General features: G+C 41.5%; 45 protein-coding genes and 1 tRNA gene. 33 read left to right on the forward strand and 13 right to left on the reverse strand.

Going from position 1 to position 46,255, the window contains the following annotated elements; genetic code table 11:
• Nucleotides 1-274 precede the first annotated feature (274 nt).
• The 4 genes from tsaE to tsaD are packed head-to-tail and all read left to right on the forward strand — an operon-like array spanning nucleotide 275 to nucleotide 2,913.
• Nucleotides 275-745, forward strand: a complete 471-nt coding sequence (gene tsaE / locus D1970_RS17485; protein WP_119114157.1) for a tRNA (adenosine(37)-N6)-threonylcarbamoyltransferase complex ATPase subunit type 1 TsaE — start codon at nucleotides 275-277, stop codon at nucleotides 743-745.
• Nucleotides 726-1,424: a tRNA (adenosine(37)-N6)-threonylcarbamoyltransferase complex dimerization subunit type 1 TsaB gene (tsaB, locus tag D1970_RS17490; protein ID WP_119114158.1), complete on the forward strand. Its 699-nt coding sequence runs from the start codon at nucleotides 726-728 to the stop codon at nucleotides 1,422-1,424. Before tsaE ends, tsaB begins: the two co-directional genes overlap by 20 nt.
• A 14-nt stretch (nucleotides 1,425-1,438) precedes the next feature.
• Nucleotides 1,439-1,891 carry a ribosomal protein S18-alanine N-acetyltransferase gene (gene rimI, locus D1970_RS17495; protein ID WP_119114159.1) on the forward strand — a complete coding sequence of 151 codons (453 nt, stop codon included), beginning with the start codon at nucleotides 1,439-1,441 and terminating at the stop codon, nucleotides 1,889-1,891.
• Nucleotides 1,888-2,913 (forward strand): tRNA (adenosine(37)-N6)-threonylcarbamoyltransferase complex transferase subunit TsaD, encoded by a 1,026-nt coding sequence (gene tsaD, locus D1970_RS17500; RefSeq protein ID WP_119114160.1) that lies wholly within the window; start codon nucleotides 1,888-1,890, stop codon nucleotides 2,911-2,913. Before rimI ends, tsaD begins: the two co-directional genes overlap by 4 nt.
• A 293-nt stretch (nucleotides 2,914-3,206) precedes the next feature.
• Here tsaD and D1970_RS17505 read toward each other — a convergent pair whose 3' ends face one another.
• Nucleotides 3,207-5,135, reverse strand: a complete 1,929-nt coding sequence (locus D1970_RS17505) for an ABC-F family ATP-binding cassette domain-containing protein (RefSeq protein ID WP_119114161.1) — start codon at nucleotides 5,133-5,135, stop codon at nucleotides 3,207-3,209.
• Between the two features lie 144 nt (nucleotides 5,136-5,279).
• Between D1970_RS17505 and moaC the strand changes: the two genes are divergently transcribed.
• A complete protein-coding gene (gene moaC, locus D1970_RS17510; protein ID WP_119114162.1) occupies nucleotides 5,280-5,774 on the forward strand; it encodes a cyclic pyranopterin monophosphate synthase MoaC in 495 nt (164 codons plus the stop codon).
• Nucleotides 5,775-5,801: 27 nt separating this feature from the next.
• On the forward strand, nucleotides 5,802-6,452 hold the full coding sequence (locus D1970_RS17515) for a redox-sensing transcriptional repressor Rex (protein ID WP_119114163.1): 651 nt from the start codon (nucleotides 5,802-5,804) through the stop codon (nucleotides 6,450-6,452).
• Nucleotides 6,453-6,519: 67 nt separating this feature from the next.
• On the opposite strand, the gene D1970_RS17520 is transcribed toward D1970_RS17515, so the two are convergent.
• Nucleotides 6,520-6,720, reverse strand: coding sequence for a YdiK family protein (locus tag D1970_RS17520; protein ID WP_119114164.1), 201 nt, complete (start codon nucleotides 6,718-6,720; stop codon nucleotides 6,520-6,522).
• Nucleotides 6,717-7,454: a CPBP family intramembrane glutamic endopeptidase gene (locus D1970_RS17525; protein ID WP_119114165.1), complete on the reverse strand. Its 738-nt coding sequence runs from the start codon at nucleotides 7,452-7,454 to the stop codon at nucleotides 6,717-6,719. The genes D1970_RS17520 and D1970_RS17525 overlap by 4 nt, the downstream gene beginning before the upstream one ends.
• 316 nt (nucleotides 7,455-7,770) lie before the next feature.
• Between D1970_RS17525 and groES the strand changes: the two genes are divergently transcribed.
• On the forward strand, nucleotides 7,771-8,055 hold the full coding sequence (gene groES / locus D1970_RS17530) for a co-chaperone GroES (RefSeq protein ID WP_119114166.1): 285 nt from the start codon (nucleotides 7,771-7,773) through the stop codon (nucleotides 8,053-8,055).
• A gap of 54 nt (nucleotides 8,056-8,109) precedes the next feature.
• Nucleotides 8,110-9,744: a chaperonin GroEL gene (gene groL / locus D1970_RS17535; RefSeq protein WP_119114167.1), complete on the forward strand. Its 1,635-nt coding sequence runs from the start codon at nucleotides 8,110-8,112 to the stop codon at nucleotides 9,742-9,744.
• An 81-nt stretch (nucleotides 9,745-9,825) separates the two neighbouring features.
• Here the strand turns inward: groL and D1970_RS17540 are convergent, their stop codons facing one another.
• Nucleotides 9,826-10,434 carry a site-specific integrase family protein gene (locus D1970_RS17540; RefSeq protein WP_119114168.1) on the reverse strand — a complete coding sequence of 203 codons (609 nt, stop codon included), beginning with the start codon at nucleotides 10,432-10,434 and terminating at the stop codon, nucleotides 9,826-9,828.
• Nucleotides 10,435-10,436: 2 nt separating this feature from the next.
• The gene (locus D1970_RS17545; RefSeq protein WP_119114169.1) at nucleotides 10,437-10,670 is read right to left on the reverse strand and encodes a MerR family transcriptional regulator; all 234 of its coding nucleotides are present in this window, start codon (nucleotides 10,668-10,670) and stop codon (nucleotides 10,437-10,439) included.
• 359 nt (nucleotides 10,671-11,029) lie between these two features.
• Here D1970_RS17545 and D1970_RS17550 point away from each other — a divergent pair, with 359 nt between their 5' ends.
• On the forward strand, nucleotides 11,030-15,046 hold the full coding sequence (locus tag D1970_RS17550; RefSeq protein ID WP_119114170.1) for an NACHT domain-containing protein: 4,017 nt from the start codon (nucleotides 11,030-11,032) through the stop codon (nucleotides 15,044-15,046).
• Between the two features lie 263 nt (nucleotides 15,047-15,309).
• Here the strand turns inward: D1970_RS17550 and istB are convergent, their stop codons facing one another.
• From istB to D1970_RS17565, 3 genes are all read right to left on the reverse strand, one after another.
• The gene (gene istB / locus D1970_RS17555; RefSeq protein ID WP_119114171.1) at nucleotides 15,310-16,080 is read right to left on the reverse strand and encodes an IS21-like element helper ATPase IstB; all 771 of its coding nucleotides are present in this window, start codon (nucleotides 16,078-16,080) and stop codon (nucleotides 15,310-15,312) included.
• A complete protein-coding gene (gene istA / locus D1970_RS17560) occupies nucleotides 16,077-17,063 on the reverse strand; it encodes an IS21 family transposase (protein ID WP_374978563.1) in 987 nt (328 codons plus the stop codon). The genes istB and istA overlap by 4 nt, the downstream gene beginning before the upstream one ends.
• Nucleotides 17,064-17,392: 329 nt before the next feature.
• A complete protein-coding gene (locus D1970_RS17565; protein WP_119114172.1) occupies nucleotides 17,393-17,893 on the reverse strand; it encodes a hypothetical protein in 501 nt (166 codons plus the stop codon).
• Between the two features lie 390 nt (nucleotides 17,894-18,283).
• Between D1970_RS17565 and D1970_RS17570 the strand changes: the two genes are divergently transcribed.
• Nucleotides 18,284-19,786 (forward strand): malate:quinone oxidoreductase, encoded by a 1,503-nt coding sequence (locus tag D1970_RS17570; RefSeq protein WP_119114173.1) that lies wholly within the window; start codon nucleotides 18,284-18,286, stop codon nucleotides 19,784-19,786.
• A 202-nt stretch (nucleotides 19,787-19,988) separates the two neighbouring features.
• Here D1970_RS17570 and D1970_RS17575 read toward each other — a convergent pair whose 3' ends face one another.
• Nucleotides 19,989-20,981, reverse strand: a complete 993-nt coding sequence (locus tag D1970_RS17575; RefSeq protein ID WP_119114174.1) for an ABC transporter substrate-binding protein — start codon at nucleotides 20,979-20,981, stop codon at nucleotides 19,989-19,991.
• Nucleotides 20,982-21,214: 233 nt separating this feature from the next.
• On the opposite strand from D1970_RS17575, the gene D1970_RS17580 reads away from it, so the two are divergent.
• From D1970_RS17580 to D1970_RS17595, 4 genes are all read left to right on the forward strand, one after another.
• A complete protein-coding gene (locus tag D1970_RS17580) occupies nucleotides 21,215-22,219 on the forward strand; it encodes a FecCD family ABC transporter permease (protein ID WP_119114199.1) in 1,005 nt (334 codons plus the stop codon).
• Nucleotides 22,216-23,271 carry a FecCD family ABC transporter permease gene (locus D1970_RS17585; protein WP_119114175.1) on the forward strand — a complete coding sequence of 352 codons (1,056 nt, stop codon included), beginning with the start codon at nucleotides 22,216-22,218 and terminating at the stop codon, nucleotides 23,269-23,271. Before D1970_RS17580 ends, D1970_RS17585 begins: the two co-directional genes overlap by 4 nt.
• Nucleotides 23,272-23,383: 112 nt before the next feature.
• A complete protein-coding gene (locus tag D1970_RS17590; protein ID WP_119114176.1) occupies nucleotides 23,384-24,208 on the forward strand; it encodes an ABC transporter ATP-binding protein in 825 nt (274 codons plus the stop codon).
• Nucleotides 24,198-24,953, forward strand: a complete 756-nt coding sequence (locus D1970_RS17595) for an IucA/IucC family C-terminal-domain containing protein (RefSeq protein ID WP_181213481.1) — start codon at nucleotides 24,198-24,200, stop codon at nucleotides 24,951-24,953. The genes D1970_RS17590 and D1970_RS17595 overlap by 11 nt, the downstream gene beginning before the upstream one ends.
• A gap of 196 nt (nucleotides 24,954-25,149) precedes the next feature.
• Here D1970_RS17595 and D1970_RS17600 read toward each other — a convergent pair whose 3' ends face one another.
• Nucleotides 25,150-25,500 carry a tRNA-binding protein gene (locus tag D1970_RS17600; RefSeq protein WP_119114178.1) on the reverse strand — a complete coding sequence of 117 codons (351 nt, stop codon included), beginning with the start codon at nucleotides 25,498-25,500 and terminating at the stop codon, nucleotides 25,150-25,152.
• A 560-nt stretch (nucleotides 25,501-26,060) separates the two neighbouring features.
• Between D1970_RS17600 and D1970_RS17605 the strand changes: the two genes are divergently transcribed.
• The 6 genes from D1970_RS17605 to D1970_RS17630 all read left to right on the forward strand — a co-directional run bounded on the left by D1970_RS17605 (nucleotide 26,061) and on the right by D1970_RS17630 (nucleotide 35,764).
• A complete protein-coding gene (locus tag D1970_RS17605) occupies nucleotides 26,061-27,179 on the forward strand; it encodes an endonuclease (RefSeq protein ID WP_374978564.1) in 1,119 nt (372 codons plus the stop codon).
• A 343-nt stretch (nucleotides 27,180-27,522) separates the two neighbouring features.
• The gene (locus D1970_RS17610; RefSeq protein ID WP_119114180.1) at nucleotides 27,523-29,214 is read left to right on the forward strand and encodes a methyl-accepting chemotaxis protein; all 1,692 of its coding nucleotides are present in this window, start codon (nucleotides 27,523-27,525) and stop codon (nucleotides 29,212-29,214) included.
• A 273-nt stretch (nucleotides 29,215-29,487) separates the two neighbouring features.
• On the forward strand, nucleotides 29,488-30,660 hold the full coding sequence (gene ilvA, locus D1970_RS17615; RefSeq protein WP_374978565.1) for a threonine ammonia-lyase: 1,173 nt from the start codon (nucleotides 29,488-29,490) through the stop codon (nucleotides 30,658-30,660).
• 237 nt (nucleotides 30,661-30,897) lie between these two features.
• The gene (locus tag D1970_RS17620; RefSeq protein WP_119114182.1) at nucleotides 30,898-33,936 is read left to right on the forward strand and encodes an efflux RND transporter permease subunit; all 3,039 of its coding nucleotides are present in this window, start codon (nucleotides 30,898-30,900) and stop codon (nucleotides 33,934-33,936) included.
• Nucleotides 33,937-34,131: 195 nt separating this feature from the next.
• Nucleotides 34,132-34,695 carry a sigma-70 family RNA polymerase sigma factor gene (locus D1970_RS17625; RefSeq protein WP_119114183.1) on the forward strand — a complete coding sequence of 188 codons (564 nt, stop codon included), beginning with the start codon at nucleotides 34,132-34,134 and terminating at the stop codon, nucleotides 34,693-34,695.
• On the forward strand, nucleotides 34,685-35,764 hold the full coding sequence (locus D1970_RS17630; protein WP_259339712.1) for a DUF4179 domain-containing protein: 1,080 nt from the start codon (nucleotides 34,685-34,687) through the stop codon (nucleotides 35,762-35,764). Before D1970_RS17625 ends, D1970_RS17630 begins: the two co-directional genes overlap by 11 nt.
• A gap of 257 nt (nucleotides 35,765-36,021) precedes the next feature.
• Here D1970_RS17630 and D1970_RS17635 read toward each other — a convergent pair whose 3' ends face one another.
• From D1970_RS17635 to dcuC, 3 genes are read right to left on the reverse strand one after another with little or no spacing between them, the layout of a single operon-like run.
• Entirely contained in the window at nucleotides 36,022-37,143 is a 1,122-nt protein-coding gene (locus D1970_RS17635; protein WP_119114184.1) for a M20/M25/M40 family metallo-hydrolase, read from the reverse strand.
• Nucleotides 37,144-37,155: 12 nt separating this feature from the next.
• The gene (locus D1970_RS17640) at nucleotides 37,156-38,466 is read right to left on the reverse strand and encodes an amidohydrolase (RefSeq protein WP_119114185.1); all 1,311 of its coding nucleotides are present in this window, start codon (nucleotides 38,464-38,466) and stop codon (nucleotides 37,156-37,158) included.
• 18 nt (nucleotides 38,467-38,484) lie between these two features.
• On the reverse strand, nucleotides 38,485-39,732 hold the full coding sequence (gene dcuC / locus D1970_RS17645) for a C4-dicarboxylate transporter DcuC (RefSeq protein ID WP_119114186.1): 1,248 nt from the start codon (nucleotides 39,730-39,732) through the stop codon (nucleotides 38,485-38,487).
• A 413-nt stretch (nucleotides 39,733-40,145) separates the two neighbouring features.
• Here dcuC and D1970_RS17650 point away from each other — a divergent pair, with 413 nt between their 5' ends.
• The 13 genes from D1970_RS17650 to D1970_RS17710 all read left to right on the forward strand — a co-directional run bounded on the left by D1970_RS17650 (nucleotide 40,146) and on the right by D1970_RS17710 (nucleotide 46,072).
• Complete coding sequence (locus D1970_RS17650) at nucleotides 40,146-40,337, forward strand: hypothetical protein (protein WP_119114187.1); 192 nt, start codon at nucleotides 40,146-40,148, stop codon at nucleotides 40,335-40,337.
• Nucleotides 40,338-40,423: 86 nt separating this feature from the next.
• The gene (locus D1970_RS17655) at nucleotides 40,424-41,026 is read left to right on the forward strand and encodes a sigma-70 family RNA polymerase sigma factor (protein ID WP_119114188.1); all 603 of its coding nucleotides are present in this window, start codon (nucleotides 40,424-40,426) and stop codon (nucleotides 41,024-41,026) included.
• Between the two features lie 3 nt (nucleotides 41,027-41,029).
• The gene (locus D1970_RS17660; RefSeq protein WP_119114189.1) at nucleotides 41,030-41,296 is read left to right on the forward strand and encodes a helix-turn-helix domain-containing protein; all 267 of its coding nucleotides are present in this window, start codon (nucleotides 41,030-41,032) and stop codon (nucleotides 41,294-41,296) included.
• Between the two features lie 42 nt (nucleotides 41,297-41,338).
• Nucleotides 41,339-41,599 carry a glutaredoxin family protein gene (locus D1970_RS17665; RefSeq protein ID WP_181213480.1) on the forward strand — a complete coding sequence of 87 codons (261 nt, stop codon included), beginning with the start codon at nucleotides 41,339-41,341 and terminating at the stop codon, nucleotides 41,597-41,599.
• Nucleotides 41,579-41,650 (forward strand) — tRNA-Cys (locus D1970_RS17670). Before D1970_RS17665 ends, D1970_RS17670 begins: the two co-directional genes overlap by 21 nt.
• A 95-nt stretch (nucleotides 41,651-41,745) precedes the next feature.
• A complete protein-coding gene (locus D1970_RS17675) occupies nucleotides 41,746-42,666 on the forward strand; it encodes a S8 family peptidase (protein WP_119114191.1) in 921 nt (306 codons plus the stop codon).
• An 82-nt stretch (nucleotides 42,667-42,748) separates the two neighbouring features.
• Nucleotides 42,749-42,931, forward strand: a complete 183-nt coding sequence (locus D1970_RS17680) for a hypothetical protein (RefSeq protein WP_119114192.1) — start codon at nucleotides 42,749-42,751, stop codon at nucleotides 42,929-42,931.
• 36 nt (nucleotides 42,932-42,967) lie between these two features.
• On the forward strand, nucleotides 42,968-43,729 hold the full coding sequence (locus D1970_RS17685; protein ID WP_119114193.1) for a phospholipase A2 family protein: 762 nt from the start codon (nucleotides 42,968-42,970) through the stop codon (nucleotides 43,727-43,729).
• Nucleotides 43,730-43,891: 162 nt separating this feature from the next.
• Nucleotides 43,892-44,404 carry an RNA polymerase sigma factor gene (locus D1970_RS17690; RefSeq protein WP_119114194.1) on the forward strand — a complete coding sequence of 171 codons (513 nt, stop codon included), beginning with the start codon at nucleotides 43,892-43,894 and terminating at the stop codon, nucleotides 44,402-44,404.
• Nucleotides 44,397-44,867, forward strand: a complete 471-nt coding sequence (locus D1970_RS17695) for a hypothetical protein (RefSeq protein ID WP_119114195.1) — start codon at nucleotides 44,397-44,399, stop codon at nucleotides 44,865-44,867. Before D1970_RS17690 ends, D1970_RS17695 begins: the two co-directional genes overlap by 8 nt.
• A 15-nt stretch (nucleotides 44,868-44,882) precedes the next feature.
• Nucleotides 44,883-45,194: a hypothetical protein gene (locus D1970_RS17700; RefSeq protein WP_119114196.1), complete on the forward strand. Its 312-nt coding sequence runs from the start codon at nucleotides 44,883-44,885 to the stop codon at nucleotides 45,192-45,194.
• Nucleotides 45,191-45,451: a hypothetical protein gene (locus D1970_RS17705; RefSeq protein ID WP_119114197.1), complete on the forward strand. Its 261-nt coding sequence runs from the start codon at nucleotides 45,191-45,193 to the stop codon at nucleotides 45,449-45,451. Before D1970_RS17700 ends, D1970_RS17705 begins: the two co-directional genes overlap by 4 nt.
• A 381-nt stretch (nucleotides 45,452-45,832) precedes the next feature.
• On the forward strand, nucleotides 45,833-46,072 hold the full coding sequence (locus D1970_RS17710) for a hypothetical protein (RefSeq protein ID WP_119114198.1): 240 nt from the start codon (nucleotides 45,833-45,835) through the stop codon (nucleotides 46,070-46,072).
• The last annotated feature ends 183 nt before the right edge of the window (nucleotides 46,073-46,255 follow it).

Genomic DNA, 46,255 nt, shown 5'->3' on the forward strand with positions numbered 1-46,255 from the left:
TCGCCGGTTCGATCCCGGTCGGGACCGCCATTTTCATAGTTTCATAACAGCAAGCGAAACGTGGTTTCGTTTTTTTTGTATATAAACATACCCGCTGGATTTGCTGCCACATCTTTTTGCCCCAAATCAAAAAATCGTGTAAACTACATAGAGAGCCTTACTCCTTAGGATTGGTCCTAAGGATTTTTTGTATTGCGGCCAAAAAATAAGTCGCAAAACAAAAAATACGGGTAAAATGGAAAGATAGACAAACAAATTTAAAAGGTGATGGAATATGGCCAGCTATACATTTATTTCAAAAGACCCAGGCCAAACACATGCGTTTTCCAAGCGGCTTGCAGGCTTCCTCTTCCCAGGGGCTGTCATAACGCTGGAAGGTGATTTAGGGGCTGGAAAGACAACCTTTACAAAAGGTCTTGCAGATGGGCTAGGAATCACCAGGACGGTAAATAGTCCAACCTTTACCATCATTAAAGAATATGAAGGCCGCCTGAGGCTTTATCATATGGATGTTTACCGCGTAGAAGATGAATTTGAAGATCTGGGCTTTGAAGAATATTTTAACGGGAACGGTGTCACGGTGGTGGAATGGGCTCATTTAATTGAAGCCCAGCTGCCAGAAGAGCGTCTGGCCATCGATCTTTACCATGGTGAAGATGGGGCAAGGAAGCTTGTAGTTAAACCGATCGGCCGTCGCTATGAACAAGTATGTGAGGAGTTTTTCAATGAAAATCCTGTCTATTGATACTTCCAATTATGTGTTGGGAATTGGGCTGCTTGATGACAATGTTGTGATGGGCGAGTATATTTCCAATCTGAAAAAAAATCACTCGGTCAGAGTCATGCCGGCTATTCAATCCCTGATGGAGGAATGCAGTGTAGCACCAGGCGACCTAACAAAGATTGTTGTCGCGAAAGGGCCAGGTTCCTATACAGGAGTCAGAATCGGTGTAACCATTGCTAAAACGCTCGCATGGACGCTAAATATACCGATTGCAGGTGTTTCTTCCCTTGAAGTACTGGCAGCATCAGCCGGCCGTTATTTCGATGGATTTATCTCGCCGTTGTTTGATGCTCGCAGAGGGCAGATTTATACTGGGTTGTACCAATTCAAAGATGGCAGTATAAGGAAGGTCATCGAGGATCAGCTTGTCATGGCGTCTGACTGGGCCCTGCGGTTAAATGAAATGCAGGCAGATGTTTTGTTTGCAGGAAACGACTTGGGCATCCATCAACAGGCAATCACTGAAGCATTGGGAGCCAGAGCAAAATTCACAGGACCTACGGGCAACAACCCGCGTCCGGGCGAGCTGGCTGTTTTGGGAAGTCAAAGGGAAGCTGAGCCTGTCCACGAGTTTGTACCTAACTATATCCGGCTTGCTGAGGCAGAAGCAAAATGGATCGAAGCACAGAATAAAAAATAAAGTGGGATTTTGACATGAATAAAACGATTGATTTTCGCAGTATGGCGATCAAGGATATCGACAGTATATATGAAATCGAATCAAGATCCTTTGCGACGCCATGGAGCAAAGAAGCGTTCTACAATGAACTGATCAAAAATCAGTTTGCTGTATATACCGTTGTGGATGTCGACCAGCAAACGGTTGGCTATGGTGGTATGTGGATCATTGTGGACGAAGCTCATATTACCAACATTGCCCTGCTTCCTGAATATCGAGGACTTGGTCTGGGAGAAGCACTGATGCGGAAAATGATGGAGATTGCCGCAGATAAAGGAGTAATAACAATGACACTTGAAGTGAGGGTTAGCAATCAGCCGGCCCAGTCCTTATACCGAAAGCTTGGATTTAAAGATGGAGCGATACGAAAGCAATACTATACTGATAATATGGAAGATGCCATTGTAATGTGGGTGAATTTATCATGACAAAAAAAGATCAGTTCATAATGGGGATTGAGACTAGCTGTGACGAAACTGCCGTCTCGATTGTCAAAAACGGAAGAGAAATCGTCGTAAATGTTGTGGCTTCACAAATTGAAAGCCATAAACGATTTGGCGGGGTCGTACCGGAAATAGCCTCAAGGCACCATGTTGAACAAATTACAATCATCCTTGAGGAGGCATTGAAGCAGGCAGCCATGCCAATCGGCGATCTTGATGCGATTGCTGTTACAGAGGGACCTGGTTTGGTTGGGGCTCTCCTTATAGGGGTCAACTGTGCCAAAGCGTTAGCTTTTGCAAATGGGCTTCCGCTTGTCAGCGTCCATCATATCGCCGGACATATTTATGCAAACCGACTAGTTAAGGAAATGGAGTTCCCGCTCATCGCTCTAGTTGTCTCGGGTGGACATACCGAGCTAGTCTATATGAAGGAACACGGGCATTTTGAAGTGATTGGCGAAACCCGGGACGATGCAGCTGGGGAAGCATACGACAAAGTAGCAAGGACTTTGGGCATGCCATATCCTGGGGGCCCGCATATCGACAGGCTGGCACACGAAGGCAGCCCAGCGATTGATTTGCCTCGCGCATGGCTGGAGCCAGGATCTTACGATTTCAGCTTCAGCGGGCTCAAATCAGCTGTAATCAATACTGTCCATAATGCGGAGCAACGAAATGAGATCATAGCGCCTGAGACTCTTGCGGCGAGCTTTCAGGCAAGTGTCATTGATGTTCTTGTAACGAAAACGGCTCGGGCAGCCAGGGAATATGGAGTCAAGCAAGTAGTGCTTGCAGGCGGAGTCGCAGCAAACAAAGGTCTTAGGTCAGCACTTACAGCTGTGTTCGAAGAACTTCCGGACACAGAGCTGATAATACCGCCTCTGTCACTTTGTACCGACAATGCAGCAATGATTGCTGCAGCGGGCAGCATCTTCTTTGAAAAGGGCCAGCGCGCTGATATGACTTTGAACGGAAACCCGGGACTTGAAATTACTATCCACAACTAATCATCTTCTGAAATAAAATTTAAGTGTGGATAAACCTTGAAGAAGTGTTTTTACCGTGGATAATGTGGATAACCTGTATGGATTTTGTGGATAATGTGGAAAACTAATTGGAACCTTGTTGTTAACCGTTTCAATATGTGAATAGAACTGTGGATAGATATCCCCGGAGACTCCGGGGTTTTTTCTTTTTCTAAAAAAACGGGGGATAAGGCTGTCCATTCTCTTCTAAATGATAAGAGGCGGAGCATCTATCTGCTCCGCCTGTACACTCACAGCCTAAAAATGGGATAGGATTAAGCGTCAGCTAACTCTGTCCATTCTTCCATAAATGAATCGAGTTCGTTCCTTGCCTGTTCAAGTAAACTGTTCACTTCGGCTACTCTTTCATGGTCCTGGAATACATCGGGATCGCATAAAACTTCCTCATATCCGGCAATTTTTTCTTCTAATGCCTCAATGGAGGCTTCAACGTCTTCCAGGCGCCGCTTTCGCTGGCGCTCAAGCTTTTTGGTTTCCTTATCCTGATGGTACGTATTTTTCTCGGATGCAGTTTGGGGAGAGCTAATCTTTTGGTTCTCTGCAATAGACAGGGCAAGCAATTCCTCCTGCTCCTGCTTTTTTTCGAGATAATAATCGTAATCACCAAGGTATTCAATGATGCCATGTTTATTTAATTCAAATACTTTTGTGGCAATCCGATTGATAAAGTAGCGGTCATGGGAGACGAACAGGATTGTGCCTGGGTAGTCAATCAGCGCGTTTTCCAGCACTTCCTTGCTATCCAGGTCAAGATGGTTCGTCGGCTCGTCAAGAATGAGGAAATTCCCTTTTTCCATCATCATCTTTGCTAGGGCAAGCCGTGCTTTTTCGCCGCCACTTAGTGTGGATACGTTTTTCAATACATCATCACCTGAAAAGAGGAAGTTGCCCAAGACGGTCCGGATTTCTTTTTCCGGCTTTAGATGGTATTCATCCCACAGTTCATTCAGCACTTTTTTATTGGAGGTCAGGTCAGCCTGCTGCTGGTCGTAATAGCTGATAGAAACATTTGAACCTGTCCTGATCTCTCCATTAAGTAAAGGCAGCTTTCCGACAATCGTCTTTAACAAGGTTGATTTACCAACACCGTTAGGACCAACAAGAGCGATACTGTCGCCTCTGTTGATGTGGAAAGCAATCTTGGAGGAAACACTTTCGGATTCATACCCTACAGCAACTGACTCTGCGGCAAGCACATCATTTCCGCTTTGCCGTTCGATATCGAATGAAAAAGCAGCAGATTTTTCATCCCCGGAAGGCCTGTCCATCCGATCCATTTTTTCCAGCTGTTTACGCCGGCTTTGAGCCCGTTTGGTCGTTGACGCACGTGCCAGGTTGCGGTGGATAAAGTCCTGAAGCTTGGAAATCTCATCCTGCTGCTTTTCAAAAAGTTTCATTTCGCGTTCGTAGTTCGCCGCTTTTTTCTCCAGATATGCACTGTAGTTTCCCTTGAACCTTGTTAATGTCATACGTGAAAGTTCAAATACCTGATTGACGACTTTATCCAGGAAATAACGGTCGTGGGAAACGATCAGGACTGACCCGGAGTAGCTTTGCAAATACTGCTCGAGCCAGGAGAGCGTTTCAATGTCAAGATGGTTTGTAGGCTCATCCAAAATGAGGATATCAGGGCGGGTCAGCAATAATTTCCCAAGGGCCAGCCTTGTTTTTTGCCCGCCGCTCAGTGAAGAAATTTTGGTCGAGTAATCGAAGGAAGCGAACTTCAAGCCGTGCAGGACGGACCTGATATCTGCTTCGTACTGATAGCCACCTTTGTCCTTGAATTCAAGCTGCAGCTGGTCATACTCCTTTAAAATCCGCTCATAAAGGTCATGATCGGAATGAAGGGAGGGATCCGCCATTTTTTCCTCGAGCTTCCTTAAGTCCTGCTCCATTTTACGGAGAGCATTGAAAACGTTCAGCATTTCATCCCAAATCGAAAGCTCTGATTCAAGCCCGGTATTCTGGGCAAGGTAGCCAATGGATACTCCTTTTGGACGGATAATTTCTCCGGAATCATAAGAGGACTGGCCGGCCAGGATCTTTAACAGCGTCGATTTGCCCGCGCCATTCCTGCCGACAAGCGCTACCCGATCCTGTGTCTGTATTTCAAACTTGATATTCGATAAAATAAGGTCAGCAGCAAAATACTTTGTTAACTGGTTTACTTGTAATAAAATCATAAATTTTTCACCTCAATTGCTTAATGACAGTGTACCTGATTCCCTTGTTAACGGCAATTTCTGTGAATAAAGTGCTAAGTGGAGCAATGTTTCACACACAATTTTTACAAAATGGTGTATTATTTTGATGAAGGGAGCAAATTTATGGCAGACTTTACACATTTCAATCATGAAGGCCGGGCAAAGATGGTGGATGTAAGCGACAAACCGGAAACGACAAGAACGGCTGTTGCGCATTCTAGCATCACGGTTAACCGGGAAATATACGAAAAAGTGACCGGGAATCTTATGAAAAAAGGCGATGTCCTGTCTGTTGCCCAAGTTGCGGGCATTATGGCCTGCAAAAAGACATCTGAAATCATCCCAATGTGCCATCCTATTCCGCTTACCGGAATTGATATATCTTTTTCATGGGAAGAGGAAGAGGCTGACTATAGGCTGAACATAGAAACAATGGTCAAAACGAAAGGCAATACTGGTGTTGAAATGGAAGCGTTGACAGCTGCCAGTGCTGCTGCTCTGACCGTTTATGATATGTGCAAGGCTGTTGATAAAGGCATGGTAATCGGCAAGACTTACCTTGTCGAAAAAACAGGCGGCAAAAATGGCGATTTTAAAAGAGAAACGCCACTTAAGTAATGCCCATTCGAGAAAGGAGGTTTGCGAATGACAAATGAGAATATGAAGATTCCGCAGGCTACTGCAAAACGGCTGCCATTGTACTACCGCTTTTTACTGAACCTGCATTCATCTGGAAAACAAAGAGTGTCCTCTGCTGAGCTTAGCGAAGCGGTAAAGGTCGATTCTGCCACGATCCGCCGGGACTTCTCTTATTTTGGCGCGCTTGGAAAAAAGGGTTATGGTTATAATGTGAATTATCTTCTGACATTTTTCAGGAAGACTCTCGACCAGGATGAAACAACAAAGGTAGCCCTCATCGGGGTTGGTAATCTGGGCACAGCGTTCCTGAATTACAATTTCTCGAAGAATAACAATACTAAGATCGAGATTGCGTTCGATGTTGATGAAGGAAAGGTTGGAACAAATATTGGAGATGTTCCAGTCTATCATATGGATCAACTCGATGAAAAACTTGTCAAAGAAGGGATACAGGTAGCTATTTTGACGGTGCCTTCTTCCGTGGCGCAGCCAATCACTGACCGGCTTGTGGCTGCCAATATTAAAGGAATCCTGAACTTTACTCCGGCACGGCTCAATGTCCCGAACGATATCCGGATTCACCATATTGACCTGGCTGTTGAATTGCAGTCACTGATCTATTTCCTTAAACATTATTCAACAAGTGATGAAGAGTAAACGGTTGGCCTTTAAGGCAAAGCCCGTATATCTATGAAAAGAGCCTCTTACGTAAAGAGGCTTTTTGTCATTTTTTCTGGGCTTTTTTCAACTTGAAATGGAACATCATCATGCGTATACCTGACCCGAAGTCAAAGGTTGCAACGAGGACAAGCATGTAGGCCCAGAATCCCCAGCCAGAATCGCTGACATTCACGATGGCAAAGTAAGTGAACAGAAAACCAAACAGGATGTAGAAAATCCCAGAGATGAGCGGTGATTGCCTCATAGAAAAAATCCTCCAATAAATCCTTGAATTTTCTCCGCTTCCCTCATCATCCGTTCAATGTCTTCCTTGTAAACGGATTGGACGAGGACAACGAAAGTATTCATTGCGACATGGGCGAAGATAGGAACGAGAATCCTTTTTGTTTTTACATAAAGGAAAGCGAAAGTGAAGCCCATGGCGGAATATAGCAAAATATGTTCAGGTTCGCCGTGTGCAAGGGCGAAGATGACCGAGCTGCCTAAAGCCGCTATGAGAAAGTTGAATCGTTTATACAGGCTTCCAAACAGTATTTTCCGGAAGACGATTTCTTCCAGAATGGGGCCGATTACCGAGCTGACAAGCATGACGAACGGAAAGCTTTCGATCAGCCGTAGAATTTGCGCTGTATTTTCAGATCCCATTTCAACGCCTATGGCAGATTCAATGCTCGCGGCAGTGGCTTGGGCTATCAATGCGAGAAACACTCCTGCAAACGCCCAGCCCATGGAAACCGGGATATTTGCTATGTTCCTTGTTTCACTGTCCCTACGGAATTCTTTTCGGAGCAGGAACAAGACGATGAGAAGCGTTGCCGCAAAGCTGAAAATAAGCCAGAAGGCCACTGCAGGAATCTTCATTTCCGCAGGGCTGTTGCCCATCAGGCTGCCAATAAACATGACAAGCGGAACGCCAATAATCGTGGAGAATTGCATTGCGATATAAGCAATAAGTATAATCCAATATTCTTTTTTCAAACTCATATCTCCTTTGAAGCTTGTTAAGAGAGCCTAGGATTCAGGCCGATAATAAATACGGCGGTTATGTACCATTCTACTATTGGGATACATACAGTTCAAACCACAGCAGTTGCAACAATTAATTATTTTAGAAAAACGGTTAAAATGAGGCGGGGATGGGATACTGATACAGGCGAAAAAAAATGCGAAGAAAATTTTGTTTCACGCTTGCAAAACAATGGGAGATTCATTAATATATAAATTGTGTTAGCACTCATCTGAGTAGAGTGCTAATAAATGAATCATTACATATTTTTTGAGGAGGTTGTTTCACTTGATCAAGCCATTAGGTGATCGTATTGTAATCGAGCTTGTTGAGTCTGAGGAAAAAACTGCTAGCGGTATCGTTTTACCCGACACAGCTAAAGAAAAGCCTCAGGAAGGCAAAGTAGTAGCTGTAGGCACAGGCCGAGTTCTTGAAAGCGGGGAGCGCGTAGCCCTTGAAGTAGCTGTTGGCGACCGCATTATCTTCTCAAAATACGCTGGCACAGAAGTGAAATTCCAGGCTACTGAATACCTGATTTTGCGCGAATCTGATATCCTGGCTATTGTTGAATAGTCAGTCGGTCTTAACACATAAATAGAGCGATTATTATGAGGAGGTTATTTTACAATGGCAAAAGAAATTAAGTTCAGTGAAGAAGCCCGCCGCTCCATGCTGCGCGGTGTTGATGCACTTGCAGATGCTGTCAAAGTAACTCTTGGACCAAAAGGACGCAACGTGGTTCTTGAGAAAAAATTCGGCTCACCGCTTATCACAAATGACGGTGTAACTATCGCAAAAGAAATCGAGCTTGAAGACGCATTCGAAAACATGGGTGCGAAGCTTGTTGCTGAAGTTGCCAGCAAGACAAACGATGTTGCCGGTGACGGAACGACGACTGCAACTGTCCTTGCACAGGCAATGATCCGCGAAGGCCTGAAGAACGTTACTGCAGGCGCTAACCCAATGGGTATCCGCAAAGGAATCGAAAAAGCAACTAAACTTGCTGTTGAAGAGCTTAAAGCGATTTCCAAGCCAATCGAAGGCAAAGCTTCCATCGCTCAAGTTGCAGCAATTTCTGCAGCTGACCAGGAAGTCGGCCAACTGATTGCTGAAGCTATGGAGCGCGTTGGAAACGACGGCGTTATCACAATCGAAGAATCAAAAGGCTTCACAACAGAGTTGGATGTTGTTGAAGGGATGCAGTTCGACCGTGGATACGCTTCTCCATACATGGTAACTGACTCCGACAAAATGGAAGCTGTCCTTGACAATCCATATGTCCTGATCACTGACAAGAAAATCGCAAGCATCCAGGAAATCCTTCCAGTGCTTGAGCAAGTTGTGCAGCAAGGTAAGCCATTGCTTCTAATTGCTGAAGATGTTGAAGGTGAAGCACTTGCGACACTTGTAGTCAACAAGCTTCGCGGAACATTCAATGCAGTTGCTGTTAAGGCTCCTGGCTTCGGTGACCGCCGTAAAGCTATGCTTGAAGACATTGCTGCACTTACAGGCGGTGAAGTGATCACGGAAGAGCTTGGCCGTGACCTTAAATCCGCATCAATCACTTCTTTGGGCCGCGCTTCTAAAATCGTGGTTACAAAAGAAAACACAACAATCGTTGAAGGTGCTGGAGACAGCGCAGCCATCGCTGGCCGCGTTAACCAAATCCGCGTTCAGCTTGAAGAAACAACTTCTGAATTTGACCGTGAGAAGCTGCAAGAGCGTCTGGCTAAATTGGCTGGTGGCGTAGCAGTCATCAAGGTTGGCGCAGCGACTGAAACTGAGCTGAAAGAGCGCAAGCTTCGCATTGAAGATGCTCTGAACTCAACACGTGCTGCTGTTGAAGAAGGTATTGTTTCCGGAGGCGGCGTTGCCCTTCTGAATGTATACACTAAAGTATCTGAAATCCAGGCTGAAGGCGACGAAGCTACTGGTGTGAACATTGTCCTTCGTGCAATGGAAGAGCCAGTCCGCACAATCGCACACAATGCAGGCCTTGAAGGTTCTGTTATCGTTGACCGCCTGAAGCGCGAGCAAGTCGGTATGGGCTTCAACGCAGCAACTGGCGAGTGGGTTAACATGATCGAAGCCGGTATCGTTGACCCAACTAAGGTTACACGTTACGCACTGCAAAACGCTTCATCCGTAGCGGCTATGTTCCTGACAACTGAAGCAGTTGTTGCTGACAAACCAGAACCAGCTGGCTCAGGCATGGGTATGCCTGACATGGGCGGCATGGGTGGAATGGGCGGCATGATGTAATAAACGCCCTCAACCCTTGGTATGACTGGGTTTTATGTAAGATGAGGGTGTGATGTTAACATTTTGTTAACATAGAGGATTTTAATGGAGGCTTCTCATGAGTTGAGTAAACTTGTGGGAAGCTTCTTTTTTCATTTCTTGGGTTACATGAATAATGATTTGCTCGTCTTTTTTAATATAAGCATTTGTTGTTGGATCTATTTTAAGCATTCTTTTACTAACAGCCATTTTAAAAATCATTTTTGCTGTAGTATGGACCCCTTCAATCATACTTTTAGAAAAATTTTTGCCTTTTAAATCATTCAACGCTGATTGATACATCTCTTCTGTGATGTTTTTTAGCTTTAAATAGGAGAAGTAAGGCAATAACTTTTTGATGCTGTATTGTCTTAGACGAATAGTTCCCAGCTTGGGTCCATTTCTTTCTATATAAAGTGGTAACCAATCGTTAGCCCAATCTTTGAATAATATATCTGATTTTTTAATAAATGTACCTTTGTTTACTTCAGTAATTAGTGCGGCTGATGCTGCCTCGGCTTCTTGTCTTGTTTTAAAGTTACTCCCAGATTTTTGCTTCCTTTTACCTGTCTCAGGGTCTTTTCCTACATCTATTACAAAAGACCACATCTTATTGCAAATACAATTGTTAGGATTGCATTTGCATCCTCTTTTTCTAAAATGTCCTTTCATAATTATGGATTAACCTCGCTTTTCCCTTTTAGCTGCTTAATCCATTGCTTAAAGTCTAATTTTTCTACCCTTTTTGAAGTGCCAATCGAAAAGTTGGGAATACCGCCGTGTTCTACATGTGTTTGAAATAACTCATAGACCCTTCTTCTTGAAATCCCAAGAAATTGTGAAATATGCAGTGCTGTTAAAGTATCTGGTAGTGACTCCCAAGATGTATATATTTTTTTGTTATCCATTGTAATTTTAATTCTCCTGTTCTTTTAATTTTTATAAGTTTTTAATTTGTTTGAATTAACCGGCTAAATTCTGAAAAATATTATAGCCTGTGTTTAAAGCCGTTTTAAGTACTTGGGATACATTTTTTTATTTTTTTATGATTTTTTTATCTGAGCGGATTAATCGAGAGAGACAATAATCATTAGGGAATATGAAATGCTTTTTCAAAGAGAGAGGTTGAATGATGATACATGTGTATAGTATTTTTTCATTGTTGCTGTTGAACTAAGCCCTAGAGGATCTTATTTATATTTCGATTTTCAGAATATCGAATTATATTGGTATATAATGTAATGGAATAAGGTTGGAGGTTTTTGAAATGTATGATTGGAAGAGATACTGGAGACACAGGGGAGTTACAATTAATTATGATTTTGAAGGACTTTTTGATGAAAGATTGAATTCAAATAAAATATGTCACTTATCAGATAAAGAAGATGAAAAATTATTAGTATTACTGGGTGAACCAGGCATAGGAAAAAGTAATACATTGTTTGCTGAATATGAATGGATTAAGAAAAACCACAAGGCAATTTTTATTAATCTACGAGACTATATAGATAGAAGATGGCTTGAAGAAAAGATTACTCTGACAGATGATTATTTTGAATGGAATCAAAATAATCGGAAGGAAAGAGTTTATATTTTTTTAGATGCTATAGATGAAGCGCTTATACAGACAAAACATAATGTTAATAATATATTGGATTATTTAGTATCCATTTATGAAGATAATCTTTTTATAAGAATGACTTGTAGATCCTCTGAATGGCCAGAATTTATTAGTTCTCGGCTTGTGGAAATCTTAAATGTTAAAAAAAGTGATTTTGAAGAAAAAAATATTTTAGTTCTAACCCCACTAACGTCAACGCAAATAGAGTTAGCTCTCAAAACTGAACGAATTAATTCTGAAATATTTTGGGGTACGGTGAAAAGTGCAAAAATATCATCTTTGACTATGCATCCTTATACCTTGAAAATGCTTTTGTCATTATACAAACGCGATAACTCAATACCAACTTCGAAGAAAGATTTATTTAGTAAAGGTGCAGAGATATTATGTCAGGAATATAATCAAACTAGGCAATTCTATAATTCACCAACTATTTCACATAGTGATTTATTAGAAATTGCTCAAATAATAGCGTTGGTTTCAATCATTTCAAGTAATTTAAATATTATTAATTCTACTTCGATTGAAAAAGCAAATGGATATTTAGAGTTGATAAAATTACAGCCGCAATTGGAGAAAAAATTTTCTAAGATTACATATGTATCTTTACAACAAACGTTAAAATCAAGTCTTTTTATTGATATAGGTCAAGGTTTATATACATGGTCTCATAAGATGATTTGTGAGTATTTAGCTGCGCAAGCTATCATTACTCTTAATATAGATTTAGAAGTTATAAAAAATCTATTTGTAATTAGATTGAGAGAGTACGTTTCGATTTCTAAAGAGTATTTGGGCGTAATTTCATGGTTATTGGATGAAAGAAAAGATTTATTAAATTTTATAATTGAATCTCAGCCTGAAATATTATTTGAAATCGAATTTGAAATCCCGATTGAATTAAGAGAAAAAGTGGTTAAAAATATTTTTTGGAAAATATCAATTGCAGACTATAAATCTAATGTTTACTTAGACAATAAGTATAAGTTTTTATATTTTGATGGAATAGAAGAACTTATTATAGAAAATTTTGAAGTCGGAGATAATAATGCGAAGTTAGAAGCTTTAAAGATAATTCAAGACTGTAATTTAGTTAAGCTTTACTTATTTGTAGAACAAGCTTCTAAAGAGATTAAGGATTATATGGTAATGAAAAATATCATCAAAACCTTAATTCAGTTAGCACCTAGTGAGAAAAAAATAAATGTATTGGAGTATTTAGAATTAGAAGATCCAGATGATGAGATTACGGGAATCGTTTTAAATGAACTATGGCCAAATTTTATATCTTTTAAAGATTTATTAAAAAATATTAGAATACCTCATAATACAAATTTTTTAGGGAGTTATAGGTCGCTATTATATAATTTGGAAAAAAGGGATTTTACAGTTGGTGAAATTTTAGATTTTACAGAGTATATTATAGAGAATTGTAAGATACCAGATGATTATGATCTGAATAAACTGACAGATAGGTTGTATTGCTCAGCTATTAAATTGGCTCAAATAGATGAATATAGAGATTCTATATTTAGATTTATTGAAGTTTTACTTTCTGATGATATAGAGTATGAAATCTATAGATATTTGTTTATTTTAAATACTGAAGATCGTAGACAGTTAATTGATTATTTAATGGAAACTTCCATTCCCTTAAATAGTTATGCAGGGATTTTAAAAGTTGAAGATATAGAGTGGATTATTGAAAACTTGGTTAATAAAAATAAAATTAGCAATTTATTAGTTATGGTAGTCAATCTATTAAAGAATGATATATATAATGACCAAGATTTATTTATGAAGCTAAATAAATTAATTATGAATAATAATTTTAATTCTCAAATAACTTGTTGCTTATTCGATGCTTGGGAGTTAGAAGACTATTATTCAAAGCATTATAAAAGACAATATTTAGAAAGTATAAAAATGGATAAAGAAGAAAAAGTTTCAATACCAACTATAGAAGAATTAATTGAAAAAATAGATTCAGGAGAATCTTCATATTGGGTACATTTGTTACAGAATATTAGTTTGGATAATTCGATATCTTATGAAAAATTAATTTCAAACTTCGATATTTTACCAGATACATTAAAATCTAAGATTATTGTACAAGCAAAAAACATGCTGGAAATAGACTTTAATCCTAATGAGTATTTAGAAAAAAGAAATTGGTCTTATTATGAGATTAGCCTATTTTATACCTTTAACTTGGTTTTTGAATATGAAAGAGAACATATTTCTAATATTTCAAAGGAAACTTTGAAAATCTGGTTAGCAGTAATAATAAATGCCCCTATTAATACAGGAAGTGTAGAGAAAGAACAGCAGAATAAAATAACTGACTATTTGTATGATTTAATTCCAGAGGAGTTTAACGAATTAATCATTTTGAGAATTAATATAATAAACAAAAAGTCAGACTACCCATATAGATTGAGCGAAGATATAAAAAAATATGGCAACCAAGTTATTTTCGATTACCTTAAAGATAATTTGTATAAACATAAAATAACTAATAAGAATTTATATCAAGAGATTTGTCGTTTATTAATTTCAGTGGGTCATAGGGATATTATTAGTTTCTTGAAAAAAGGAATATTAAAAATGTCGAGATTAGATATTGCAATTCAAACTGCAGAAGTACTGTTAGAACAGAATGAAGGATGGGAATGTGTATTTCCACAGATGATTGATTATCCAATGTTTTGTAAAGAAATTTTATTGGTAATTGCTAAATCTAGAATGAGGGATACTATATCTAATATACCAAAGCGGGATTATTTATTACTCTATCAGATGCTAGAAAATATTTATCCTGATATTAAGTTAGATAGAGTATTTAAGGATGGTGTTATGAGTGAGGAGGATCATATTCATTCACTAAAAAATTCTTTATTAAATGCTTTAATAGATGAGGCAACTATAGCTAGTTATAGAGATATAGAAACATTGAAACGGAATTTTAGTATGTACTCATATTGGGGAAATATATTACAAAATGCTAGAGAGACGTATTTTTCTAAAAATCCTATTAAGGTAAACCCGGAAGATTTCATTACAATATTAATGAATAGTAATTCTAGAATTGTTGAGACTGAAGAAGAATTAGTAAGCGTATTAATGAATGTACTGAATGCAGTTCAAAATGATTTACATGGTGAGAATTCTGAACTATTTTTATTGTGGATACCAAATGATAAATATATAAAGCCTAGGGGAGAAAATGAATTCTCTACATATTTAATGAATAGGATGAAACATCACGTTGAAAGACAAAATGTAATTCTAAATAGGGAGGTAGAGTGGCGACCATCAAGACCTAGTTCAGAAGGTGAGAGGACTGATATACATGTAAATGCCATAGCTCCGAATGGAAATAAAATTACTTGTATAATTGAAGTTAAAGGTAATTGGAATAAAGAATTGAAAACTGCTATGGTTAATCAATTAGCTGATAGATATTTAAAAGATTCTAGTACGTGTAGTGGAATCTATTTAGTAGCCTGGTTTGAAAGTGAAGAATGGGAAAAAGATTACAGGAAACCCCAACGCCCTTTTAAAGAAAAGCAAGTGGCGATTGATTTTTTTAATAATCAATCTGAAGAGTTAAATAAAAAGGGATATTATATAAAGCCTTACGTAATGAATTTACCTTATTAATCCCACCTATAATACCTTTTCCCAGAAGACTTCTTACGACCTTATTTGTACCGACTCTAGGTATGATTAGGACAATTTGCGTTCATTCGAGTCAAATTGAAAACACCTGAAGACGTGAGAAAACAACGTTTTTGGGTGTTTTTGTGTTTTTAAGAAGTCGTTAGAAAAACAATAGGATTTGATTTTATTTTTGATAAGAATATGCGTTAAAGTGTCAACAGCGTTTTAATTTTCCTCTTTTTTAACGGAATAAAATTCCCCATTTACACTGTTTCTGGTGTCAGGCTGGCAGGGAAAATCCCTGCCTTTTTCTTTTCTCTCAATCGATAAGAGTCTCCTTTGATGTTAAAGGTGACCGCATGATGTAGGAGCCGATCTAGAATAGCCGTTGCCAATACGTCATCTCCAAAGACTTTTCCCCATTCTACGTATGATTTATTCGACGTGAGAATCATCGCCCCATGTTCGTACCTTTTGGACACCACTTGAAAAAAGAGGTTAGCGGTTATGTCGCTGAAAGGAAAGTAACCGACTTCATCCATTACCAATAAATCCGGGCGGCTCAAACGGCGAACAAGCCGGGAAATGGTGTTTTGTTTCTCCGCCTTCCGGCACTCTGCTTCCAACTCATCGGCGGTAAGGAAAAGAACACGTTTCCCTTGTGTAAGCGCTTCTACCGCAAATGAAACGGCTAAATGGGTTTTCCCTACACCGGGAGGGCCAAGCAGGATTCGATTTTCTCCGTTGGCAATATACCGGCAGGTAAGGGTTTCTTTCACCCGCACTTCACTGATACTGGGCTGGAACGAAAAATCAAACTCATGGATAGTCTTCGTAAAGGGCAGCTTGGCCCTTTTGACTCGTTTCTGCAATTCATTGGACTGCCGGTTCTCCCATTCCCGTAAAACAACGGTGTCGAGAAACTCAAAATATGATACATTATCTCTTGAAGCACTTTCGACTAAGTCGTCCAAAAGGTGAGCCGTATGATTCCAGCCAAGCTGCTGTAATCGCTCTTCGAGCTGATTCTTCATGCGTGATCACCATCCTCATATAACGCATATGCGGCAAGGGGACGTGCTTCAACGTGTGAAGCTGGAGCAGTAGATGGTGAATCAGGGGTCGCCAAACCGTTGAGATTCACGTCTTTCTGCTCCCTTTCTTTTAATCCGTCATAGTGGCCAATTTGGACATGAACTGTTGCTTTGCCCGTCAGAATCGGATGCTGGGCTATGAGTTCCTGCTCATCATAGATTTCAATGTGATGATCTAGCGTAATTTTCAGTTTCACGGTCCGTCCGGCGTAGCGAAATGGAACGGAGTACTTCTTGCCAAGGTAGGAAACAAAACAATCCCGAGTTACTTCTCGCGTTTCCCAACGACTCGTTGGAAACAGAGGCTTACATCCCCAAGGCTGCAGGAGTTTCTGTTCCTCTTCCAATCGTTGAACCGGTGGTTCCTGTGTCGTCTGGTTTGGTTTCCGATTTGCAGTGCTGTCCAGCCATTTACGGACGTTCTCATTTAAGGCAGCGAGTGTCGGTTCATGTTTACGCTGGAAGAAGTTCTGCTTGAGGTATAAAACCGTTCGCTCGACTTTTCCTTTTGTCTGCGGACGCTTAGGCCGGAAGGCCTTTGGCACGATGCCATAATAGGCGAGGAAGTCTTCGAACTGGCGGTTAAAACGAATCTCTACTGGACTATGTTTCAGCACCACCGTTTTCATATTGTCGTAGAGAATCTGTTCCGGCACGCCATTGAAATAAGCGAACGCATTCATATGGCATTTCATGAGTGTTTCCAGCTTCATGTCCGTCGTGAACTCCACATACTTCATTCGGGAGTACCCAAGGATCATGACGAACGCATAGACATCCTTCGGGGTACCGTCTACATCATAGGCTCCGGCATAGGCCCAGTCTACCTGCGCCTGTTTGCCAGGTGGGGTTTCATATCGTAAGGTTGCCTGTTTCTTTGGCTGCTTTCGATGCGGGCGAACGAAGTCTCGTAGAATTGTCATCTGACAAATGAGTTTAGCGAGTACTTTAATTCTGGGATTTCTTGCTTTAAATTTCCTGACCATGCTGATCGTGTGTTATTACGTTAATCGGAACTGGGGAAGGATTGTTGATCAAACGGACCACCTTATCAATCTGGATTGGTAAGTTTGGAATAACAACGAAGCTTTGTATGATATTAAGCGGATTTTGAAGAAAGAGTGATAAGAGGGAAAAACAAATTGATAAGAAAATTGAAAACCTCAAACTTTTTAGCCTGAGGTTTTAGATAGGGGACGGTAGTTAGATTTTTGGATGAATAACTGGTATCTAATTAATATTTCTGCTTTTCTTATAACCAACGATAAACATCATAATCTAAAAAATCTAACTTACTTGTCCATCTAAGTCCGGAAAGCTCAGGTAAGAGATCTCTGTGATTTCCCCAATTGAGTATATGTATATCTTTTATTTCTGAATCAGGTAATGTTGATAAGCTTCTAGCATTATATGCTGGCTTATGAACATAAATCAGCAATCTCTCAGCTAAGTCAATTTGTTTTGACCACTGTTCCATTGAAGGAGTAGCAGCACCATGTAGTCGTCCAACATAAATCTTTAAATTATTAGAGTCATTTGTGTCTAGCCAATTTTCTTGAGAAATCCTTTTCCCTACTGTTTGGGAATCTGCCTTACCGATATATAAAAGAACATCTTTACCGTATACAGGATGCTTGCCATAAATCTGATAAATACCATAATCAGTTTCTTCATTCCTTAATGAAGGTAATTCTTCTTGTTTAAATGGTCCTTCCCAATCAATTTGAATTAAAAGAGTTTTTGCGATTGCCATTTAATCGACATCCTTTTAATAGAGGTTTAGCTAACAAAAAAGCCAGGATCTCTCCTGACTCAGCCACCTTAATTATACCAGAGGGATCCTGATGAGATTACAAGAAATAGCAATTAATCCTAGTACTATGAAATTTGAAATTGATATAAGTCTTTAGGTTTGTGTGCTCCTTGGACCTTATGGAAAAGCATTTCACTTTTTTACCAGCTTTAAATAGTTTATAATTATCAGAGAATAGAAGATTATTTCATCTGTAAATAATTATAATAGAATATGATATGGTTATAATTGAGACAAAAAAGAATGTTCCTGGGTGGCGCCTTGCTTTTTGTGACACCTAAGCAGGAGTGCTACTCTTTTTTGCAAATAAAGGGGATAAGGAAGGGTATTATGAGTAAGATACAGAAGGAAACAGACGTTATCTTAATTGGTGCCGGGGTCATGAGCGCGACTTTGGGATCATTACTGAAAGAGTTAGCACCGGAATGGGAAATCAAAGTGTTTGAGAAACTCGCAAACGCTGGAGAGGAAAGCTCCAACGAATGGAATAATGCAGGTACGGGCCATTCCGCGCTATGCGAGCTTAACTATACTTCCGAAAAATCTGACGGAGCTATAGATATTAGTAAAGCAATAAAAGTTAATGAACAGTTTCAGCTTTCAAGACAGTTTTGGTCTTATCTTGTAAACAGCAATCTGATCCGTAATCCACAGGACTTCATCATGCCAATCCCTCATATGAGTTTAGTACAAGGGGAAGAAAATGTATCATTTTTAAAGAAACGTTTTAAAGCGCTTTCAAACAATCCCCTATTCCAAGGGATGGAATTTTCCGATGATCCTGTAGAACTGAAGGAATGGATTCCGCTTATCATGGAAGGGCGTACATCAAGTGAACCGATAGCGGCAACAAAAATCGACTCTGGAACGGATGTTAACTTTGGTGCTCTAACACGCATGTTGTTTGATCACTTAAAGAGTAAAAACGTCGAGATTAACTACCAGCATAGTGTCAAGGATATCAAACGTACCAGCGACGGCTTGTGGGAAGTAAAAGTGCATGATATCGATAGCAGCAAAATCGAATACCATACTGCAAAATTCGTCTTTATCGGCGGTGGGGGCGGAAGCTTGCCTTTACTACAAAAAACCGGTATTCCTGAGTCAAAACATATTGGCGGATTCCCGGTAAGCGGACTATTTATGGTATGTAACAATCCGGAAGTCGTAGAGCAACATCATGGTAAAGTATATGGTAAAGCTAAAGTTGGTGCTCCTCCAATGTCTGTTCCGCACCTTGATACAAGATATATTGACAACAAAAAAACATTGCTGTTTGGACCGTTCGCCGGCTTCTCACCAAAGTTCTTAAAAACTGGTTCGAATTTTGATTTGTTAGGTTCCGTAAAACCTAATAATGTCATCACTATGTTGGCGGCAGGTGCAAAAGAGATGCCATTGACAAAATACCTGATTCAGCAAGTTATGTTATCGCATGAAAAGCGCATGGAAGAATTACGCGAGTTTATCCCGAACGCCAAAAAAGAGGACTGGGACATAGTGGTAGCAGGCCAACGCGTGCAAGTTATCAAAGATACTGAAGCATCCGGTAAGGGAACACTTCAATTTGGTACGGAAGTTGTCAGTTCAGGTGATGGCTCGATCGCTGCATTGCTCGGTGCTTCTCCGGGTGCTTCTACCGCCGTTCACGTTATGCTTGAGGTATTAGAAAAATGCTTCCCACAACATATGATGGAGTGGGGACTGAAAATAAAAGAAATGATCCCTTCTTATGGCATGTCACTAGTGGAAAACCCAGAGCTTTTACAGGAAATTCAAACATCAACAGCACAGACGCTTGGTCTAGCCGAAAAAGAATTGGCCTATAGTTAATTCTTTGGAAGTAGAAACCAACCAAGGTATTGAATGAAAAAGTTTAAGCAACATTTCTCATTAGTGGACAATCGTTTCATATTGCAGAAGGGATTTCGAGTTCGTCAATGCCGAATTGTGTAGGCATACCCGCCATTTTCAGTTGCTGCAAGGATTTAGATGAAAAGAACCAGCATGGAAAACATGCTGGTTCTTTTCATCTTTATTTCTTTTTAGTTAGAAGCTTTTCGAGATCATCGAGCATAATGTTTGCGGCAGCAACGCCACCAGATGTGTTCCAGGTTGCATCGCTTACTTGATACGCATTTCCGTTTTTAACGGCATTCAAGTTTTTCCAAAGCGGATCGTTTGTCCATTCTTTTGCGGTGTTCAAAGCTTCTTTGTCTCCCTCAGGAGCATAGGTGAAATAGAATATAGCGTCACCATCCATTTTTGGGGTAACCTCTTTGCCTACTTCAACAGCAAGATTGCCAAGCTTATTGTCCGGGGTGAAAAGCTCTGCCTGATGTTCGGGGTGTTTCATCCCGAGCTGGTCAAAAATAACTCCTGAAAATGATTCTGTGTAATAAATACGCGTTTTTCCTGCCATGAAACGGACAACTGAGACTTTCTTGTTAACTTGGTCACCCAGATTTTTTTTGACCTCTTCGACATGTGCATCAAAGTCGTCAATCACCTTGTTTCCTTTATCTTCAAGGTTTAAAGCTTTTGCATACAATGAAAAGTTTTCTTTCCAATCTCCTCTTAGAGTTTCAGAGAACACTGTAGGCGCGATGGCGTTAAGCTGGCTGTAAACAGCTTCCTGACGCAGTTTGTTCCCGATGATGAGATCAGGCTTTAGGGCTGCGATTGCTTCGAGGTTTACTTCACTTTCTGTTCCAACTACTTGAACGCCATCCATTTGGTCTTTAATATGGTCATACCATGGATCGCCGAGCCATGACTGCACTGCCCCCACCGGTTTTATTCCGAGAGCCAGCAATGCTTCAGTGCCTTCATTTGTAAGGATGACAATTTTTTTCGGAGCCTTATCCAATTTTGTCGTTCCCATAGCATGCTCAACGGTATAGGCTGTGCGATCCGTCTTTTCACCTTTCTTGTCTGAAGCGGTTTCTTCCGTATTATTCCCACAAGCAGCAAGAAGAAAGAGGGCAATGATTGAAAACATTGCGATTATTTGTTTCATACCTTTCATGTGATGTATCCTCCCTAATAATATTGATAATCATTATCAATTACATCCTGTATTTTAGAATGAACGCATAACTAAGTCAACTGTTAAATAAAAAATCTCAGCAAGTAATTTCCGTTTTAAAAAAGTTCCCTTTTTTAACTGAAAATGATTATCATAGTCATTGACATAGAACGCCTATTTAACTAGACTTTATGTAGTGAGAAAATGGAGTAAGTGGATTGGAAAGGATAACCATGCTATTAAAAAACACAGGTCAGAAGTGGTTAGGCTTCTTGATCGCTATCATCATTCTTTTATTTTTAATGTGCGCAAGCATTGTGTATGGATATACAGATACAACCTGGAGCACAGCCATCGACGCTTTCGTCAATTTCAACGGATCAAATGAGCATATTGTCATCGAATCTGTAAGGCTGCCGCGCTCATTAATTGCAGCTGCAGTCGGCGCTAGCTTGGCCATTGCGGGTGTACTGATGCAGACGCTGACGAGAAATCCACTGGCATCTCCCGATATTTTGGGCGTCAATGCCGGTGCCGGCGCAGCCGTGGTCGTGGCTGTCACTGTCTTTGGCAACTCCAATCTAGAACTTTTCACATGGCTGTCGTTTTTAGGGGCGGCTGTGGCTTCCGTAAGTGTTTATGCTGTTGGATCTATAGGCAGGGAAGGATTAACCCCGATGAAGCTTACCCTTGCCGGGGCAGCAATTACAGCAATGTTCGCTTCCATTACCCAGGGCGTTCTGGTTTTAAGCGAAGCTGTCCTTGAAGAGGTACTGTTTTGGTTGGCAGGCTCTGTGGCCGGAAGGAAATTGGAAAACTTGACGGCTGTTCTGCCATATTTAGCTGCAGGCTGGATTTTTTCATTGCTGTTGACCGCAAAATTGAATGTTTTATCAATGGGCGAGGATGTTGCTAAAGGACTGGGAGTCAATACGGGACTATTAAAAATTGGCATTGGGGCGATCATTATCATGCTTTCCGGGGGAGCGGTGGCCATTGCCGGTCCTATCGGATTTATCGGGATTGTTATTCCTCATCTTGCACGTTCTATCGTTGGAATGGATCATCGATGGGTGATCCCTTATTCCGGTGTCCTTGGTGGTGTGCTTTTGCTTTTGGCTGATATTTCATCAAGATATATCATCATGCCCCAGGAAGTTCCGGTCGGGGTGATGACAGCAATCATAGGCACCCCATTTTTTATTTACATTGCCAGGAAGGGGTTCAATAGGCAATGAGGAATTACAAAAGCTATCGTTTATTGAATGAAAGAATAACTTATCTGCTGGACCGCCGGGCAATGCGTGTATTTGGTGTACTTTTACTTGTAACGGGTGCGCTAATTATATTCAGTACGGGGCTTGGGGAAATGAAAATAAACCCTTTGGATGTTTTCAAGGTGTTCTTTGGCGGAGGCACTGAAATGGAAAGGCTCGTAGTGCAAACGTTCCGGCTGCCCAGGATTATGGTTGCGCTATTGGCTGGTATGGGTCTTGCTGCGGCAGGGGGAATCCTTCAGGGAATGATCCGGAATCCGCTGGCATCGCCTGATATGTTGGGGATTACCAGTGGAGCTTCAGTTGCCGTAGTCGCGTTTTTGGCATTCTTTAGTGATAAAAATCATTCCTTGACGGTAAGTATACACTGGATGCCAGTCGCCGCGTTTGCTGGTGCATCTGTTGTGGCTTTTCTTGTTTATTTACTGGCATGGAAAAACGGTGTATCGCCGATTCGCCTCGTCCTGATTGGGATCGGAGTTATGTCTTTAATGAAAGCCTTAACCACGATGATGATGGTTCTGGGGCCTATCTACCAAACAAGCCAGGCGAACATTTGGATCATCGGGACAGTATATGGATCAACCTGGAAAAACGTCGCCATCCTTGCTCCGTGGACAATCAGCTTTCTATTAATTGCATTCATTTATGCAAGGAATGTCAATGTACAGGAGCTTGGTGATGATGTAGCGATGGGTCTTGGGGAGCGGGTGCAGAAGCAGCGGTTCATTTTGCTTCTGGTCAGTACAGCATTAATTGCCGGATCAGTTGCATTTGCCGGCGGAATAAGCTTTATTGGCTTAATGGCGCCACATATGGCAAGAAGGCTTGTTGGTCCCGGCTTTGGTGCGTTATTGCCAGTTTCAGCACTCCTTGGCGGAATTATGATAATGGGAGCTGATTTAGTTGGGCGCATGCTATTTTCTCCGCTTGAAATCCCGGCAGGCGTCTTTACCGCCAGTATTGGAGCACCTTATTTTATATATTTGCTTTATAAAACCCGGAATTCCTAGAGGCCTTTTGTTATTAGATTACGGACACCTCTGCAAAATATACTTTCATCTGCATTTTATGCAGGCATGCGCCAATGGACAAGAACAAGTTATTTAAAAAGGTGGGAGTAAAATGAGTCAGGCTGTTGAAACGAAAAAACTGACGCTTTCATATGGTGACGCCATTATCATAAAGGAACTGGACCTTCAGATTCCTAAAGGAGAAATAACTGTTTTTATTGGAGGGAACGGTTGTGGAAAATCGACACTCCTTCGGTCGATTGCCCGTTTGCTGAACCCGAAGTCTGGGGCTGTTTTACTTGAAGGGTCTGCCATTTCTAGTATGTCAACCAAAGAGGTGGCTAAAAGGATGGCGATTTTGCCGCAATCACCATCAGCTCCGGAGGGCCTTACCGTTTTGCAGCTTGTCAGGCAGGGAAGATATCCCCATCAATCATGGCTTAAGCAATGGTCTGCAGAAGATCAGTCCAAGGTACAGGCTGCCTTAAAAGCGACAGGTCTTGAGGAATTGCAGGACCGTGCGGTGGATTCCTTGTCAGGAGGGCAGCGCCAGCGGGCTTGGATTGCCATGACGCTCGCTCAGGATACTGATATCATTCTCCTTGATGAACCAACCACCTATCTTGATATGACACATCAAATAGAAATACTTGACCTCCTGTTTGAATTGAATGAACAAGAAGGACGGACAGTGGTCATGGTTCTTCATGATTTGAACTTAGCCTGTCGCTATGCCCATCATATTGTGGCCATCAAGGACCAAAATATCTATGCCCAGGGGAAACCTGAACAGGTAATCAATACCACGATGGTAAAGCATGTCTTTGGCATGGAGTGTGAAGTGGCAACGGACCCGCTGTTCGGTACTCCGCTTTGCATTCCGTACGGCAGAGGAAGGTGTATCATCCAGACGGCGGCGGCTGCCAGTGGCGGTTAAATTAACGTTAAAGGAAGCAGAAAAGCTTGAGCGCTTCCGCTTTTCTTCCAATGCAGATATCCAGGCTCCTGCTGTAAATATCGGCCACATTATTGATAAGGCAAAAGTTCATCAGTTCCTAAAAGAGGTCCAACAGGAAGTCCAGGCACCTGATTTGAGGGTAGCCGCCTCCGTTTTTACGAAGCGCTTCGCCTTTGTAGCAGTGATTTATTTATACGCGCTGACGGTTTGGAACAAAAGGCTGCTATTATCTTTAGATGCAGTTATACTTATAAACAATAAGAGCAAAGGCAATTGGCTGCCTGAGTATTATGTCAAAAACCTAGAAGCGGTAGAATTTCAAGGGGGGGACAGGGAAGAGTGGCGAAAGGAAGCATTAGAGCATCTGTTTCAGCATATTGTATTTCCTGTTCTTGACTCACTCGCAAACGCTGGCCAAGTTTCAAAATTAGTTTTGTGGGAAAATATTGCTGTATATATATTTTGGCTTTATGAAAATGTACTTGAACAATCCTCTGATCCGCGAATACAAAGCGATTTTGATTATATTGTCAATTTGGCACCGGGGAGCCTGTTCGGCAAGTGCAGTCGGAATCCCCTCAAAAATAGTAAGCCTGTATTGTCAAAGGACTTAAATGAAACAGTCCGCATCAGGAAATCTTGCTGTTTTTCGTATCAGCTGGGAGAAAAGCAGACTTACTGTAAGATATGTCCCTTATCCTGCCGGCAATTAATGAAAAATTAAAATAGATTTCTTTTGTGGTAGACTTCTTTTGCAGTTTTTCAGGGCATTTTTGAAAAAATCGTGGCTGGATTTTGATTTTTTATGGAAGAAAACGATTTATGAATATAATGGAGTACAGATAAAGGCCTTCCGTTAAAACTGACGGAAGGCCTTTTGTTATTCGTTCTATTAGTACAACGTATAAACTGTTATAAAATTACCCCACTCGTGTCCCATTTGGCACGGGCTTTTCTGGCTGTGCAAGAACGGGCACTATGCCGTCAGCATATCCGATATCAAAAAGCATTCCCTCAGAAACTTCGCCCGCCATTTTCTTTGGAGCCAGGTTGACGACAAACAGGGCTTGTTGGCCTTCGATTTCTTTTGGATTTTCTCTTTCACCCTTGATGCCTGCAAGTATTGTCCGTGTAAAGTCGCCGAAATCAACGGTAAGCTTCATAAGCTTATTGGATTTCTCCACATCTTCCACTGATTTGATTGTTCCTACCCTGATATCAATTTGATCAAGTATATCAAAAGTGATATTTTCTTTGACTGGACTAGTCATGTTATTTTCTCCCTTGTAATGATTATATTCATTATAACTCCATTGCCGATTATCCTGCATTTCAGATCACAATAAATCGGGTGAAGAGAGTTAAGCAAACACTGTCATGAAAAGATACCAGTCTAATCCAGCCATGCCTGCACTGAAAAACAAAAGCCCTAGGCAATGCTATATCTCTTGTAAATCTTAAAAAATAGATACCCAATCCTATCATGACAAGGCCTAACAGGATGGCTGCTAAGACTATTAAAATATTAATATATCCCTGCTTCCTTCAATAAGGTGACCATCAATCATTTTAGGACATCCTGTACTTGGGAAATATCGCACAGGCAATACGGCAGGCTGGTTTTCTATTATAATATAACTGTCAAAATAGTCTTTACATTCTCTTCGAAAAGAACCCTAATACTTTTAACAAAATTAGGATAACATTGAAATCAAGTTATTCAGCAAAATTAGGTTTCTACCAAAAACTCATTCAGGAGGGGAAATACTTGAAAAAAAGTCGGAATAAAGCTCTGTTATGGTCATTTATCTGTTTTACTGCCATTATTCTTTTGATTCAGCCTTTTCAATCCTCGTTCACGAACGCAGCTGCAGGGAGCGGGACTTGGTCCTCACCTTATTCTGTTTCACAGGGGATTAACAATCAGAATAATACGAGCAAAACGGTCCAGGGTTATGTGGTTGGACAGCCTACCGCTACCAGTACGGTCGTTACCAGCAATTTTCCCAATGATTATGCAATTGCACTGGCGGACAGTCCAACCGAGAAAAATACCGCTAACATGCTCTACGTTCAAATTCCATCTTCCTTCCGGTCCGCTTATGGTTTAAACACAAATCCTTCTTTAATGGGATCCAGTGTAAAAGTGACCGGGGCACTGACAGCTTATTACTCCCATGCTGGGGTGAAAAATGCAACAGCCTTCGAAAAGTTAGGGGGTGGAACACCAACTCCTGAACCGGATCCAGGGACGCCTGCCCCAAGTGATGGTTATTATGATGCTGCCACTGGAAAAACAGGCAGTGCTTTAAAGACTGCACTGCACAATATCATTGATGACCACACAGAATTATCCTATTCAGATGTCTGGGATGCACTTCGATTGACTGATGAAGACCCGAATAACCAAAATAATGTCATCCTGCTTTATACAGGACGGTCACAAGGGAAATATACAAATGGCTCCGGGGTCAATGATTGGAATCGGGAACATGTATGGGCAAAATCACACGGAGACTTTGGAACAGTAATGGGTGCAGGAACGGATTTGCATCATTTGCGTCCGACTGATGTCAGCGTCAACAGTTCAAGAAGTAATCTTGATTTTGATAATGGCGGTACTCAACATTCCGAGGCGCTAGGAAACTATTATGACTCTGACTCGTGGGAGCCAAGGGATAGTGTCAAAGGTGATGTAGCCCGGATGCTGTTCTATATGGCAGTCCGCTATGAGGGAGACAGTGGCGAGCTTGATTTAGAATTAAATAATCTAGTCAACAATGGCACTGCACCTTATCATGGAAAACAATCTGCTTTGGTTCAATGGCATAAAGAGGATCCTGTCGACGACCTTGAGCGGAAAAGAAACGAAATCATATACTCCAAGTACCAGCATAACCGCAATCCATTCATCGACCATCCCGAGTGGGTATCGGCAATCTGGCAATAAAAAACGATAGGAAAGGCCTTCCATCAGTTTACCGAACTGGTGGAAGGCCTTTTCTTTATTTTTACATGGATGGCAAGGGGGGCATCGTCGGTAATCAGGTGTAATTAATTATACAAATTTTTATATAAAGCTTGTCAGTAAACAAACGATATTTAGTGTGTAGCCAATTCATGTTGTCATACCTATGTTTTTTTGATCTTTGGAGGGTTTGAATGAAGAACATCAGGAATAAAATGATTATTCGTTTTTTTAAGGGCAGTACATGATGACATCTAACGGTTTTTATTAGATAAAAGCCCATATAAAATTTCTTGGAATATAGAAGGAAGCCGGAGGAAATAAAATGAAGCTGAAGTTGAATATGCAAATTTTCATATTTTTATTCGGATTATCGATACTAGCTGTTGGTATTATATCTTTTTCAAGTTATGAGATTAAATCATCAAATAGCCAAGTCAATAATTTAATAAACAAAGACTTGTTATTTTTAACGGACACGAAAGAGATTTATACTCAGGGACTGCAACGGGGACAAGCTGTCAGAAATGTTATTCTGAATCCCAAGGATCAAAAGGCGAAAGAAAATTTTGTGCAAGCCGCTGATGAGTCTCTTAAGATCTTTGATAATTTGTCAGCTATTTCAGCTGATTATGGATTAGCAGAGCAAATAAATAAATTAAAAACCTTGACTGAGAAAGATATACAACTCCAGAAGCAAGTAATTGCAAGTTCACAAGAAAATAAAGGTGCTGCATTAAAAATAATAAAAGACGAAGAGACTCCTGTATGGAGGACTCTTAAAGAGGATTATTTCACAGTTGAGAAAGACGTAATAAAAATTTTCGAGAAACATGAGAAAGAAAACAACCGGAAAATGGAGTTCAATTTAACGGTCATTTATATTTTATTGGGTGTTTTCGTGATTGTGGCTGTTCTTCTATTTTTTTATATGCGTAAAATTATTACCATCCCGATCACTCTCTTGAGCAAGGAGGTCAACCGTTTATCCAATGGAGATCTGACAATCGAACCGATGGAGTCGAAAGATAAAGATGAAATAGGGATACTGATCACATCATTTAACAGGATGATTTTTGATTTTAGGAATATGGTTTCCCAGATAAAAAGTTCAGCAGAGAATGTAGCCGCTTCATCGGAAGAATTGATGGCTGGAGCCGAACAAACTAATAGAGCAACAGAACATATCGCTTCAACAATGGAAGAATTGGCGGCAAGTACTGAGGATCAAGTAAACGGCGTCAGAGAAACTTCCTCTATCATTCATAATATGACTGATGGGTTAAAAGAAATATCTTCCCGGACAAAAACTGTGTCCGATTTTTCAATCGGAACAAGAGACAGGTCACTGTCTGGACAGACCTCCATCACAAGGGTTACAGAACAAATGAGTTCTATCAATCAAAAGGTTGATGAACTTTCCATTCTATTAAAAGGTTTAGGCTCTCGTTCATTAGAGATAGGAAAAATAATTGAGGTAATAACCAGCATTGCGGCTCAAACAAACTTACTCGCCCTAAATGCCGCGATTGAAGCTGCGAGGGCAGGGGAACATGGACGTGGCTTCGCAGTAGTTGCTGATGAGGTTAGAAAGCTGGCTGAACAGTCAGCGGGTTCCGCGCAGCAGATCGCCCAATTAGTCACGTTTATCCAAACTGAAACTCAGCTGGCAGTATCTTCAATGGAGTCAGTAACAAATGAAGTTGTCCAAGGGATAGATGCAGTAAATGGAGCTGGAGATTCTTTTGAGCAGATAAAGGAGTCTGTTAATGAAGTTGTCGAACAGCTTCATGAAATTTCAAATGCTGTTGAGCAATTAAATCAAGGGACAAATACGGTGGTTCAATCCATGAATACTGTTTCCCGGGTTGTGGAAGAGAACTCAGCAGGTTCCCAAAGTGTTTCAGCAGCAGTTGAAGAACAGCTTGCATCACTTGAAGAAATCTCCTCATCAGCATCAGATTTAGCAAACATGTCTGAAGAACTGAATGTTTCTATAGGGAAATTTAAAGTATAGAACACGAAAAACTGATAGTAAATCTGGAATCTGGGTTTGCTATCTATCCGAGACTATCTCCTAACAAGGGGGATAGTCTTTTTTCAATATAAAGGAACCGCAAAAAAGATTCCGTTAAATCTAAGCCAAATTAGAGGTTTGTATAGAGAATAAAAAGGAACGATGACACGAGAGAGTATAGTTTGCTTTTTCCAGTGCATCTTAATATTGAAAAAGGGATGGAGGTTCTCGGACTTGGTTACCCTAGAAGATTTAATCATTGCACGTGAAAAAATGAAGGGAATTGTTCACACAACCCCACTGGATTATTCAAAAACTTTCAGCAGCATATCGTCCAATAACGAAGTGTATTTAAAGCTTGAAAATTTGCAGAAAACCGGCTCCTTTAAAGTAAGGGGGTCTTATAATAAGCTGATTTCATTATCGAAAGAGGATTTACAGAAAGGGGTTATTGCAGCCTCCGCTGGAAATCATGCACAAGGTGTTGCCTATTCAAGCCAAATGCTAGGGATTCCTTGTACGATTGTTATGCCGAAGGGTGCTCCACTTAGCAAAGTATTAGCCACGAGGCAATATGGAGCAGAGGTGCAGCTGCAAGGTAAGGTGTTTGATGATGCTCTGGCTTATGCGCTGGAACTAAAAGAACGTATGGGAGCAACCTTTGTCCATGCTTTTGATGACGATGCTGTTATTGCTGGTCAAGGTACCGTAGGCTTGGAAATATTGGAACAGCTACCTGATGTTGAAGCGATTTTATGTCCTGTCGGAGGCGGAGGACTGATTGCAGGTCTTGCCTTGGCAGTTAAAGAGAAAAACCCAGGTATTCGTGTTTATGGTGTACAAACTCTTGCATGTCCCAGTATGAAACAGTCGTTATTAGAAAAAAAGCCTGTCATGGTGGAATCCACTCCTACTATGGCAGATGGAATTGCAGTCAGGAAACCAGGAGAGCACACCTTTGAACTTGTGCAAAAATATGTGGATGATATTTTTTGTGTAGATGAAATGGAAATAGCTAGGACAATGCTCATGGTGTTAGAACGTAATAAGCTGCTAGTTGAAGGATCCGGTGCCAGCTCTTTAGCTGCTCTTTTATATGGAAAAGTGAATATTCATGAGAAGAAAGTGGTTGCTGTATTAAGTGGCGGAAACGTTGATATGAATTTTATTTCACGTATCATTGAACGTGGAATGGTTGAGTCTGGAAGATATGCGAGTTTTACAATGATCTTAAAAGACAAACCAGGTGAACTGCAAAGAGTGTTGAGCTCTATTACAGAATTGGATGCAAATGTTCAATCTGTTATTCTCCATCATGCAGGTGAGCATATTTATCCAGGGTATGCGCAACTGGAGTTATCATTAGAGACGAAGAATCATGATCATATTGAAGTACTAAATAAAGCGTTGAAAAACAAGGGATACGATGTGAAAAACAATTCCTGATGAATCCTTGGAAAATTAATTTTTGTTATATCCTAAACTAATTAGTGACAGGAATAAATAAAAAATCCTATTACATACCTCTAATTTCTTATTTACGAAAATTTTACCAATTTTTGATTTACTTCTTTATAAAGAACGATTATAATTCATTTGGATTCAGTTAATCCTTTTGTGTTACAGCTCAACTATATATTTAGCAACGTACAAATTTTACTTACTTTAAAAGGGGAGATGGGTATGACGTGGCTTACAAAGTGGTCTTTTCGAAATAAGGCTGCTGTATCTCTTACGACCGTCCTGGCATTAGTTATCGGAATTATAAGTTATTTTACTTTGCCAATGGAGTTCTTGCCGACTGCTGACAATCCACAGGTAACAGTGGTAGTTCTTGGTCAAGGCATGGATGTTGAGACAATGGCCGATACGGTGACGACTCCAATCGAGAAGTCCGTTGCTTCTGTAAAAGGAAAGCGTGATGTATTCTCTACAACGGGAGACGGATTCTCCAAGGTAGATATTCACTTCGAAGCCGAGACAGATATGAAGCAAGCAAAGGATAATGTGCAAGAAGCATTGAATGGAGTCGAGCTTCCGGAAGCCACAAATAAACCCAATGTAGTCCAACTTAATACAGACATGATTCCAATTGCTGATATTTCAATGACATTCGAGGATGGAATCACAAAAGAAAATATTAAACTGGCAGATGAAAAAATACTTCCAGCTCTTAAGGAGATTAAGGGTGTTGGAAATGTATCCATGTTCGGGAAAGCCGTAGATGAAGTTTCGATTCATCTTGATCACGAGAAACTGAAGCAGTATAATCTTCCCGCTCAAGCGGTGCTTGGCGCCTTGAAGGACCAGAATATTGCTGCTTCCGTAGGCCAGAAAACCATTGACGGGAAAGCAAGCAATATTAAAGTGGTTGGCACACTCGACAGTCTGGATGACCTGAAGGATTTACCGGTACTATCAGGAGTGAAGCTTGGGGATGTAGCTACCCTCCAAAAGGCGAATCAGGATGCAAATATTACTCGTATCAACGGGGAAGATGCCTTACTGGCCATTATGACAAAGGATAGCAATTCCAACGCAGTGGCAATCGTGAAAGAGGTGAAAAAACAAGCCAAGGACCTTTCAAAGAAATACGATCATGCCAACGTGACTGTATTCTTTTCTACAGCTGATATGGTGGTCACCTCTGTAACCAGCATGGTGAAGGAAGTGCTGCTCGGGGCTTTATTTGCGACCATTATCATTTTATTCTTTTTAAGGAACATTCGATCGACATTCATTACGATTGTCTCGATCCCGCTATCTTTATGCATTACATTGTTTTTACTGGCACAATCGGGCATTACCTTAAATATCTTGACAATCGGTGGCGTGGCGGTAGCAGTCGGCCGGCTGGTAGATGATAGTATCGTAGTGATAGAGAATATATTCCGAAGGATGCAGCATGAGAAATTTTCAGTCCAGCTCGTCATAGAGGCTACAAAGGAAGTTGCCTCGGCGATCACATCTTCAACTCTTACAACTGTGGCCGTATTCTTGCCGCTTGGATTGGTTGGGGCGGGATTAAAGGATTTCTTATTGCCGTTTGCTTTAACGGTCACTTATTCTTTACTGTCCTCTTTACTGGTGGCCTTGACAGTTGTCCCAATCATGAGTGCGGGGTTGCTGAAAAATGCAAAGCTGCCAAAGCATCGTACGCCAAAGCGATATGTTTCCATGCTGCAATGGTCATTGAATCATAAATGGGTCATTTTGCTCGCATCTGCTTTACTGTTCCTGGGGTCAATCGGGGCCTATCTTGGCATCCCTAAAGGTGCCGTGGATAGCTCGGATGCGGAACTTGTCAACGTTTCATTGGATTATCCAAATGAAACCCCAATGGAAGAAGTCCGTAAAAATACATTGAAATTTGAAGAATTTTTGTTGGCCCAGGATGAACCTAAATCATTATATACACAACTGGGGAATAGTACGGATGCAGCTCAATTTGGGTCAGTAGAATCCCCAACGAAGGCTTCCTTTACCATTGTCATGAAGAAGGGTGCCGATGCCCAGGAATTTATTGATAAGGTAAATGAACAGAAAAATGACTATCCAAAAGCGGAATTAGCAGCTAATTCAGGCTCCCTTACAGGCGGCAGTTCCACTGCGATTACAATCGATGTCGTAGGCGACCGAATGTCTGACATTGAGTCAACAGCCACCAGCATCGAAAAAGAAATTAAAGATATTGAAGGTGTCGAGAAAGTAGAGACGAATCAAGAAGAGAAAAAACCTGTTTATACCTTCAATGTTGATTCAACAGTGGCTAAACCCGGTGAGGTCTCACAACAGCTGGGCATGCTGCTGAATCGCATGCCGGTCGGAAGTGTCACACTCGATGGAATCAATACACCGGTATTCATGGAACCTGTCCTGAACCCCGGATCGGAACAAGATCTGGAAGGAATCATGATTTCAGCCGGACAGGATTTAGTGCCAATTACATCTGTTGCGAAGCTTAAGGTGGAAAATAAATCAACACAAGTACTTCATAAAGATGGGGAGCCTTATTTACGGGTACAGGCAACCGTCGACCCAAAACAGCTATCGGACATCTCAAAAGAAATCAACAGCAAGATACATGGAACCAAACAAGAAGAAGGGATAGACGTACCTGATAATGTAGAAGTAATGGTAGGTGGTGCTTCCGTTCAGCAGGCGGATGATTTTACAGATTTATTTATCACAATGATTACATCCATCGGGATTGTCTATTTAATCATGGTCATTACATTTAAAACTTTACGTGCGCCGCTTGCCATCCTGTTCTCCTTGCCGCTAGCAGCCATCGGAGCCATTCTTGGCCTATTGGTAAGCCGGATTCCGGTTGATATCACAGCCCTTCTTGGCGCATTGATGCTGATTGGAATCGTCGTTACAAATGCCATTGTGTTAATCGACCGTGTTAAGCAAAACGAAGAAATGATGATCATGCGCGAGGCTATCCTGGAAGCAGCCGCTACCCGAATCCGGCCAATCTTAATGACTGCGATTGCCACCATCTGCGCGATGCTGCCATTATTATTTAAAAAAGCCGAAATGGGAAGCCTTGTATCACAAAGTCTTGCGATTGTCGTTATTGGTGGTTTAGCGGTCTCTACTCTATTGACATTGATCGTAATTCCGGTCATTTATGAATTGTTCCACTTTAAAAAGTCTAAAAAACAGAGAATCTCTCAAGTAAAAGCACACCCTGGAGAGGAACATGTCTCAAGGTAAAGTTTAGAGAGGGGGAGCCCTTGTGATATAGGTGCTTTCTCGTGTGTTTAAACATCCGATATATATAAAACTGAAAGCAATCAGGATTTGCTTTTAATCCGCGGCTATCTCCTAAAAAGGGGATAGTCTTTTTTTATTCGTTTTCGTACATGACAAAAAAGATCCAAAAAAATCAAAGCCAAATTAGAGGTTTGTATGTCTAATAAGTGGAAGTCAAAAAAGAGAGGGGTGATTGCCGTGATGCTGTTAGTGAAAAAAGCCCAAAAAGGGAATGATAAAGCCTTTTTAAAGCTCTTCCAGCAACATGAAGAAGATATTTATCGGATGGCTTATGTATATGTAAAAAATAAAGATGATGCTTTAGATGTTGTTCAGGAAGTGGCTTATCAATCATTTAAAAAAATAAGTACATTGAAAAAACCAGAGTATTTCAAAACGTGGCTGATGAGAATTACAATCAACTGTGCAATCAATATAGTAAACAAGAACAAGAAAGTGGTTCATCTGAATGCGGATTATGATAAATTTATTGGCACGAATGATGAAGATATTCCTCTGTCTTTATCATTGCAAGAGTTGATAGATATGTTGACAGAGGACGAAAAGAGCATTGTTTTATTAAGGTTTTACCATAACCATTCCTTCAAGGAGATTGCCGAGTTGCTGAATATTCCCCTCGGGACAGCAAAGTCGACATTGTACCGTGCGTTACATAAACTTCGCAAAGAGTATAAGGAGGGTGATATTTGTGGGAAATAAAATCAAGCAGGAGCTGGAAAAAATAGAAATACCAAAAGAGTTACACGAAAGGTCGATTACCGGTATTAAACAGGCAAAATCAGAGCAACCAAAAGGGAAGATTAAGCGGCCATTGGCTGTTGCGGCCATTTTGTTCGGATTGGCAGGGGCAACTGCAGGGTTTGCATTTCCAACCGCGGCTAGCAACCTTCCCTTAATCGGTAATATCTTTAAATTTTTGGACGAAGAATCAGGCTTTTATGATAATTATAAAGAATATTCAACTGAGCTGAACATGACGGAAGAAAGCAACGGAGTTAAAGTGACAGTGAACGATGCGATTTTCGATGGTGAATCAGTTTCTGTGACCTATTCAATTGAAAGCAAGCAGGATTTAGGTGAAGAACCTGTGATTTTTCAGAATCTGGATATCAAAGGATCGGATGGAATGACAGGTAGTTCCCAGCTCAAGAAGATCGGTGAAAACAAATATGTAGGCATAATGACAGGAAGCAATTTCAGTAAGGATGACCCAGAAAGCGTGAAGGTTGATTGGGGCATTGACGGTATTTCAGTGCTGAATGAAGGTCATGAAAGTGAAAAAGAAATCAAAGGCAACTGGGACTTTGCATTCAAAGTAAATGCAACAGACAGCCTGAAACAGACAATCGGCAAAAGTGTAAAACAAGATGGCCTCAAGGTGAACATTGACAAAATATCCATGACACCAATATCTTTTGTCCTTTACTACAGCCAGGAAGTGCCTAAAAAAATTAGGGACAAGTGGCATGATGTGTCCGTTGATTTAGAAGTGAAAGATGACCGCGGAAATATCTATTCAGGTGAAGGAAACGGAGGATCTGGAAGAAATTCCTATGATATGAATTGGAGTAAAACATTTGAAAAGCTGGACCCCGAGGCAACAAAGCTAATCGTGACTCCAAAGGTTCTCTTTAGAAACTCGGAGAATTTTGGATCTGCTGAATATAAAAAAGATGGTACTGTTAAGGAAGGGAAATTGCCTAAGAAATTCAAACCAGGAAATAAAGAATTTTCGCTGGAAGACATCGTGATTGAGCTGGAGAAATAATTCGAGAAACAAATGCCAAGGTTTTTATAATGAATGTAAGGACAATTAGAATGTCAATGCCGGAAACTGACAACACGGCCCGGTGCCTCTGTACCGGTTTAATCGAACATGCATAAAAGATATCAGCCGGCGTTTAGTTTTATCAGCTAAAGTTTCGATGAATAAATTTATAGTATTAGCTGAAAAACAGTTTGCACAGGTGTGAAGACATAAAAATCCGGCAGTCATCCCAAATGACTGCCGGATTTTTATTGTTTTTACCTTTTAACGGTTTCACCGATAACGGCCAATACCATTTCGGTGATTTTGGTCAGTTCTTCGAGGGAAATCCGCTCAGCAGTGGTGTGGATTTCTTCGTAGCCCACTGCCAGGTTTACTGTCGGGATACCGTAGCCTGAAATAACGTTTGCGTCGCTTCCGCCGCCGCTTCGCTCGAGCTGGCACGGACGTCCGATTTTGGCTGCTGCCCTTTGCGCAATCTGAACGACTTCATCTTCGGCTGAAAACTTGAATCCAGGATAAAGGATTTCAATCTCCACCTCGGCTCGGCCGCCCATCTCGCTCGCAGCCGTTTCAAACGCATCTTTCATTTTGCCAAGTTGCTCCTGAAGCTTTTCGTTGATCAAAGACCTTGCTTCTGCAAGGACCATGACCTCGTCACATACGACATTCAATTGTCGGCCGCCTTCGATTTTTCCAAGGTTGGCTGTCGTGTCCTCATCAATTCTTCCGAGGGACATTTTCGCAATCGCCGCGGCGGCCATCTCGATGGCATTGATTCCTTTTTCAGGTGCCACGCCCGCATGTGCTGTTTTTCCATAAAGCGTTGCCTTGATCTTCGCCCGAGAAGGTGCGGCGACCATGACATTGCCCACTTGGCCATGGCTGTCAATTGCAAAGCCATATTTCGCATCCAGTAATGTATGGTCAAAAGCCTTGGCGCCGACAAGTCCTGACTCTTCGCCAACCGTAATCAAGAATTGAATCTGGCCATGCGGCAGTTCTTGCTCTTTCAGCACTTTGATCGTTTCGATAATAGCGGCTAACCCTGCCTTATCGTCAGATCCAAGGATTGTCGTTCCATCCGAATAAATGTATCCATCCCTTATTTCAGGCTTGATTCCTTTTCCGGGGACAACTGTATCCATGTGTGATGTAAAATAAATAGGGTCTACGTTATCGCTGTTTGCGGCGAGTGTGCAGACAAGGTTATTCGCACCATGGCCTGTTTTCCCCATGGAACCATCCTCTGCAATCGTGAGCCCCAGCGCGGCAAACTCTTTTTTCAAAAAGCGGGAGATATCTGCTTCAAATCCAGTCTCGGAATCAATTTGGACGAGTTCAAGAAACTTTTCAATTAAACGGTCTTGGTTAATCATGGCTGCCCCCTATTATTCGTGATTGGCGATTATATCCAGAACGGCTCTGACATTCAATTCAACGCCTGTTGGCAGGACAGATTCATCGAAATCAAAATGATCGTCATGGTGCCCTGCTGTGCGATTCGAACCAAGCATATAATAAGTTCCGATTCCGCCGTTCTCCTGCACGACGCTCATGAAGTGGGAATAGTCCTCGGCTGCTCCAAAATCGCAATACTCGATTACGTTTGTGAATTGAGGCATCGATTCTGCAAGCTTCTTCAGCAGCTGTACCATTGGCATGCTGCTTTCCCCGCTCTTCGTTCCGCCGACTGTTTTGATATCATACTCGACATCATACATTTTTGCCGATGCTTCGATGACGCGCATCGATTCCCGTACCATGTACTCATCAATCTCGCTGTTTTCCCCGCGGGTCTCGAGCTTGATGATCGCGTTTGGAGGAAGGATATTCCGTCCTTGTCCGGCCTCCATTACGCCGACATTGATTCTTGAGGCTCCTTCGCCATGCCGGGAAATCGCATGCAGGTTCAATGAGGCGGCTGCGGCGGCAAGAAGCGCATTTTTTCCTTCCTGCGGAGCAGCGCCAGCGTGGGCAGGAACACCTTTGAAGGTAGCATCAAGTTTAGTGGTTGCAAGGAACTTTCCTGTCCCGCAAATAAAGTCGCCTGTGTGTGCTGCCTTGAATCCGATGTGGCCTCCGATGATGTAATCAACGCCGTCAACTACACCTGAGGCGACCATTGCCCTTGCACCGCGGACGCCTTCTTCCCCAGGCTGGAAAATAATCCTGATGGTACCTTTCAACTCTTCTTTCATGCCCGCAAGGATCTCTGCGACACCAAGTCCCATGGCTGCATGGCCGTCATGGCCGCATGCATGCATAGCCTTACTGTTCTTCGATGAAAATCCTTCGCGGTAAGGCCTGTGACTCTCATCTTTTACTTCTTCAATATCATTGCTGTCAATATCGAATCGTAGGGCAATCACGGGACCTTCTCCGCAATGTAATTCAGCGACGGCGCCTGTGAGGCCGCCTGCCATTTTTTCAACGAGCTCCGGATTGGCACCTTGTGAGATTGCCTGTTTCATATGGTGCCGGAGTTCTGCGTCGCTTGGTACGCCCATCATTTCACTTTTTGTAATGACTTCGCTGCCCATTTTAACCGAGTATCCCAGTTCTATTAGTTTTTCAACGATAATGGAAGTTGTCCGGAATTCCTTCCAGGCAGGTTCTGGATGGGTATGAAAATCACGTCTGTATTCAACAAGCGTTGGTGCGAGTCCTTGTATTTTTTTTAGCAATTCTTCAGGTTGCATCGTTTTTCCCCCTTTAAATTATAATAGGATGAACATTGAGACAATTGTGGCGATGATGATGCCAGGTGCGTTTCGTTTCGTCAGTTCAATCGGGTTAACTTTTGCGATTCCGGCACACACGATAGCTGCTCCGGCGATTGGAGACATTGTCCTTCCTAAAGCTCCGCCAAGAAGAGCGATACTGCCCATGTTGATTTGCGAAACGCCGAATTTTTCAGCGAATGGAGTAACTGCTTCATTGAAAGCAAAAGTAGCTGCGTCTCCGGAACCAGTAATAACAGCCAGCAGGAACGGTCCAAAAGTAGCGGCAATTTTGGCAACGCTCGGTGAGCTGACCATTGCGTCTGTAAATGCTTCAACAAGGCCAATCGCATTCATTCCGCCGACAAATACAGCTGCAGAAATAATGATACCCATGATATCGCCGTAAGCTTTTCCCATTCCATCAAAGAATGATTTAGTAACTTCAGACGGGTTGGACCGGGTGACGATTAATGTAAGGATGACGCCAATCAGCATGGCTGCAGGAACACCCATCAGGATTTTTGGGAAAACTGTAGACCCCAGAACAAGAATGACCAGTGGAATGACTGGCATTAAAGCGTAAAGGAGATTTAGTTTGGAATTATCCTGTTCGCCTTCAGGTATGTACTCGTAACCTTTTGTTTCTTTTAGCAGCTTTGCAATAACAGTCAATGAAATGGCAATGATGACCACGGACAATACATGGGCAAAAGCGTGGACCTTCACAACATCCATTGCCGTTACTTTTGCAATCTCTGCAATGAATGGGTTATGGGCACTTCCTACATTCAGGTTACTTCCAAAAGTACCCGCCATAACAGCGGAAGCTGCAATCGCAGGGGAAACGCCAGCTCCCATTAACACAGGAATAAGGATGGCGCCAACAGCGGCAGCCGCTCCTGCGGCGCTTGGAAGCGCTATATTAATAGCGAAGGTTGCAAGTGTCGCACCGGGAATGAGGATGAGGTTAAACTTTTTCAATCCACCAGCTACTAATTTTACAAGGTGCTGGTCACATTTTGTATATTTCATGACAAAAGCAAAACCCATGACAGATAAAATAGCTTCAATCAAACCAGGAGTGGACATTCGTTCAGTAAACGCGGTAAAGGCAGCCATCGGTTTTCCAGCAATGATCGCCATTAAAAGCCCGGCGGCAAACAGTACCATCCTCGCTTCCTTTCGTTTGATCAAGAAATAAATTGCTCCGATAATTACTGCCGTTCCTAAGATGGTAAACATAGTATTGTCCTCCCTTTTCTCGAAATAGTCAATATATAATAAATATACAATCCTAATAAAGTTAACCGGTTAACCTTATACTGTTGATTATAAGGGCATAGGAATCTATCATCTGTAGCAAAATTATGAACTTAATATAAAAATAGCGAGATGTTCATTAATTGTCATAATATACGGGATATACAAAATAGGGGAATTATGGTATCCTCCATGCCGGGTTATTCATCTACAAGAATGAATATACATTCCGGAAGAGTAGGGGAAGATTATTTTGCATTACCTGCAGATGAACTTAAACAGCTGCGCTTGCCGATACATTAAAAATATCGAAAGTAAGGTTGTAATTCATTGTAAGAGTGCTTCTTTACCATATATAAACATCAATTTGGGGATGAAAAGGAGAGGTGTGAAACATGGTTTCCAGAAAGATTTTGGATTGTTTTTGCGAGGCAAGGAAGACGCAGGCTTTTTATACAAGGTGCCTTGATGCTGATTTGACAGAAGAGGAGAGAGACTTGATTCTTGCTTTAATCATGGAATCTGCAACAGTTTCCAATAAAATCAGCCGATTCTGTTCTTCAAGGGAAGAAGGTATTTCCCAATGAAAACGATATTAAATTTCCCTTTTGCTAGAGAAGGGAAAAATTTTTTGTGATAAAATAGAACATATGTTCCTAAAAGGGGTTAGCCGATGGATAAATGGGATCCAGAATGTCGCGATAAAGTGGAGCAATTCAAGCATAGCAATAAAGACTTCTTATCAAACCCTTTAATAAAAGAATTCCTGGCGGATGAAGAACATTATGAGCTTTTTACTGAGGCGGTATGCAGCCCATGCGATGAGGTACAGGAAAGGATCAACGAAAAGTTTAAAGAGTTTTACTTTAGGATCCGGTTCATTTCTTATGTGTCTTCGACGCTTTATTTCCATGGCATCAACCTGGATAAAAAGATTAGAAAACACGATCAGCGTTTCCCTTTGCAGCTCGACCAGCCGATCAATAATGAATCAGAAACGACACTTAAGGAGCTGATTGAGTATAAAGAAAACGATTCTATTGATTCAGGTGATGTCCTGGATTTTATCAGTGATCCAGTGTTATATAAGGCAATCAAGAGCCTAACCAACAACCAGCAGGACATTCTCTCATTAGCCTATGTTAAAGGGTTAAAGGATGTTGAAATAGCAGCATTATTAAAGAAGACGCAACAAGCTGTTTCAAAATCCCGTAAAAAAGCACTGAATACATTAAAGAGTATCCTTTTGAAAAGTGACGAGGAAAAGGAGTTATGAAAAATGGGACAGCTTAATCTTTATGAATTAGCCAAAAGGGCAAAAAAAGAGGAAATAGCCAGAGAACAGATTCTTGAGCTTTTCCAACCGAAAATAAAAAAGACTCTCCTGCAAACTGCTCCGCATCACCGGGAAGATGTGGAGCAGGAACTGAGTATCAAGCTGTTGAATGTCATCACTATGTATGACTTGGATAGTGCAGTTGGTTTTTGGGAATTTCACGAAATGACCCAAAAACGAAAAAAAGATGCTAAGAGGGTTGTTGAATAAACGCTCCAACACTCTTTATTCATAAGAAAGGAGATGAGATTAATGGGACGAGAAGTAATCGTTTATACAATGGAACACTGTAAATTTTGCGAGGAAGAAAAAGAATGGCTGAAATCGAGGGGCATCCCATATGAGGAAAGAAATATTGTGGACAACCCTTCCTACCTGCATGATTTGGAAAAGAGAGGCGTATATGGGACCCCCTTTACATTGATCAGAGAAGACGCTGGGGAAGAAAAAGCTATTAAAGGCTTTAACCAGGATGTGCTGGAAGAATACCTTGGTGGTATGGCCAAGAGGTAAAGGCAAAGGTCTGCAAAACCTTTATCCCCGGTTCAAATCCGGGTACCACCTTTAAGCAAAAGCATCGCTCAGAAATGAGTGGTGCTTTTTTTGAGTTGTTTTTTCCACGCTAGGAAACTCTTTTATGGAGAAAAGGAGTGGAAGAAATGAATATAGTTGAACTTTACCCCATTCATACAACCGAGCATTCGGAACGATTCTCCCCCAATATTGTCCAAATCGGGGCCCATCATAAATGGAGGAAAGGCGTGACAGGGAAAAACATTGTCGTGGCCATCATTGATACAGGTGTGGATGAGAGCCACCCCTACCTTTCTGGAAGAGTGATCGGCGGGTATAACTTCACAGAAGACTATAACGGAAACATCGGTCATTTCCAGGATAATAATGGGCATGGAACGCATGTTGCAGGCATCATTGCCGGGCGGTTCCACACAGAACATGCGGTCTCAGGGGTAGCACCGGATGCTAGATTGCTGGCCTTGAAAGTATTGGACAGCAGTGGGGCGGGAAGTGTGGACTTTCTTATCGAAGCCATCTATTATGCTCTTGATTGGCGGGGGCCTGGAGGGGAAAGAGTGAATGTTATTAATCTCTCTTTAGGAGTCAAAAACGACGACCCACTGCTTCATGAGGCGGTCAAGGAAGCGTTCCATGCTAACATCCCCATCGTGACTGCTGCCGGAAATTACGGGGATGGCAATCATCACAGCCATGAATTTCTTTATCCGGGGGCATATAAAGAGGTTATCCAGGTGGGGGCTATGACGGCGATTGGCGAAGTGGCGCGATTCTCAAATACAAATGAAGAAATTGATATTTACGCTCCTGGTGTTGCCATACAATCAACTCATTTAAAAGGGAAATATATTACCTTATCTGGAACATCGATGGCTACACCGCATGTGTCTGGTGCCCTGGCCCTGCTAATTGAGGAACAGATGCAGATGAAAGCTAAACCTAGTCCCATTTTTAAAAGCCTTTGCAGGCATACAAAACCGATGGTCATAGAGAATGAAAATATTTCAGGCTGCGGCGCTTTATATTTAGGTCCGCAGGAATTTTAACAAAAGGGTTGTATTTCTGCCTCCCCCGCCCACTTTATTTAATAGAATCGCGATTCAAACTGAAATGATTGGAGGAGAGAAGATGGAAGAAAGGAAGAAAGGGCATCAGGGAACGACTGTCCCGGCACAGGAAAAAGGTGTTGTGATACAGGCTGAACTTGTGTGCGACAAGCACCCTTCATGCTGCTATGCAAAAGGCTGCCCTGGAGAATACACCGTGCTTAATGGCAAACTTGGAGGCTGGACAGGACGCTGCTGCTACTAACAGGATCATTTTATAAAAACAAGGGGGAAGAGGACAATGGCAGAAGGATTGAATTTATTAAAACTGGATACTCACGTAGGAACAGATTATAAGGTGACCGCTGCGGCAGAGAATGAAAAGTCGCTGCTGGCACAGGCCTTCGCTCATTTTAATAAGCAATATGATATTGCTGCTGCTCCAAAAGAAAGTAAAACATATGTGAATGATTATGTTTTTGATACGGAGAAGGGAAATATTCCTGTGAAGCAGACGAACGTTTTCATGAAGTATGGTGAAGACATGATTATCAGCTTTTTAAAAACCGAAAACAATGAAAAGCGTGTCTCATATCTTGTGAAAGTCACTGCTCTTGTTGAGGAAGACGGAAAATTAATGAAGCGGATTGCTGTCTTTATGGACGGTGAAGTGCTTGCCGAAAGAGAGCTTCCGACGGCCGAAGCCCAGCTTGAGATTCCAGTGTATGAGGAATTGGAGCCATCAGAAAGCGGCGAAGTAAATGCCGAGGATATTGATGATTGCTGGCTGAACGGCTGCTGCTCGTTCCGATATAACGGTTTACCTTGGAACCCGCTGGTCAATTATAAATGGTGCGGTGCGAATTGCGGCAGCGGAACGCCTGTCAACCCTCTCGATACATGCTGCAGAACGCATGATTATTGCTACGGTTCATACTCCTCTTATCCGGCAAGATGTTCCTGTGACCGTACATTGATCCAGTGTGCAGGCACAACGGATAATGCCGGCACTGACCGGGTCATCGCTGCCTTCAAAGCAAAGATGCTCGCTATGGGCTGCTAAAAAAGAAATAGGGTTCAAAGCCTTCAATTAGTGGAATATTCCACTATTGAAGGCTTTTTTTATTGTATTCAGAATATATATTGAGAGTAAATTTATTTTTCAGCAACCTTTTCCGGTACTCACCCGTCTCACTTCTGAAGAGGGAGCTAAGGAGAACAGTTCATGGGCAATTATGATGCTTTTACCTTGATTGAAGAAGTGTATAGAGAGCATTATTTGTATTTGAAGCATTTCTTGCTGAAGCTGTCCTCCGATGAAAAATTAGCGGAGGATATCATTCAGGAAGTTTTTTCGAAGATCCTTCTTCATCCCAATCAAATTTTTGATGTGAAATACATGAGGAGCTGGCTAATTACGAGCGCTAAAAATTTGTTGATTGATCATTATCGGAAGAAGGCGCCCTCGCTTCTGAACGATAGTCAAATTATAGACACCCTGTTAATATCTGAAAACACCCCGGAAAAATCTTTACTGCAGAAAAGCGCTGTTGAGGCATTGCTGCAGAATGTTTCGGAAGAGGATCGGAAAATATTCTTGCTGAAAGAGCATGACGGATATAAATATGAAGAAATTTCTGCATTGCTGGAGATTCCGGTATCCACTATAAAGTCAAGGATATTCCGTTTGAGGAAGAGCATTTTATCTAAAGTTAACCGGAGTGATTTCAATGAATAATGATGAGAGAATCCATCTTTTGGCCAAAGAGCTCATTCCTTTATACGATGATCTGGCAGCCGATACAAGGCTGGTCGTAGAAGAGCATGCCCGCACCTGCAAGATTTGCAATGAGGAGCTGAGACGCTTTAATGCCACATTTGCCCCGTTGGCTGCTAAAGAAGAGGTCGAACCGAATGCGGAAATAAAGCCTTTTAAAAAGCTCCAGGCTTTTAAGGCGCTGATGGTCGGCCTGCTGTTTCTGGCTAGGTTCCTGCTAATCGGGCTGCTGGTCGCAGCATTTGATCCGGCTGCACCAAGGCTGCTGGGAGGAAACATCATTATGTTCTATTTCCCACTGGCAGCGGCGTCTCTATCCATCCTTTACTTTTTTTATCGGAAGCTGTGGTTCTGGGTGTTGGTGCTGTTTGATGTGTTCATCCTATTTTTCCTTGATGAAGTGATCTATTACTTATTACTGTAAGAAAAGAGGGGTACTATGAAAAACACGCTAATCATTGCGGGCATCCTTGGGATTCTCGTTGCACTTGCCGCCCAGCTGTTTGCGATTAATGACGATGCATACCACTTCGGGAACATATGGTTTGCCGGGGTGCTTGGCGGCGCGATTGGAGTTTGGGGTGGCAATGCAGTGGATAAAAGTAATGGGATGGGAGCGGGTTTGACAGCATTGTCACTATTGATGGGGTTTGCCGGAGTCGGTTCCTTGTATATCGCCCTGGCCCTCCTCCAGGGGACCTCCCTGGTTGGCCTGTATTTACAATCGAAAGGAAAGGGTGAAAGTGTATGAATATCGTATCTATCATTCTGTCAGTTGTCTCATTCTCTCTCTTTTTCCTGGTTGTGCGCGGGAATCCTGACGCCCTTAGTGGCCAGGGTCCACTTATTATGTGGGGAATGCTTCTCATCCCGCTGATTGGGCTGGTTACTTCTTTTATCGGGAAAAAAGGAACGCTGAAGTGGGTGGCCATCATCTTGAGTCTCGCCGCGGTCGTTATCTGCTCGGGCTTGGCCTTTATGGGGCTGTTTTTACTTATGGATTTTTAATAATTCTCTCATACTAAAACAAAAGCCTTTTCTCATGATAACAGGTTCTGTTTTCGAGTACAAAACATTAAATAACACACTAATTAGCAGTCCGATTCGCATATGAATTGGACTGCTTCTTATTGTTGATATGACGGGGTTTTTAGGCGAATTAAGGATAAAGTAGCACCATAATTCGTACCAGTTTAAGTAGGTTGACGGAAGTTTGTGTCACTCTGTGAATTCATATGTTAAAACGGTTGCCAATTGCTTTTAGTAATTTTCATATTTATAAAGATAGATTGGTGGATATTTTTGTTAAAGTAAGAGAGACGTTCTTTAACGGGGCAGGATAGTTGAACAAGAACATATAATATTGTAATTAGAAAAGGGAGTGAGCAAATGGAACAAGCAGGTTTTTATTGGGTAGGTCTCATTTTTTGGGTTTTAATTGTATCTGGACTGTTACTAAGTGTATGGGGTATCTGGAAAAAAACATGGCTAGCCCTTCTAATTAGTGGAATTGCACTTATACTACCTTCTCTATATTTCGGTGGTGGAGAGAATTGGTTTAGATTGCTTGTCCTTCTACCTCTGATTCCTTTCGCACTTTCTTATTACACAAAAAAAAGAAAAATTTAAACAAACTAAATGTTTAGTCTTGCTCAACTAACAGGTGCTTATGTTAAAGAAAGGCCTCCTGATGAAATTCCTTTTTTGTTTTGCCAAAAGTACAGGGGATTTTAGAGATTTATTGTAAATTTAGGAATTATTTAATCGCCTTTGTTCAACTAAACCAGCTAATAGTTTGTCAACATTTTTCAA

The organism is Mesobacillus zeae (assembly GCF_003570705.1).
Lineage (GTDB): Bacteria > Bacillota > Bacilli > Bacillales > Cytobacillaceae > Mesobacillus_C > Mesobacillus_C zeae.

Bases quoted from the DNA above. Each gene is read 5' to 3' on its own strand.
- D1970_RS17600 (WP_119114178.1), bottom strand. From the start codon at position 25,500: ATGACTAGTCCAGTCAAAGAAAATATCACTTTTGATATACTTGATCAA.
- D1970_RS17650 (WP_119114187.1), top strand. From the start codon at position 40,146: ATGGTTTCCAGAAAGATTTTGGATTGTTTTTGCGAGGCAAGGAAGACG.
- D1970_RS17620 (WP_119114182.1), top strand. From the start codon at position 30,898: ATGACGTGGCTTACAAAGTGGTCTTTTCGAAATAAGGCTGCTGTATCT.
- D1970_RS17520 (WP_119114164.1), bottom strand. From the start codon at position 6,720: ATGAGGCAATCACCGCTCATCTCTGGGATTTTCTACATCCTGTTTGGT.
- tsaD (WP_119114160.1), top strand. From the start codon at position 1,888: ATGACAAAAAAAGATCAGTTCATAATGGGGATTGAGACTAGCTGTGAC.
- istB (WP_119114171.1), bottom strand. From the start codon at position 16,080: ATGAAGAATCAGCTCGAAGAGCGATTACAGCAGCTTGGCTGGAATCAT.
- rimI (WP_119114159.1), top strand. From the start codon at position 1,439: ATGAATAAAACGATTGATTTTCGCAGTATGGCGATCAAGGATATCGAC.
- D1970_RS17580 (WP_119114199.1), top strand. From the start codon at position 21,215: ATGCTATTAAAAAACACAGGTCAGAAGTGGTTAGGCTTCTTGATCGCT.
- D1970_RS17655 (WP_119114188.1), top strand. From the start codon at position 40,424: ATGGATAAATGGGATCCAGAATGTCGCGATAAAGTGGAGCAATTCAAG.
- D1970_RS17675 (WP_119114191.1), top strand. From the start codon at position 41,746: ATGAATATAGTTGAACTTTACCCCATTCATACAACCGAGCATTCGGAA.
- D1970_RS17680 (WP_119114192.1), top strand. From the start codon at position 42,749: ATGGAAGAAAGGAAGAAAGGGCATCAGGGAACGACTGTCCCGGCACAG.
- D1970_RS17695 (WP_119114195.1), top strand. From the start codon at position 44,397: ATGAATAATGATGAGAGAATCCATCTTTTGGCCAAAGAGCTCATTCCT.
- D1970_RS17570 (WP_119114173.1), top strand. From the start codon at position 18,284: ATGAGTAAGATACAGAAGGAAACAGACGTTATCTTAATTGGTGCCGGG.
- D1970_RS17550 (WP_119114170.1), top strand. From the start codon at position 11,030: ATGTATGATTGGAAGAGATACTGGAGACACAGGGGAGTTACAATTAAT.
- D1970_RS17700 (WP_119114196.1), top strand. From the start codon at position 44,883: ATGAAAAACACGCTAATCATTGCGGGCATCCTTGGGATTCTCGTTGCA.
- D1970_RS17660 (WP_119114189.1), top strand. From the start codon at position 41,030: ATGGGACAGCTTAATCTTTATGAATTAGCCAAAAGGGCAAAAAAAGAG.
- D1970_RS17565 (WP_119114172.1), bottom strand. From the start codon at position 17,893: ATGGCAATCGCAAAAACTCTTTTAATTCAAATTGATTGGGAAGGACCA.
- D1970_RS17690 (WP_119114194.1), top strand. From the start codon at position 43,892: ATGGGCAATTATGATGCTTTTACCTTGATTGAAGAAGTGTATAGAGAG.
- tsaB (WP_119114158.1), top strand. From the start codon at position 726: ATGAAAATCCTGTCTATTGATACTTCCAATTATGTGTTGGGAATTGGG.
- D1970_RS17540 (WP_119114168.1), bottom strand. From the start codon at position 10,434: ATGAAAGGACATTTTAGAAAAAGAGGATGCAAATGCAATCCTAACAAT.
- D1970_RS17545 (WP_119114169.1), bottom strand. From the start codon at position 10,670: ATGGATAACAAAAAAATATATACATCTTGGGAGTCACTACCAGATACT.
- D1970_RS17505 (WP_119114161.1), bottom strand. From the start codon at position 5,135: ATGATTTTATTACAAGTAAACCAGTTAACAAAGTATTTTGCTGCTGAC.
- D1970_RS17685 (WP_119114193.1), top strand. From the start codon at position 42,968: ATGGCAGAAGGATTGAATTTATTAAAACTGGATACTCACGTAGGAACA.
- istA (WP_374978563.1), bottom strand. From the start codon at position 17,063: ATGACAATTCTACGAGACTTCGTTCGCCCGCATCGAAAGCAGCCAAAG.
- D1970_RS17585 (WP_119114175.1), top strand. From the start codon at position 22,216: ATGAGGAATTACAAAAGCTATCGTTTATTGAATGAAAGAATAACTTAT.
- groL (WP_119114167.1), top strand. From the start codon at position 8,110: ATGGCAAAAGAAATTAAGTTCAGTGAAGAAGCCCGCCGCTCCATGCTG.
- tsaE (WP_119114157.1), top strand. From the start codon at position 275: ATGGCCAGCTATACATTTATTTCAAAAGACCCAGGCCAAACACATGCG.
- D1970_RS17515 (WP_119114163.1), top strand. From the start codon at position 5,802: ATGACAAATGAGAATATGAAGATTCCGCAGGCTACTGCAAAACGGCTG.
- D1970_RS17705 (WP_119114197.1), top strand. From the start codon at position 45,191: ATGAATATCGTATCTATCATTCTGTCAGTTGTCTCATTCTCTCTCTTT.
- D1970_RS17710 (WP_119114198.1), top strand. From the start codon at position 45,833: ATGGAACAAGCAGGTTTTTATTGGGTAGGTCTCATTTTTTGGGTTTTA.
- moaC (WP_119114162.1), top strand. From the start codon at position 5,280: ATGGCAGACTTTACACATTTCAATCATGAAGGCCGGGCAAAGATGGTG.
- D1970_RS17640 (WP_119114185.1), bottom strand. From the start codon at position 38,466: ATGCAACCTGAAGAATTGCTAAAAAAAATACAAGGACTCGCACCAACG.
- D1970_RS17625 (WP_119114183.1), top strand. From the start codon at position 34,132: ATGTCTAATAAGTGGAAGTCAAAAAAGAGAGGGGTGATTGCCGTGATG.
- dcuC (WP_119114186.1), bottom strand. From the start codon at position 39,732: ATGTTTACCATCTTAGGAACGGCAGTAATTATCGGAGCAATTTATTTC.
- D1970_RS17665 (WP_181213480.1), top strand. From the start codon at position 41,339: ATGGGACGAGAAGTAATCGTTTATACAATGGAACACTGTAAATTTTGC.
- D1970_RS17635 (WP_119114184.1), bottom strand. From the start codon at position 37,143: ATGATTAACCAAGACCGTTTAATTGAAAAGTTTCTTGAACTCGTCCAA.
- D1970_RS17575 (WP_119114174.1), bottom strand. From the start codon at position 20,981: ATGAAAGGTATGAAACAAATAATCGCAATGTTTTCAATCATTGCCCTC.
- D1970_RS17590 (WP_119114176.1), top strand. From the start codon at position 23,384: ATGAGTCAGGCTGTTGAAACGAAAAAACTGACGCTTTCATATGGTGAC.
- ilvA (WP_374978565.1), top strand. From the start codon at position 29,488: ATGAAGGGAATTGTTCACACAACCCCACTGGATTATTCAAAAACTTTC.
- D1970_RS17610 (WP_119114180.1), top strand. From the start codon at position 27,523: ATGAAGCTGAAGTTGAATATGCAAATTTTCATATTTTTATTCGGATTA.